This is a genomic window from Legionella lytica (genome assembly GCF_044626755.1).
GTDB lineage: Bacteria > Pseudomonadota > Gammaproteobacteria > Legionellales > Legionellaceae > Legionella > Legionella lytica_A.
The window spans coordinates 288,358-346,028 of record NZ_JBGORX010000002.1 but is presented as its reverse complement, the minus strand read 5'-3'; the positions used below and the strand labels follow the sequence as shown (position 1 = coordinate 346,028).

The following is a 57,671-nucleotide window of genomic DNA, read 5'->3' as shown; positions in this document are numbered from 1 at the left end:
TCTATTTAGTTTGGTCGTCAATGAAATTTGTTTGTTCTAATATACCTCTTAATTCCCTTATCGTTTGTTGGAGCTGGTAAATCTCATTATTCTTATCTTTTTTTAATTCTTCTATATTTTTTAAATGCCGATGTTTGATATGTTCCAACTCATTCCTTAATTCAACGATTGACGTCTGCAGTTGGATAATAATTTGGTTATAGTCCGAACGCTCTTTCTCAATTCGTCGCTGCATTTCCATATGATTCGTTTCTAATTTCACTCGTAATTGAATGATAATGTCCTTTAATTGCCTGTTTTCATTTTCCTCTGCTAATGCTGCCATACGACTAATTCCCCACAGACTCACCCTTGCCTCTGATCCCGGGCATATGATGAAATAGCACTGATTTAAAGCTTTTCCATTGTGCGAATAGTTAAATTATAGCCCATTTTGGCGAGAGGGGATGGGATTTAGGCCTTCCATCCTACTTTTATGAATAATGCGATGCAGGGGAGGTATCTTGGAGCCCAACCCGTATTACGTTTATTCTGTTTCGAATGCTCAAGTACGTTGATGCATTCTCACAGAATTATCATCCCTCTCCAATTACCGCGGCGGAGCGAGGCATCTATCTCGGAGCATTTGAATAAAAAGAAATATTCAGATACCATTGCCCCGGCAAGTACTCGATAAAGGATTATCATCATGCGTTTAAACGGCAAGGCCCTCTTTTATATCCTAATAATTCAAATTTTAATGTCTGCTCTTTTCTTTCTAGGCTTCCTACTCGACCCTCTCCTCGGTGTATGGATTTTCTTCCTATATTTCGGCGGTTGCGGTTCATTCTTGGTTTATCAATGCATAAATACCAAATGTCGGAGACGTTCAAGGAGAGATAAGGACATGCCAGCGGTTTGCCTGCACTAATTAAAAAAGATGCAGATTATCTCGAAGACACACATTTTGATATTAAATAGTATTAATTTAACATAATTAAGTTAATAAAAAATAACATTTTTTGTTGACCTCGTAGCATCAATTGATTAGGATAAACCCCTGGCTTGGAAGATGCCATGGAAATTACGGAATTAATCATGAAGAATATATACAAGAACCAACTTATGGAATGCACACTATCGCTAGTTAGCCAACATCGCACCTTTTTTCTCATCATCCTGTTTTTTCTCTACTTCATGTGTGACACATGAGCTTTAAATCAAAAATTTATTAATTCACCTCACCGTGATTATTTGGCGTTTATGTGCTCAGTTATTTTGATTTAAAGGATTTAATTGTGAAAAAATTAGTGGTGTTTTGTTTTATGTTATTGTGGAGTGTTTGCTGGGGAACAGATATGTCAATGAGCTCATGCCATGACCATCACCAGCAGGTATCTCTTGCTTTTAAGCAAAACGGTATCCAGAGTATTGAACTTACGGCATATAAGGGAGAGAAGAAAATTATCCCTATGACCATGGTATACAGTTATTTGCATGGCTCTAAATTATGGAGTTTATCTTCCCCTGTTAGTGTTGAAAATCTGGGATCTACCTGCCCCTCTCTTCCATATGATCTAGGTTGTAAGCCCATTCGTAACGCTATTTGTGATATAAATCTAATTCTTGATACCAAAGCATTAAATATTGGACAAAGGTATTCGGCTCACTTTAATTTTGTCACATACCATAAAAAGCATATGGATCCTCATGTTTATGCTATGCAATATGCAGTTACTATTATTCGCCGCCCTCTATCAATGAAGGTCATTGCACCGCAAACAGCCAAGGTGGGGGTAGAATTTGAATATCCGTTAAGAAATGCTGTAAATAATTATCAGGAAAGCGTTGACAGTAAAGCTCCGGTTTCTCTGGTTATGAGTGTTGAGGATATAAAAAAATTAAATAATTTAGGGCTTTCTTTTGATCCTAAAGACTTCTCTTTCAAAGGTACTCCTAATAAGCCGGGGAGTTTTAAATTTCAGGTAGGGGCAGCTAATGGATATAGTGCTACGCAATCTTTAGCCGAAATGATCATTAATGTGCAATATAATAAAGAATATAAACCTAGCTTTAAAGCCAATGCCCCTATTCCTAACGCCACATCTAAGCAAAACTACCAGCTCAATTTAATGACTTTACTCGAAAATACCCCGGGATTTAATACCACCAACCAAGTAAGGTTCAAAATTGATGATAATTCTAAAGTTCCGTCAGGGCTTGCCTTAAGTGCTGCAAATAATTTGCTGCTGGAAGGGGAACCCAATCCTGCATTAGCCGGGGATACGATAGTATTAACTGTTATTGCTACCTCGAATACGGGCGGTGATTCAGACCCCCATAAACTGAGAATATCGGTAGATTATGATAGTAGCAAAAGGCCAAGTATCGAGCCGTTTGTAATGGAGAGACGAGCAGGAGCGCATTTTTATGTTGATTTATCTCAATACCTTAATGATCCGGCGCAAGATCTCTCTCTGGCGATAATAATTGATCAAGTTGAGCCGAATCTTGAAGACACTAATAACGATGCTTTTAAAATAGAGGTCTCTGCGCAAAATCCTAAAATGTTAGAAGGTTATATTCCTGAAAACGCGGTAGGTAAGAAATATTATATTACTTTGCATGCGAATACGCATACCGGAGGAGACTCTGAAAAGCTGCGAATTCCCTTACAGGTAAGTATCAATAAGTCCCTAACACCAAAATTTAGACAGAATAATCCGCAACTACCTTTAGTTCTCCCAGGTCAACCCTTTACCCATGATTTTGCCGCTAATCGTGATGTATGGCCTGAATATGAGGATGTGCCTTATGAAATAAACTTTGCGGAGGGATATACCCCACCGCCATGGCTAAAGTTGGAGGACAATAAGCTTTTTTCAGAGGCCAATGTGCCAATGGCAACGAAAGATATAGAGGTTATCTTAGTTATTAAAAATACTCCCGGGGGCGTTTCCAATCCAATAACGTTGTCTTTAACCGTACCTTGATAAAAATGGATGTATGTTCAAGTTTGCGGTGAGCCCGCCTGCTTGATGTGTATAAAAAAATAATTACTCGTAGGATGTATCATGACACAAACAATTACTGGCAATGGTTTAGGAATTTATGGCTCATCTATTGGTATGGGAGGCCATGCAACCCATGGGAGTGCCTCCTTAGGCCAAGGCGGTGAGTCAGCCTATGTTAATGCTGCTAATGGAAACTTAATCTTACGACATGCCGATGGTTTTCTCGCGGATATAGGTTTTGGCTTTGATTTATTTCAAACCTATAATTCCTTAGGTGAACGGGGTGGCTCCTGGTGTTTTAGCGTGCAATCGCGAATTGAATTGCATGGCGAAGCAAACCATGAGGGCTCATATGTTATTCGAATTGGTGAAGATGGGCATCGGGCTCGTTTTAACTGGAATGCTACACGTCAGCAATATATGCCCGAAGAAGGCGGTACGACTAATTTGCGCTTGAGCGCCAATGGATGGGTTTATAAGGATGGTAGTGCCAAAACAACCTATGAATATGATCGCAATGGCCAGCTAATGCAAATTAGCGATCAGGATAATCATCATCTTAAGTTTAACTATGTTGATGGGCATTTGGGCTCAATTGTAAGCACTAGTGAGCGTCAAAAAATCACCTGGACTTTTAACCGTGGTTTGCTTACCGACATAACAACGACCAGTGATACGCAACAAGTGCACCACATCCATTACGACTATGATGAGCGCCAGCGTTTGCATAAAGTTAGCCGTAATCTAGGCGATGGAAAAACCTACTGGATAACCTATGATTATGTAGCTGACTCCAATCGCATCAGTATGGTAAAGCAATCTGATGGCACCAGCTTAAGCATTGACTATGATGCTCAAGGACGAGTGCAAAAGTTAATTGATGGGGAAGGTCGTTGCACCACCTACACTTATGCATCAGGGCATACAACCTTAAGCAATAGCCTTGGGGAATCTTGGACCTATTTCTATGATGAGCGAGAGCGTTTGATTGCGGTAGAGGGGCCAGAAAATTATCGCATGAGTTACCGCTATGAAGGGAATCAATTAATCAGCATTACCCAAGGTACGCAAGTATGGCACTATCGTTATAATGATGCCGGTGATTGCATCTACATCCAGGAACCTAATGGGCACATAACCCAACGTAGTTTTGATGCAGAACATCATTTGCTTTTAGAAACAAGTTATCCGGCGTTTGATGGCGATCAGCATCCCATTAAGCCGAAAACCACTCGTTATACCTATGATGCTCAAGGGCATTTGCGTTTTATTATTGCTGCGGATGGCACGGTTACCGAGTATCGTTATAACCCGCAAGGGCAATTGACCAGTAGTCGTCGTTATCTCAAAGCGGCGTACAATTTAAGTTCTTTGGCAGAAGATTTTTACCTTAGCCAGGAACAGATGGAGAAATGGAGTACGCAGCAAAATCCACAACAAATTAGTTTAGTGGAGTACAACTATGATTGGCGTGGTCAACTCAGTGAGGAAATTCATTATGCTCATATAACGGCGGAAGGTCTTGGCATTTTGGATGCACAAGCCACCCGCAGCCATACGGTGTATGATGCTGCGGGGCGTTTACGAGAGAAAAGTATTCCTACCGCAAATGGCTGGAGTACTACCTATTATTTATATGATGATTTGGGCCGCTTAACTCAAACTGTAGATAATCAAGGCCACACCCAAAATATTAGCTATGATGATGCACATCAACAAATCATCCAAACTGATGCCAATGGCTTACAAACAATAAAAATCTATGACCGTAGTGGTTTGCTAATTGCAACCCATTGTTTGGATATACACCATGATTTGGGTACCACCTCCTATCAATATGATGAAGCGGGCCGGTTGATTTCTGAAACAGGCGTAGACGGATTAAACATTTTTTATTTTTATGATGCCCAAGGCCGTTTAAATGCCAAGGTCAATAAACAAGGTCAACTGACAAGGTACTCGTATAATGAGGAAGGTTCATTAGTACAAACCCATCAGTATAGCCAACGAATCAATACTAAGGGTTGGTTGCAGCATTGTCCTGCTTTTGTATCCATTATCCCTCTTAGCAATAAAGAAGACAATATTAGTCAAATAGTTTATGATGAATATCAGCGGGTTGCGTATACCATTGATGCGACTGGTGCCGTGATCGGGTATACCTACAATGCTGAAGGAAAAATAACCAGCAAAACCGCCTACGCACAACGCTTAGCGGATTATCAGCCTGAAACCTTGTTGTCTAAAACATCATTGCAGCTCCGCTCCTCTTCTAAGGATCGCAGTATGCATTATTATTACGATCTGAATGGCAATGTTTCTGCTGAGCTTAATGCCGAAGGCTATGTTAGCGAATACCGTTACGACCGCCAGGGCCATGTAATTGAAACCATTCGTTATCACCAACCAATCAAAGCATTAAGCGGAGATTGGCAACTGGATAAGCCTAGTGCCGATAGTAAGGATATTCATACCTACAATTTTTATGATGCACAAGGGCAAAAAATTGCTAGCGTTGATGGTGAACGTTACCTGACCGAATATCGCTATGATGCGAATGGCCAATTAATTGAACGTATTGCTTATGCCACCGCCATTGCATCCGCCTTTGAGCTGAGTAACGAAACTTTAGAAACGGTTCGCCCGCAGCAACAGGGTAACGATCATCATAGTTATTATAGTTATAATGATTTGGGGCAATTGAGTGAAGAGAAATCCCCTAATGGATTAATTACCGCATACACTTATAACGAGGTGGGGCTGCTCATTAGTAAACGCCGTATGGATGCACGGACCCAGGCAATAAGAGAACAACAATATCGTTACGATGCCTTAGGGCGAATTATTCAGGAATTGGATGAATTAGGTTGTGCCAAACTCAAGCAGCAACCAGCATTAACCGATGGGGCTATTGCACAGATTTGGCAGGAGCATAGTATTAATTATACCTATGATAATGCTGGATTATTGTGTTCCAAGACTGATGCCCTGCAACGCACGACCCGCTATTTTTATAATGAATATGGCCAATTGCAATTTAGCCTAAATGCACAAGGGAGTATCGTCGAAACTTGTTATAATGCCTTGAATCAAATTGAGTCCATTTGTAAATACAGCGCACCGTTATCATTAAAAAAATTGGCGACGGTAACGAGCCAAGATATTCAGGCTTATTTAGAACAGGTGAAAGACGCGCATTTTGATGAAACCACCTGGTATGAATATAACTCAATTGGTCAGGTAATCGCTCAACACAAGGGAGCCAAGGGATTAATTACTTCCGAATATAATGCTTTTGGTGAATTGGAACGCAGCCTTGAACGTATTGATGCCACCCATAATAGGAGTACACAATATACTTATGACCGCCGCGGTTTCTTGTCGCAGCGAACAGAGGATCCCGAGGGCTTAAACCGGTCGGTACAAATGCACTACGATGCCTTTGGTTGGATGGATGAATATACTGACGGGCGCAAAAATACCACGCTCTATAAATGGAATAACCGAGGGGAGCAAATTAAGATTGTTAATCCCCAAAATAAATTTAAAAAAATAGGGTACGATGCGTTTGGCCGGGTTATTAGCGAAACAGATAATTTGCAAATAAAGATCAAGGAGTATAACTATGACGATCAAAATAATAAATTAACCTTGAAAGACCTGCAACGAGGCTCAGAAATCATCACCGAATTTAATGTGTTTGGTGATAAGCTCAGTTTGAGCGATGGCAATAAAAATACCACCACCTTTAGTTACGATGAGCGGGGTTTACTCATCCGTGTCGATGCTCCGGAAAATACTGCTAAAGCCTATCATTATGATGCTGCCGGGCAATTGCAGTGGCAAGAGGATTCGGGTGGTCACAAAATTGCATACACCTATGATGCCCAAGGTCATGTCCTTAGCAAAACCATCGATCCGGACGGACTGAATCTGATTAGCGAATATGCCTATGATGCTATTGGTCGCCAAATACAAGTTACTGAACATCAACGAGTAACCCAGTTTACTTATAATGACCAGGGATTATTAGTTAAATCCTGCGTTGACCCTAAAGGATTAAATCTCATCACCGAATACAGTTACGATGCGCAGGGACTGTTATTACGCAAAACGGAGTTGAATAGCAAGGGGCATGACAAAATAACCGCCTACACTTGGGATACTTTAGGTCGCTGTATTGCCACTATTCAAGATCCTGACAATTTGTGTCTTAAAACGCAGTATCAATATGATGAAAATGATAACCTGACTTGCCAAACGGATGCACGCGGCAACAGTACCTATTACGTCTATGATGGGAAGAATCAATGCCGTTACCAAATCAATGCGCGTGGGGGCGTTACCGAACACATTTACAATGCAAATGGTTGTGAGACACAAACCATCACTTATGCAAAACCAATCAAATTGGGGGAAAAGCACTCCGAGTCGAGTTTAAGCCAACTTTTGGTCAAAGATGCTAAAGATCAACATATTTTTCGCGAATGGGATACAGCCGGGCGTTTGGAAAAATTATTTGATGCTTTAGGTTATGCTACCGAATACGCGTATGACACAAATGATAATATTGTCTGCATAACGAAATACCCCGTACCGGTTTCTATCGAAGATTTAAAGGTAGGGGTGGTTGTTCAGTTAGATCGTACAAACGCACGCGATGAACATTTTGCTTACGATGGTTTAAATCAGCTCCGCTTTCAATGTAATGGCAAATATGTGACTGAATCCCAATATGATGCCTATGGTCAGGTTATTGCACGTATTCAATATATCAAGCCGGTCGCTCTCCATGAGGCGAGTGCAATTAATCTGGAATATTTTCAGAAAAATTGCCCGAGTAATAGCGAAAATAAAATAACCCGCTATGTCTATGATCCAGCCGGTCGCATGATCATCGAACTCAGTCCACAAGGCGTTGCCAAATCCTATACCTATAACGAGTTAAACCAAGTCATTTCCTGTACGCGTTATGCGACTTTAATTAGGGGCGATAATGCCACCGGCTTAGCTTTAGGAACACTTGCGCACAGCAATAAAGACCGCAGCAATTATTTTGTCTATGATGCCGCAGGCCGAGAACGTTATCGCATCAGCTCTGAGGGTCAGGTAGTGGAGCGCTGCTATGATGAGGTAGGTAATGTCCTCTCCCAGATTACCCACGCGCAACGAGTCACTACTTTAAAAGACAATACACTAGCCGGCTTAGATAAACTCCTGGCAGAAGACCGCAGCGCACGCAGTAGCACTTATAGCTATGATGCTCTGGGTCGCCTGGAAAAAGAGGTGAATGCCAATAAGCAGGAAACCAGTTATCAATATGACAGTAATGGTAATGTATCGAAAAAAATAGAAGCGAATAAAGCCGAGTGGACTTATTCTTATGATGAGCTAAATCGACTCACCGAAACCCTTTCTCCAAAAGTGGCAGTAATGGCTAAGGTAATGGGTAATCAGTATCAGGTAAGCGTACGCTCCATCAGCACCAAAAAAGAATACGACAGTTTTGGTAATGTGATTAGTGAAACACGTGATACGGAAGGTTCTGCCCAAAAACGTTGCTTTGAATACGACGCGATGAACCGCCTCACCAAAACGATTTATCCTGACGTTAAAGTGAATAATGCCAGCCAGGCGAGGTCTGCAGCACGCCAGGAGATCAGCAAAGATTTAAGTGAGCTGACGACCTACAATGCCTTTGGAGATGTCATTGCTCGTAGTGATCGTGCTGGCCACTGGCAACATTTTGCTTATGATATGCAAGGCCAGCTCATTTATCAGGTAGACACTCGTGGGGCTCTAACTCAATATGATTATGATGCGTTTGGCCGAGTAACCCAAAAAATTCGCTATGCAAAGCCGCTGACTTTGGATGATTACAGTACCGCGGCAATTGTTCAAGCCTGCCTCACCGATAATGCCGATCGTACCGAATCTTATAACTATGATTTGGATGATCGCCTCATTGAAACCAAGCGTGATGCTGTGCTTACCTTTAATCCGCGCGATAAAAAGTACAGTCAAGTGCAACCCAGCACACGTAACGAATACAATGCGTTTGGGGAGCTCGTTAAAACCATCAAGCGGCTTGACTCCAGTCGCGAGGCGGTCACTCTCATGTATTATAACCAGGATGGCCAGCAAACTGCACAAATCGATGCGGAGGGATACCTGACGACCTACCAGCTTAATGCGTTTGGTGAAGTAGAATGTTGTACCGAATTTGCCTCGCGGGCGGGAACTGCCAATGTTAATGAATATTCACGCCCAGCAGCTCATGCCAAAGATCGCACTGTAAGCTTTACTTATGATGCTTTAGGACAACTAACCTCTAAAGTCCTTAAAAATGTAGAATTTTCCCGTTTAGTTAATGGCAAGTTAGAAACGATTCGTCAGGATATTCCCACCTATTACCGCTATGATGCAATGGGGCATTTAGTCGAAACTACCGATGCCAAAAACAATACTGCTTATTGCTATTACGATGCGTTAGGCCAGTTAACGGCGAAAGTAGGTCCCGGTCAACAAACTCGTAGCGCGACGACGTATTACTATGATGCCTTAGGCAATTTGCTGCAAACCCATAAATGGGCCAATGGAGCGAAGTTAACTGAGAATAAGGGCTTTGTAGTAAACGGTTTCTCTGAGGCTGACCAAGTAAGTTCTGCGGAATTTAATACCTTGGGGCAGGTGATTAGTGAAACGAATGCCATGAATCATACCGTAAATTACAGCTATGATGCGGCCGGCAATTTAGTGCGCAGTTTCCAAAACGTGACCCGAGTTGATGGCTCAATACAGGTTCGCGACGTGCGTTATGTGTATGATAGTGCGCATAATTTGCTCGAAACCCGCCGCTACAAAGAAAATAACCAGCTGCATGTCGAGGTGGCGGTTTATAATATTTTTGGTGAAATGACAGATAAAGAGATGGAAAATGCGCTTCATATTCATATTGATTATGATCGTTTAGGTCATGCATGGCGTTCCAATGTACAAGGCTATTACCAAATTTTCCTTTATGATGCCGCAGATGAGGTAACGCAAATTGTCACCTCGGCCAATGGTTTTCATCCGGAAAGCGGGGAGCGCGGAGTTAATTTAGGGGACGCATATTTTAACAATTGCATGGACTTTGATAATGGCAATTTGCACCAACGGTTACAACGGCAAAATGCCACCTACGATGCTCTAGGCCATCTACTTTCGCAAGTCCGGGAGTATACGGTAGAAATCTTCGATAAAGAAGGGCTTCGTAAGGTTGTTGAATCAGGACAAACCCAAACAGTAGACCGCTGGGGAAATATTCTCTCCCATACCAATGCTTTGGGCTACACCACCAATTATGAATACAATTTATTTAATCAAGTCATAAGGCAAGAGCTTCCCGAAGTTTCCTTCATGAATGAACAGGGCGTAAGAAGCCGTATTAAGCCAGTAAATACCTTTGCTTACGATGAGTTAGGACGAGTGATTGCGGCAATTGATGCCAAGAAACATAGAACTACCCGGGCTTATGATGCCGAAGGGCATGTGATTCAGGAAACGGATGCGAAAGGGATTTCAAAAAGCAAAAAGTACAATCTCTTAGGGCAATTGAGCTCCACCGAGAACGAATTACATGGCATCACCGCATACACCTACGATCGCGAAAATCGCCTTACCCAGGTGCGTTCCTATTTCGGTGAAAAGAAACTACATCAGCAAGAATATACCTATGACGAAGCAGGCCAGCTACTCACTCAGAAGAATGGGGCCAATGAACAAATAAAATTTACTTACGATACGCTGGGTAATCAGATAAAAAAAATAGATGCCCGTGGAATGGCCACTGACTATGAATATGATGACTATGGGCACAAAATCAAAGCGGTGGATGCGAACCGCAAGCAACAAACCTGGACATATGATGCCCATGGTCATTTATTATCGCATACTGATTTAGGCAACCGCACTACACGTTATGAATACAACGTCAATGGGCTGCTACTCAAAGAATATTCTACCAGTGGTAAAGAAATTAATCGACAATACCAAGGCGATGGACAATTAATTACTTACGAAGACAAAACCAGCAATGAAACGGTCCGCTACAGCTACGACCTGGAAGGTCAAATGCGCAGCAAACTCTCCAGCCGCTCACAAAATATAAAAGACAGTTGGCTCTATGAAACTGATTTTTACGCCTACGATGAGCTAGGACGTTTAAGCTCGGTACGCCGCCATAATCCGGAGGATTTACCTAATGCCGATAAGTCCTTGCTTTGGGTCGATTACGATTATGATGAAGTAGGTAATATTCGCCATACCGCAGTACAAGCCAAAGCCAGCGGTACGCGCTCAGGTAGCGCAAGTGAAGCTTATTATCTCTACGATGAAAACAATCGCATGACCCTAAATAAAGGCGAACTACACAATGGACAAATTGTTTTTGGTGCCAAAGGCAGTCGCCTGGCTTACGATGACGCCGGTAACATAAGTGATGCAGAAAGTTATGAGAACAAGACGCTAAATAAATATCACTACGTGTATGATCAGGCTAATCAGCTGGTGGAGGTCTCTTTGCAAGGGAAGAGAATTCAAGCCAAAAAGTATGATTTAGCCGGGCGTGTCACTGAAGAGCATGTTTATGACAAATTGGGTAATAAGTCACAAGAGACAATCCTAACCTACCAGGGTGGTTTATTAATCCATCAATCCCTCCGTGACCAAAATAAAAAGGAATTCTCCACGGTAAATTATACGTATGACGCCGCAGAGAATATGACTTCCATGCTCATTACCAATAAAGGCGGTCCTACAAATAAAGGGGGTTCCACAATTGCTCATCAGTACACCTATGAGCTCTGGGATAGTTACCAGCAAAAAACTGATTCAGTGATTATAACCGATTATAACGCCAAAGTTCCTACGTATGGGCGCAGTACGCGTAATTACGACCAAAATGGTTTATTAAATAATGTTGTAGACCCTTATGTAGATAAAAACAACCATGCCTCCAATATTAAGTATTTATACAGTTCCATTGATGGTTTGCGCCTACGCCAAGACGGCGATGGTTCTTCTACTAGTTATTTATCCCTCGCAGGAAAAACCATAGGCTCTCTGCGTGTGGATGCGTCAGGAAAACAAGATCTTGATATTTACGGCGGTTTTACCCCTACCGGAGGACCTACAGCCCGCCATATTAAATTGGACAAAGAGCAAAGAGAAATGATGGCAGAGCTTATGTCCATGCTTGGCGTAACCGAAGATCCATTTAACAAAGCGCCAACGCCAATAGATGCGCCCCAAGATAGCATAGGCGCCTACACCTTAAAATCAGGCGACAGCCTGGAATCAATCGCCCTACAAGTCTATGGGGACAGCAGCTTATGGTATCTAATCGCGGACGCCAACGGCATCAGCGACCGTAGTGCGATTGCAGGACGAGACAGCCAGCTCTACATAGGCCAACGCCTCACTATCCCTCCTGCAGCCACAGGACAACACCACACCCAGGCAACCCATCGCATCCTGGATGCGAATAAAATGCTCGGCAACACCAGTGCCAAGGCCGCCATGCCAACCCCCAAACCGCCGAAGCCCAAACACGGTAGTTTTTTTGGCAAGCTTGTGGTTGCGGTTGTCGTTACCGTAGCCACCGTGTTAACCGCGGGGGCGATCGCTGTTGGCATGGGGGTTGCTGGTTCGATATTTTCAGCAGGATTATCGGCATTAGGTGGAACCATTGCCGGTTCAGCAGGAGCCGCGGGTATTGGTTCGGTGCTTGGCGTTGGGTTTGCAGCAGGTTTCGTTGGCAGCATCGCCGGCCAAACTGCCGCCAACCTTATGGGCATGCAAAGCGGGGTTGATTTTGGCGGAGCCTTGATATCCGGCTTAGCCACCGCAGCTACCGCCGGCGTAGGTTATGGTTTAAAAAATGTAGGTACCTTTAAAAACCTTTCCAATAAGTTGAATAACTACAACTATAAATACTTTAACACCTCCAGCGCCTTTGAAATGATGGAGCAAAATGCCGCAAGCCAGGCATTTAACACCACCATAAGACGCCATCAACACTTCGACTGGACTGAATTAGGAGTGTCCGGCCTCACCGGAGGCCTAATGGGTTCAGAAGCTGGAAAAGAATTCGGCAAAAAACTCGAAACCCTGGATAAGCACACCGGAATGTTAAGCGCAGAGCTACAAACTCTGGCTGGAGCTGGCGCTCAATCACTTACCACAGACTCTCATTTTGATGCATTACAGGTTTTAGGAGACAATTTAGGTAATGCGATTGGAAATGCCGTAGTAGGACGATTTGCATGGTCTGGGCTAGAGGATATGGGTAAAGATATTGCTCAAGAGAACATCAAAGGGCTTATTATTGATGGTCTTTTAGATGATTTTGAGCAATCTAAACAAGATTTTAATAATTATCTCGTGAATCATATGGATGAAGGAGTTAATCCCTCTGCTCCTCGTGATAAGGATACGTATCTTTCTGGTTCTATACTTTCAGGGTATACAGGAGAGGTTATTTACAATAATTCAGAATATTTTGATGGAAATGGGGCCTTGGCACAGGAAAATGTCCCTTTCAGAACGAAAGAGATTTCTTCTAGCCGAGATATTACTACATATCTTTCTGGTTCAGTGCTTTCGGGATATGTGGGAAGTGTTATTTATAATAATTCAGAATATTTTGATGGCAATGGAGTATTCATAAGGGAAAATATAACGTTGGATGATTATGGAAATAACATTTTTTCTAGCCTTGAAAATGTAAGAGAAGCATTAAACGTTAAGTATAAAACAAAAATTATATTTTCAGAATTATCTAGTCATGAAGGTGGTCAGATAAGGCACGGATATTTACCGATGCAGCGAGTTAGAGATAAAAATGGAAGTTCTTTAAAAGTTGTGGGTCAAAGCGGAATTACTTTTGCTACTGGTTGTGATATCGGTCAACATAGTGAAAAGGAGATTAAAAGTTTTCATTTTCCGCCAGAATTAGAAGCGAAATTATTACCTTTCGCGGGTAAAAAAAGAGATGATGCTAGAGAGTTGCTTCCTTTAGCAAAAAAAACTTACTTAACCTCCGAAGAGGCAAATAGATTGGATTTTGCTTTTAAAGGGAAAACAATCCAAGCTACTATGGACAGCTGGAATAGAAAAAAATTACAACATACGCCTTCATTTATGGAGTTAACGGCTGAACAACAAACAGTTTTATTATCTAGAACATACCATCAAGGACCGGCAATGCCAGATACAAAAGTAGCATATAATTTCTATAATTCAGCTCTAAAAAATGATTGGATTAGAGCAGAAGAACATTTAAGAAATTATAATGTTAAAGATCAATATTATATAAATAGGGTTCATAAGGAAGCAGATCTTTTGAAAAAAAATAGATAACAGCATGAATACTTTTCTAAGATAGAACAAATTGTATTAATTACAAACCCATTACAACATTAATTTAATAAGTTAAAGAGATGAGAGTGGAATTATCTAAGCATTAGCTTTTGATAATTGAATTCAGTGTGTGAAGAAAAAATAATTTGAAAGGAAAATAAGTCCTCCTCAAGTGTCTATGTAAAATTTATAATAATTGTTAGTTGTGCTCGATTAGCTATTAGAAAAAATTCTTCTTAAGGTTTTTATTATGTCAATAAAAAGACAAGCTTTTTTTACTATACTGCCAGTGCTAAATTTAATGATGGTCCTGGATTGTTTTGCTACAACATTCCCTAACCCTTTTCAGAATACATGGAGTAGTAATGATGGAACGGTAGCGATTACAGAGTGTCAGGGGATGAAATGCAAAATTAAAATTGATACGATGATTGGAGCATTTACATGTGATCTTGAAGGCGTGCTATTTGTTTTATCTGATAAAAAAGCATTGTTTCAAATAAAAAAAGTAAATAACGCTCAAAACAAATTATTTCCCATAAGGGTTTCTCTATCAAAACAATCACTTACTGTTACGATACCCAAAGGAAGCCATGACGCTGCAAGAGGATACTGTGGGAACAGAGTCGGTTTTGATGGAAAATACTTCGCTCCTAACACGAAACGAATTTACGCAACAAGTTTTAATTGTGATAATGCGAGGACAAAAATAGAGCTGGCTCTTTGCCATTCTGAAGCGTTAGCATATGCAGATCGGGTTTTGTCAAAGCTTTATTTTCAAGTCAAAACAAAAAAATTTGAATATCTTATTACTCAACAAAAAACATGGATAAAAGAACGTAATCTTTGTTCGAAATCGGTTGATTTGAACCAATGTTTGTTAGGCAAATATCGTGAAAGAATTTTAACTCTGCAGCAGAATTTTATCAGTAATCAGGCAACATCTGAAAAAATGAATCCCTCTCTGCCTTATAATTTTGAGTACTTTATTTATTTAGTAAAAAATAACGAAATAGAAGATTATGATATTTTCTCAGATCCACCGTTACAAAGTTACTTAAGCGCCGCATTGGCAAAAGATGTGATTGGCGATATTTTTCAAAATCGATTTTCTGAAATAAATATTAAATCCCATAATGATTCATTAATAATGATTACAGGTGCTGCTCCGGGTCTTTATAAAATTTGTGAGGGGGCTCTTATTTTAACTAAAGAGCATGAAACATGGCTGGCTTATACAACGTTTGATAGTAACTCTAAAAAACAAATAGTTATTATATGTCCGAAAAATATCGATGTAACAACAATACCTACTCCTTTAAAGCAATGGGCAGATAAGCTTTTACCGTATATGGACAATAAGGATATTATATATAAAAAGGTGTTTACCTCTTGAAATGGTAATATTTAGGAACTAATGGGTGTCTTTATGTGGACATCCAAAAATTAAATGATTAAAGAATGAGGATTTCGATATTTTGGGGATTCTTACTTTTTGCGCTTAAGTTAAAAAATACCACGATGATTTTGATTACATTGTTTCTGGGTAAGCCGTAGGCAAAAAGAGAGTCTTGATCTCTAGGATGTAAGATAAGAACACATATAATGGTTATTATGAAAGATGGCATTCTAATGGCGAGAGTCGTCAACAACTTATAAGAGGGGATTAAAATATATAATTCTGCGTATAACTCAAGGAGTGATAAAAGGAAATAAATAACAAATTCAGAGGGTCAAGCCTTGCTTTTTGCGTTTAATTTTAGGAAATTCTCCGCTTAATTAATTGAATGATAATAAATAAATTAGGTTTGGACTTATATGGAAAATAAAAACAAAGTAAGTCCAGTATGATTAGAGCATTAGATAGAGAGTATCCTGGAGTGCAGTATCATATAACTTCGTCTGTCAATAAGCAGGAAAATACTCAGATGCAGATAGAATTTTATTTCTAGAGATTTTTTGCACCTATGCATGAGATGCACTTGGAAATGTTATGCCTATTGCCTTATGAATAATCATTTGCTTGGTGAAACCCTGATGGGAATCTTAGATAAACTCTGAGGGGCAAATGAGCAAAAAACAAGGCCTGACCCTCTGGCCCCTATGTTAATACCGGAAGACTTCCAGATATTAATGGTGATTGAATGATATTTAAAACCATGGGCATAGTACATCGCGGAGAATAAAAACCTGGTCAAAAGGTATTTTTTAAATGGTTGGTTGAGAGGTAAAAGTGATTAAACAAGTAATTTTTATTATATGCATGATGTTTATAAAGAATATTTCTTTTTCTGCATCTATTAATGAAACTTTAGGAAGATGGTGTTGGGATCTAGATAATAAGAAAAAAGCTTTTTTCATTACAATAAAAAAGCATGCTGGTAAGTTTTACGGTGGCTATGATTCCGTTGTGGATTTCGGGGCTAAAATTGATGATAACGATAATGCTTTTAGTTTTACCCAAATTAAAAATAATATGATCAAAATGAAAATTAAATCAGGAATAAATGGTGGGATGGGGTTAGTCCAACTTAATTTTTTAAAAAACAATAAGATAAAATGGACCGTAATACATCAACCGAAAGGAGAGTTTTATGCACCAAGACAAGCGCTCTTGCATAAATGTTAACTAAATAATATTTTATTGGATATCTGTTCTTTTGGGCCTTGGGTTTCACTTCACAGCTACTATGTTGAATAATAAGAGCAAATTAATTGGATTTGGTTTATGGAAATAAGAACAAGTAAGTCCATGCCCTTCTTGAACATGCGAGAGGGAACAGACGTGATGAATAATAAAAAAATCAGAAGTGAATAAACAAAATTAAATTCATTTATTTTTACACTACGACTTACCTGCGAATAGTATAAGCAGACATCTTCACCAGTTTCTGCCAAACTAAATTGCCCAGAACGCAGAAAGCAAGACTTGACCTTTTTGAATTACCCAAAGGCACTTCAATTTGGGTAGGTAGAACAGCCCACAAGTGGGAGCAAATGGGTTAAATTGTCTGGAGGAGGACCAGATATTCATGTGGAACATGGGTTTTAGTTGGTTTACTCAAACCAAATGGATTGGAAATCACTGGAGAAAGAATTAATGTCATTTCCTGAATATAGTAATTTGCTATCAGAAATCAAAAGACTCACTTCTCTGAGCCAACTTGAACGTGAGTCTGAATGGGTTTATGCCGAAAGTAGCCAATTAAAATTTTTGTTAAAAAAATTAAATTCAAGTAAGAATAATTACAATAAATTGAAAGGAATTGAACATTTTGTTTCCGATATAGCAAGCTCTGACACCAAAATTTTAGAGTTGTTAGAGGATTATTTGGAGATAATACATTGCTGATAAAGAAGCATACAGAATCAAGAGAGTTAGAATTAGCCCCTCCTGAGGGTGGGTTCTCATTAAGTCAATAAAGAACATTTGACGCAATATGATAGTTTACAGTCCGCTTATTTGATATGGAAAAAGAGTTAGGAAAAACTGTTTCGAAGGTTGATGTATGGAAACCAGAGTATGGAAACCAGAGGGTCAAGCCTTGCTTTTTGCGTTTAATTTTATCCTAAAGCAGGCTCAGGCCATTGGTCGCAATTCCTTATTGATAAGGTTGAAATAGATAATGCATACATTTTTAGGTTAAACCGATGATTTGTGAATGTGAAAAACTAAACAAAGGCCCCTTTAAAACAGAGAAAACCTATTTGAGCTTTCAAAAAAAGGTTAATCAGTTAATTGACGCTTCTATTTTAAAAAAAATTGGGGAAGTTGATGCTCTATTTCTTACTTATGAGTATGGTTGTTTGGTTTGTGATAAAATATGGGTGCTAAAAGTACCTGATCAAGCATATAGAGGAGGGTGTTTGAAAAGCAGTGAAAAAAATAAATATTTGTAGATATAATATATCCCGGTGATAGTAATGATGCCTCAGCCCATGAAATTCAGAGGGTCAAGCCTTGCTTTTTGCGTTTAATTAGAGAAATTCCCCGCATAATTTATTGAATAATAATAATAATAATAATAATAATAATAATAATAAATAAATTATGTTGGGACTTATATGGAAATAAAAACAAAGTAAGTCCAGCATGAGTCTCATATAGCTGCGCGACGCAATAAGCAGGAAAATATTCAGATGAGGATTGTATTTTTAGGGATTTTTTTGCACCTATGCCTATTGTCTTATGAGTAATCATTATCATTTGCTGTTGAAGCACTGCTGGGAATCTAAGAGAAACCCTCGGTAGTAAATGAGCCAAAAACAAGGCTTGACCCTTTGAGGCACTGTTAGGTAGTAAAACGGCTGCCGTTGAGGAAATAGCACAAGCGCTCCCAAATAAAACAATCCAACGAATCCATATAGAAGCAAATATCGCTCAAACCAGAGCTGGAATTGAAAGTAGTGTAAACTTTCTTGAGGTTGATGGAAGAGCGACAGCAAGGAGCTTCTATGCTTGGACATCAGAGAAAATTAATAGTCATTTAGATGGTATAGATTTCAGTAAAGGAGTACACGTAGAATTAATCCCGAAGGAACTATGTTGCAGCAGCACCAAATGCCCAAAGATCCAATCGGTAATTATTTTACTGTTGGTGACGATAGAGCTAAGCTTGGTATCTCTACCTCCGGTCGAACAACAAGAAGTTATGTTGCTATCTCTGATATAAGTGCACTCAGATCCACTACTGGTGATATCACGGATTGGTCGATGCTTAAGTATAAATGGGAAATACGTTTAAGGGGCGGTGAAACACAGTATTTTACACATAATACTTTTGATTGGAGGATGGTGCCATGAGCCGTATAGAGCAGTTTGAAGATACTATAAAAAGGTTAAAAAATATTGTTGTAAATGAGCTCCCAGGATATGTTGTTGCGGAGCAACTTATACAAGGATTTGAGCATGCAAAGGAGATAGAAGAAGGCATAGTTTGCAACATTGAATTACTGAAAAAATTATGTGATTTTGGTTTACCTTATAGAGACATAGACGCATTTGATGATAAGGTTATTGAGTCAGTGTATAGTTCATTTGAAGAAATGAAAAAATTATTGAAAGAGAGGCTAAGCAAATGAGCCAGTTAATGCTGTATCAACCTAAAGAAAAACCTTCAGATCTTCTTAGAGATCTAAAGATTTTTTTACAAGCCTGCCCGACATAAATCAAGCATATTATTGCAAAGCTAGCCTTGCTGAAAATGGTAAAATAACAGAAAGAACTCTTATTGCGGTTGATGTAGAAGGAAATAAAGATATTTATGCAGCTTTAGAAGAGTTTAATTACCTAAAAAAAGAATATAACGAAGATGTGATTTTTGTTCATATAGAGGAGCAACCTTTTAGTAGATACTTTAGGAATGAGCAGCCATTTTATAAACGAGGAGGAGGAACCTAGAGGGACAACGCTTACTTTTTGCGTTTAATTTTAGACCTTCCCCGCTTAATTAATTGCATGATAATAAATAAATTAGGTGTGGACTTATCTGGAAAATAAAGTAAGTGCAGCATGGTTAGATCATTAGGTATAGAGTATCCTGGAGCGCCGTATCATATAACTTCGCGAGGAATAAGTAGGAAAATACTCAGATGAGGATAGGCTTTTATTTTTAGAGATTTTTTGCACTATGCATGAGAAGCAACTGGAAATGTTATGTCTATTGCTTATGAAGTAATCATTATAATTTGCTTGTTGAAACCCTGATGGGAATAGAGAAAACCCTAGGGACAAATGAACAAAAAACAAGGCTCGACTCTCTGGGGCGATAGCCTTTAGTTTTTGTTTACTCCAACAGTAAGCATCATGAGGTTGATAAATTCGTTTCTAAACACGTATAGGCTTACATTGCATATATGAGAATACTATCGATTTTAAAAACTATCGGTCTCCGTATAAATGACAATATATCTGTGCTCTCTCATTTCTCATCGTGTTTAATTGAGATACAATCATGCGTTTTTTGCAAGGTTTGAGCCGAAATAAGGAATGTTGTTATGAAAATTAAAGTAATCCCGGATATGAGCATCCAAAACATGAGCAATCTTGTTGATGAAATGCTCGAGATATTAAAACATAACCAAGCTGTAGTTGCTGAAATTAGACGGCGAGGAGATAACAGCAAACAGGTTCCCTCTTACCAAGAGTTCCACAATGAATTAGAACGCACTAAAGATCGTTTGATTGAACTTTCTGAATATGAGTTGACCGAAAAAGACAAGCTAAGCCTAGAAATAGCTTGTGCTTATTTTTGCCTCTATTGCTTAGCACATGGTTCTCGTAGTGACGAACTTTATTTATGTAAGTTAATAGATGCTGATACCTGGTTGAATAACCCTTCGAAAGGAAGAGTGGGGAAGTTAGAGGATTGTACTGATCATTCAAGTCTGCTGGCAGCAAAATATGCGTTATCTATAGAAAAGGATTCTGGTTATTATGCAACGCGATTTGAGTGGCTTGCGTCTGGAATTCATCAATATGAAAACTCTTCTAGCATGCGACCATAGCTTGAGAGGCTGTGGGCAGTTCTTGAATTTTGAAATTAAATAATTAGTGATAATTAAACTCAAAGTTCAAGACCCACTTCCAAGCTGTTCGTACTAAAAGGATGATAGCTTATAAAGGCTGCTTTAATAGGACAACTTACTAGAGTTTTCCGCAACTTCCGTGTTGTCTGCTAATTCCGACTTTTCTGAATCTTCCGCGCACGGGGGATAAGGACTGGTGCCTATCCTTGCCGGGATGACTTCGATACCTTGAGAGTGTTTTAATAAATATTTTTCCAACAGCGCCTGATGGTTTTTCTTCAGCTCGTTAAACAATGAATGCTCTTGCGTTGCTTGTATGGCTGCTGCAAATATTTTTATGGTGAATGAGTCTTGGGCGTTTTCGGGGGCTTCTTTCTCGTGGATATCTTTTATGAATTTAATGCGTGCGCCAATTTGTTGCTGTAAATCGGGAAATTGCAATTTTCTCTCATACTCAGAACATAATTTCATTATTTCTTGAGAGCAGTTGATGAGCATTCTAAATAGGCTTTTTTCCGCGCACTGTTCTTCTGCACTTGTATAGAGGCGATTATCAATAGCCGCTTCTAATAAAGAAACCAATTCCATATCGATTTTCTGCTCATCGAGTGTTGATTGGAAGTAGCAGACACAAAATCTTAATTGTGCAAGTGAATCCAAAAGACTTCCAGCGGCCCTATAATTATAATTTAATGATTTTGCTTGGTTTAGGCGGCTCGTAAGTTTTAAAAGATAAAATTGTTCATTTATTCCATCTTTATAGATTGGATAACCTAAAGGGCGGGTAGTAATTTGCAGGATTTGTAAAAAAATCTGAATGTTAAACTCTGTGGGTTGAGTACCTAATTTTTTATCAATCGCAGTTAAAATGAGTGAATCTAACAACATAATGTATCCCAATATTCTTTCTTAACAAAGTTGCTTATGCCGAATTTTGTACAAACACAGAGAGCTCACTATTCACGATTGTTGGTGGGATGTCAATATAAATTACCTTGCTTAATAAAACAGAGAGTGTATCTATTTATTTTATCTGGGGTTCTTTATTAGCCTATATATTTACGCACTTAACTTCGCAATACACTGCATCACATGCATGGCTTGGGCATAATTTAAACGGGGGTTCACTACCAGATTGTTGTAGCATTTTTGACGGTCAATTATAGATTCATCAATAGACGAGGGGTAATTTAAGCACTCTGTAACATCCTGATCGGTTATTTCTAGATGGATAGCATTAAGTTGACTTCCCATTTTTTGATGAATCAAAAAGGAGTTTTTTATCTCCTCAACAATAGCACTAAGCTTCCTAACGGTTATCTGTGGGCTTAATAATTCAGTATTTCCCTGCATGGGATCACCACTCCACAAAACGGTGTGATTTGATCTTTTTACAGCATCAATTAAGTGGGGCAACATGCTATGAATAGATTGAACTCCTAAGCAGGGAATCAGTGTGATACGTCCAGGATTATAATCTGGGTCTAATTTGTTGATGGTCTTTATTAGTCCTTTGATAGAAGTATTGGAACCTATTTTTATTGCTAGAGGATTTGCACATTTTTTCAAATAGTCAACATGTTGAGTATTGTCAATCAATGGAAAATGAGTTGAGCGGTTGTAATATAATCCCGTTTGTTTATCCAGTTGCGTTATGGCTTGTTCAGGAAGGGATGATAATTTTTTGTGGCTCGTGTATATTTTTTTTTCGGCGCTTAGGTCCTTATTCCATAGGCTAATTTCTCGATAAACAGAAGCTGAGCAATTATGGTTCTGTAGCAATTGCGGGTGAGTCGACACGCGGTGTTTTCTATGAGCTTGATTTTCCTTATCACCAAAGTAAGAGGAAATTCGTTCATTTTGCAAAATTTCATTATGAGAATTGTCTCTGTGTTTTGTATAGTGGTCCGATATCTGGCTAACTTGGATAACATTGTTTCCGGTTTTTCGGTGAAAAAATTCAGCTAACTGATGAATAAAATCTAAGTTTGCAAAAGCTGTGTCTTGATCGTACTCGCAAATACTCTCAGAACCATTCCCTAATTGTATTAAAAAATACTCTCCTCTGGTGGCTCTTGCTATTAATTGACGGAGCTTATTAATTTCTTTAATTGAAATTAGTGGTGCTGGAGATTCGATATCTATTCTCTTATTAATAGAATCATAAAATGGGTAGTATCGCGTTTTCTGATTTTTAATTTGCTGGGTCGATTCAATCATATTCATAACTCCCTACCATCATAATAGATATCCAGATATTTCAATATTCAATTTAGCACTCATTTTATTAATGAATCAGTCAGAATAACTTTAGCACCGGAACGATTACATAAAAGTAATGTGATAATACTTGTTTTTACTATAAAGTAAATTTATTTGGATGCTTAAAGTAAAAAATAACAATATATTCTCAAGCAAGTAAAAAAGTGTTACTCTGGCTATATTTATAAAAATGAGCGTAATTTTGGTAGAACAGCTTCTTAATAATCATTCTTTAGATAAAGTTAATGAGAATTTATCTAAGAACCTTTCTTTATTAATGAAAGAGCATAAGGTTTCAGAAAGTGATCTAGCTCGTGCATTAGGCCTACCTTATAATACGATTCATCGGCTTGTAAGTGGACATACAACTGATCCTAGAATTTCCACATTAAAATCAATTGCTGTATATTTTAATGTAAGTTTAGATACGTTACTTAATCCTATTGAACTCGCTACAAGCACCTTAAACATTAATAATAATCCAAAAGCGGTCCCTATTTTATCTTGGGAAAAAATATCAAGTAATGACTTTTTAAATTCAATTGATCGTCAGGACTGGGTTAATTGGTTGCCAATACCTTTGGTTTCTATCGAAAATCTCAGTTTACATGCTTATGCTATAGAAAGCCGGCCGTCTATGTATCCAAGATTTCCTACTGGTACTTTTTTTGTTGTTGATCCCGAATGTAAGCCAATTGATGGAGACTTAATTCTTATTAAAATTAAAAAAGACGGGGCGGTTTCCCTTCGTGAATTAATGATTGACCCTCCAACAATGAAACTATTGCCGATTATCCATAACTCAGATTTACTTAACTTCATTGCAAGTGAACACGAAATCATAGGGGTTGTCGTATTATCAATGCATCATCCAAGAAGAAGTTAAACATGTTTTTGTTATTAAGGAAATTTTTTAATTTTCTAACTATTTTTTTCAAATTATATTTCCCTGAAAAAAACTATCTTTATAAGATTGAAGAAATAAATGAATGTTTGAATCGAGTAGTTATATCATGTCGAGGAAAAGGTGCCACTTTAGTTTCTACAATTGAAGATATTGGATATGATCAATATATTATTACTTCTCTTCCCCCTCACCAAGCCTGCTGGATAGGGTATTATTTTGGGAAAAGTTGGGGTATAAAGAAAAGTCAGAAAAAAACAAATCTTTCTTCACCACACCAGACTAGTCAAAAATCAAATTATAGAATCATTTGCCAAGACCGTATGGGAAATATTATTTATCAGAGCACACAAAATAGGGCTATGTATAAAATGGACCCTATAGAATTAGCAAAAAGTAAAACTATTATCTTATTTAATTCATCTCAAGCATTTTATATTGGTTTTCTTGCTGGTTTGAAAAATACTAAAGACATAAAAAAAATTAATGTTAATAAACCCATTTTAAAATTAGTTAAATAAACAAATTAATAATGCTAACTCAACTATCACAAATAAAGAATTCCAATACATACTGTATAGGCGCATATAAGTATATTACTTTTCTTTCGATGCTTTATTTGGCTTGTGAGCTTGCATCTTTAGTCTTATCTTTTAAGATAATAAAAGTACAATATTTTTTTGGTGCCGCAGCATCTTTAATTTTTCCAATAACATACACTTGGAATGATATAATCACAGAAGTATATGGCTTTAAAATAACAAAAAAAATTATTTGGTTTGTTTTCGTATGTGATTATCTCTTTGTATTTTTAGTGTTCTTTGCTATTCAGGCGCCGTCACCACAATTAAATCAAGAGGAATCGTATAATCTTGTATTAGGTTCACTTTGGCGTTCGTTATCAAGTGAAATGATCGGCGTATTAGCAGGAGCTTTCATTAATTCAGCGATTATTTCAAAATGGAAAACTCTTACTCATGGGAAATTTTTTTGGTTTAGGAGTATTTGCTCATCAGCGATTGGCGAATTAATTATGTTGCTCATTTCGGTTCCATTAGCTTTATATGGAACCTTAAATATTAAAGAGATAACTTCTTTAATTTTATATGCCTATTCATATAAAATTATATTTGCGGTCATTATTTCAGGCCCAGCAAATTACCTTGCAAATATGTTAAAGTCTAAAGAAGAAATTGATATTTATGATTATAATGTAAGCTATAATCCTTTCAAAATTAATTAAATTGCTCTTTACTACAAATAGGGCAATTGTCTAATTTTTCCCATGTTTCCTGAACAGCCATTTCGGAGCTTTTAAAATTAAAAATACATAATTTTCCAAGGGCATTAGGCTCAGAAATTTTAGTTACTATTTTTAAAAATTCACTGGATATAAGGCCTGAAACCATCGAAATCATTGGCATAATAGCTACATTTGGAGAAGGGGCTGAGGAAAAATACTCAGCTTGAACTATATCTTGATAAAGGGCTCGGTCTTTGCTGGCTGATTGCTTCCAACATGCCATGCACCCAGTGATACCTGGTATTATAGAAAAATAAGTAGCCCAAAGACTATCTAGCCCACCACAAATATACGGTATTTTAAATTCCAGACATGCATTGTTAACCCAGTCCAAAATCTTTTCTCGAGGCATATCTGCTGCTGCAATTACAAAATCATATCCTCTAACCATTTCCAGAACATCATCTGTAGACTCAAGTTTTTTATTACAACACTCTATATTTGCGTTAGGTAAAAACTGTAATATTCTCTGTTTTGCCATGTCGCTTTTATAATGCCCTATATCAGTGTTGCTGTATAATATTTGGCGATTTAGATTGGATAAGCTCACTTTATCGTAATCAACGATTCTAAAATTTAGTACCCCAAGAGCTGCTAGATTTAATAATACATTAGAACCAACACCACCTAGTCCCAGAATTACAACTTTAATTTCACTCAATGACTGTTGTTTCTGATGCTTATTTTCCTTTGCTCGGCAATATGAACCTAAAAATTCTACGTTTTTTGACCACCTTTCTTGAGCTTCAATCGTAGCGTTAGGAATATTATAAAAAACATCCTCAATTAAGTATTCATTATCAAGAGCACTTAATAAATCGTCTAAAAATTGGCTTTCATAGGGATATATAGATGACATCCTTTCTTTCAGATCTTGTAGCGAAATGGAGCCATCCATTATAGAACAAACGTTATAGATGAATTTTTTTTCATCATCTAGGTCGATAGATAGCCCAGGAATTTTGAAAAAGGAAACTATGCCCTTTCTCCAACAAAATTCGACAAAAGGCTTTATTCTAGGATATTTATATACTGGAAAAGGCATTTATAACGTAACGCTCTAGTTCTGGTTAATGTTAATAAGGAACTGCACTACCAGCAAGACTTACAGGAACATACTTAATTTCAAATTTCATAACATCTTCCTTAAAAGTTAAATTGTGATTATATCGCTTCAAAATCAATATTCAATGCTAAGAATAAACTCTATCCAAAATACTTAATAAAATTTATTGAGCGATTAAATAAATCTTTTTATAATTCTAGCCTGAGTTGAATAGAGTGGGCGAAATTAGGTGATCAATAAAGTTGTTATTAATGAAAAAAAAGTTAGTAGCATTCCCATAAATGAAAATAATGAACCACTTATCGATCTAAAAGAACAAGAGGAACTTGCTTATGGCCCTCCTCCTGATACCCCTCTAACTATGGATGATTATACAAAGATAAGAAAAACTGTGTATGAAAAGCTCTGCCAAGCTCAAGAGAAATTACCTAACGGTTGGAGGTTCAGAATTTATGAGGGGTTACGTAGTTTAAATGTTCAAAAAATGTTATTTGATTCACTATACAACTCTTTAAAATTAAAAAAAACGACTGTCTCAGAAGAAGAACTTTTTACACAAACCAGTTGGTTAATTGCTCCTGTAAAGTTGTTAAATGGTACAATGAACATACCTCCTCATAGCACTGGTGGTGCAGTGGATTTAGAGGTAATGGATAAGGATGGAAGTTTAGTTAACTTGGGCATGGAAATTAAAGATTGGAATAAAGTAGCACCTAATATCTGTGAAACATTTTCACAAAACATCTCTGAGGACGCCATAAAAAATAGAAGAATACTTCTTGATATTATGTACGAACAAGGATTTGTTAATTATCCCCAAGAGTGGTGGCATTTTTCCTATGGCGACAGATTATGGGCTTACTTAAGAAATAGAAATGAAGCCATCTATGGAGGAATAACTACCTATTAAAATCATCTCACGTATCTTTCTTTCACCAGACATTTCCAGAGAATTACCGAAGAATGGTCATTCACAATGTATTGAGGTATTGTTCTGAATTAACCTCTAGGTTATTTTTTCGATAAAAAAGAATGATTATTCCTTTGCCGAAAAGTTATTTTCTTTTCATAACGTAGCAGCTGTTTGCTTCTTCATGATTAATCTTTCAGTATGATGTGTTTGAAAAGCCTTCTGATGTATTAGAAAACTTAAGGCTTATTAAATAAAATTAAGGTGGGTTATTGACTTTAAGCTCATAACTTAAGGACACCCCTAAGTTAGGTTGGTTTTTTGATGCCAGATATAAGAATTGGAGCGCTTTGAGATAGTGACTGAGAAGCACTCCAATAATGAGAAAATAAAAAGGTTAAAGATTAATAATATTCAGATACTCTCTAAATAAATTTGTGGGGATATGAACTCCGACGCCAGATAGATTAACCACAATCACAATGGTTGCTTTACTATTGGGCTCATGCATCATTAATAATAAATAGCCAAAATAATCCCCGGTATGCCCTCGCCAACCATTAATTGAGCCCATCCCATAGCCATAATTATCATATTCCGGGCATGTTGGATGTGGGCGTGAAGGATCATTATCAGCGCAGGGATCAAAACTAATCGGTAATAGGCTATTAACACGCTGTTGTTGCATTGTGGTTGATAAGAGGCTACCTGTAGCCAGCGATTCTACCCATGTTTTTAAATCTCCCAGGGTGGAAATCATGCCGCCTGCAGCTCCTGAAAAAGATGGGTCTACATAGGTTACTTCTTCCAAATCAGTACCGGCATACCCTTTTGCAAAAGGAACTGGTAGTGCCGGTGTGGTCGGATAGCTGGTTTCACTTAAGCCCAAGGGGCGAATTATTCGCTGGGAAATCTCTTTACCAATGAAATTTCCGGTTAATTGTTCAATAATCATTCCCAAGATAATGGTATTCGTATTGGAATAGTGCCAATCAGCCCCTGGAGCAAAATAAATAGTATTGTTATTCGCAATGCTAACCAGCTCTTGTGGCGACCATTTTCTTAAAAAGTTATCAACTAAGTCTTGCAGAAAGTTAGGGTCTGCACTGTAATTAAAAATTCCACTACGCATATTGCTTAATTGGGCAATGGTTGCGCTGTTATTTTGTATCGCAAAACCTAAACTACTGATCGGCGTATTTAAATTTATTAATCCTTGTTCAATTAATTGCAAAATCACCGTGGTCGTAAACGATTTGGTTAGGCTGGCAATCCGCACATGATCTAATGCACTAATTGGCCTGCCGGTGCTAATATCAGCAACCCCATCTTCAATAATTAATTGGCCTTGTCCTGGTACCCAGATGCCTGCCAATACGCCTGGGATATTATATTGTTGTTGATAACTTCGGGTAATGTTACGCAATAAATATTCGGTTGTTTTATTGATGCAGTTGTTGTTCGTGCAAGGAATAATCGTGATATTCAACTGCTCCGACAAAGATGGACCATAACACTGCAACGGGTCGGGAATATTGGTCGTCCCTTTAGTCTGGCAAAGCACCGGACCGGCGTGAATTCCTGTACCCATTTGTGAGGCATTAAGCTTTAAGTTTAAAAAACAGGATTGACTGGGAGCGAGGTTAAATGGGCTGTGACAAAGAGCCGCTCCCGCTACTTCTTCTACTCCTGGCATTGGTTTTAAAGTTAACCGCCGCATTTTTTTGCTGTTATTTTTTACGGTATATTGCACTGTGAGCATACGGTTTGCTAATAATTGCTGAGGAGCTTTGGTTACGGCTTTTATTTCAAATACGGGTATCGCCGCTTCGCTCTTTAAGGAAAATAAAGTACATAAACCAATCCACAAGCTCATTATAAAAATATTTTTTTTCATCTGAATGCATCACTTTAGAGAATATATAACCTGAAGACTGGGCATGTTTGTGTCAAGGTGCAGGCTAAAAACGACATAAATAACATTGATAGGGATTATATGTCTAGTTTAAAACTATAGTTAGTATCTTCCTTCAATAAACACTTAGAGCCAATAAGGGTAATAAAGATTTTCCTGTTAATGTGAGATTCCTCAAAGGATGTTTTTTCAATTTCTTCAGACTAATCTACTAAGCGTCTTATTTGCGAGCCAATTATAGAGATAGATTTTTTGATCTTTTAAGTGTTCTATGTACTACCCATAACTTAACTCTTAACTTAAGGGGCATCTTGAGGCTGATATTTTTTGAAATCCGTTCTACCATAAGATTAATATTCCTCAAATATTTGTTGTAATTGCTTAACCTCTTTAGTCTTGTTCAATGCAATTGATAGCAGAAGGCTTGCTTTATGAGGAGATAAGCTTTTTGCTACAATGAACCCGTATTTTTCATCATAAGTTTTATCAATACTTGTATAGTTAATCCCATAACGAGAACATCTCACAATAGGGATATTTAATTGCGCCGCTTTTGCCAATGCTTGTGATATATGATTTGGTTGATAGCCTTTTCCAAATCCGGCACTGACTATGCCGGATACTCCAGAGCTTATGGAGGCCTTAATTAAGGAGTCATCCATGCCTAAATGAGCATAAATAATTGAGACTTTCGGTAAATTGGTTAGTCCTAATATGGAAAACTCACTTTGATAGGTATGTTTGTATAGAGGGAGTGATTTCAAAATAAAGTTGCCCCCAATGATATGTCCTATCACTCCTGCACCTTCTTGAGTAAAATTATTATTTAGTCCGGGTGTATTTTTTACAGCATCACGGGCAGTAATTACATAATCATTAAATGTGACCAAAACACCTAATTTTATTGCTTTGTCGGAACTGGCTATGCTGATGGCATTATACAAATTTTTCTTTCCATCAAAAGCAAGACTATTTTGCGGATAATGGGAGCCAGTAAAAACTATTGGTTTTATTGACTTTACTGTTAGGCCAATAAAGTAAGCGATATCCTCTAAGGCATTTGTTCCTGTGGTGATTATGACACCATGAACATCATTTGAATCCAGAAGGGATTGAGTTCTTTGAGCTAATTTAATGAGTCCATCAATAGTCATTTCATGACTGATTCTTTGATCGAACTGCTCTATTATGATTTTAATATGAGGCTTTAGTTTAAACTCTTTAATAAAAGAAGAAACGGAGGCACTTGGGCCTTTATAGAATTCTGATGTAGGATCTTCACTAATGCAGCTAATAGTTCCACCTAATTCAATTATTCCAATAATTTTTTCAGTATTAGTCACTTAATAGAGCCCTGTGTTTTGAATGCATAGTACAAATTTATATGATGTGTTGGCTCTGCTATGAATAACAAATTTATCAAATTGGAGCGCTATGCTTAATAAAGGTGAGCTAAATAGCTTTCAAGGCGGGATTATATATAGGCTTTATATAATTTCAACTAATATCGCTGAGCAGCAGAGCTAATGAACTTCTTATGGCTGAGGTAAACCTTTGCTCGTAGAGATTATTAAAATCCACAAGGGAAAGAATTTCCATTAATTCATCTTATCATAACTTATTGATTTTAATAAGGATAAAACAAGAGCAATCCGATAATACTCTCCGTATTTTAACCCCAAGCGTCTCTGCAAATAAATGCGGAAACTACTATTATTTTAAAGGTTCTTCAGGATTATGAACAGGTTGTGGTTCGTCAGGTTCTAGAGGACGAGGAGGCTCTATTGGCTCTTTCATTTTTTTCTCCTTAGGCATATTCCTAATATTTAATTTAGACGGTTTCTTGGTGCTTGTCTAACGATGGTTGTACACCAATGGCGCATTCATGCGCCATTGGTGTACCGTTGGCTTAAAACCCGCTGGGTAAATTAATTGTTCCCGCGGAAGTTGGTGTAGCCGGTTTTGAGTTAATGTAACAACCCTTGGATTTTTCATTTACTGGGGTTACTGAACCATCACCACCAATGGTTAAGGTGCATAAATTGCCATTACTTCCGGCAACGGTCATTGTTGATGGAGCTGCGATATTTTTGAGTAAACATGCAGGGCTTTTCGTCACTGGATCGGGGCATTGAATCGTATTATTAACTAATACTGGTTTAAAAGGATAACCCAGATAAAGTGTGAAAGAAAACTGTGTTGCCGGAGGCGGAGTATCTCCATTACAAAGTTTCCCTTGGGTAACTCCAGGTTGAATATTTTCTAAAGTACAGGCTAGAGCCCCATTATGGTAGAAATGAATAGTTTTCGCTGTGTTTTCTCCATTATAAGCGGCTACATAGAGCGTATTGCCTGAACCAAAGGCTGCGTAACTAGGGGTATCTGCAGTGATATTGGAATTTAAGTTACCTAAGTTTCTTAAGTTTTGGATCCAATAGTAAATGCTCGGGAATGTTTCCCCTGGATCAGGAGTATTGCCCTGCTGCTCAAAGTATTGCGTATAATACTGAGCTGCCAGGGTGGGATTACCCAAGGCTAAATACTTCAGTAAGGTGCCACAATACGCCGAGTTTTTAGGATCGCCACTACAAGGGTTTTTAGCATCTTGAGTGTAAACTTGATTAACAAAATTGGCATCGAATCCTAAATACAGCGAACCTGCCGAAATAGGTAAGGTGTTGGACGCTAAATTTTGATAATAACAGGGTTGTCCTGCACAAAAATAGGTAGAGCGATCTTGCTTACCACCCCACACATTCCCCACCGTAAGGTAAGTTTGACCGGTAGAGTTATTCGACCAACCTACAGGGAACACGCCTGAGTTAGGATTTTGATTAAAATGATAATGATTAAGTGCTTGCTCTTCAGTGGTATATAAATACAAGCCAGTCTCTAAAATATCTTGAGGCGAGCTATTATCACCTGCAAAACTAAGTCCTTGCGTATTAATACCCCAAAGCACAATTGCCTGAGCTAAATTCATAAATTCAGCACTGTCTTCCTCATTATTATTATCCAAGCTGTAAGGCATGCCTAGGGCTGAGGATAAGCCCGAGTAGGGATCAAAACTGCGAAAATGTGGGAATTGCGTGGCTTCATTGCTGTCTTCGCCATATTTATAGTTGCAAATATCGCGAATCAATAAGTTAACCATGCCTCCATATTGTTGCGCCCAAGTTTTATCAAACTGGGCAATGGTAGCTGCTGAGTCTAATAAATACCCCCAGTGGAAGCCATGATCGGTTAAGGTGGTGGCGGTAAAAAAGCCACTTGGAAAGCCCATCATGGAATGCCAGTCGCTGTTGTAGCTATAAAACCAGCTTCCTTGAGGCCGTGTACAATCACTGGTGCCTCCAGGACAGGCATCCGTATAATTTAAACCGGTTAGAAAACTAGTAACCTGACCTTTGAGTTGCTGGAGCAAGGTATTTCTAATCGTTTGATATTTGGTCGCTGAGGTACTATCTGAACGCATCAACACATCGGCTATTTTAATTAATTGAGCTTCGCGACTTAATAATTTGCCGGTAGCATAAGTATCCGTCCAGGGATTCTTTGAATCCAGATGGGGATCCGGGGGCATAGCAAAAGAGTAACTACCCAGTTTGGTTAAGTCGCTTTGACTTAACTTGTTAGGTAATACCGGCAATATTCCTCTAAAAGGCACTTGAGTCGTAAATGAGGCCATTTGTTCCGTAGTATTGGGAACGGCATATAAGTGCATCGTTCCTTTCAGGGTTTGAATTACCCCCTTGTTACTGGCGCATTCATCGTTTAATAAACAATGAGCTTTATCGGCACTGCTCAGATTCTTAATTTGCCAAGGGTAAAGCATGATTGCAGGCTGTTTTTGTACCGACGCATTGCTATAAAGCGTTTGGGTGGTGAAATTAAAATGCGTTACTACCTGCGCATTCGCTTTATCATATTCATAGCTAATCGCCGTATTATTAATTACGGTGTAGGCATATGCTTGCAATTGGTTCATCAATTGTACGGCTTCTGCATCGGATGCCGCAGGAATGGCCGCCAGGGTAAAATAGCTGTCCGCATCATTAGTATTGATTAAGGTGGCAGGAACAATAGTTCCACTTCCTCCTTGGTTGGTGGGTACAATAACTACGCCAGAGGCAGTTTTCCAGCTGCTCGCTGCCTTATTTGGATTAGAAAAATAGGCATAATAATGATAGCTTCCCTCGGAAGCATTCTTAGTTTTAAATAGACTCGCCCCATTTTGCTGAGCCAGGAGTTTCGCCTCTTGGGAGTTGTTGAATTGCACATAAGAAAGCGCTTGCTTGTTTTTCTTTTCAACAAAGATAAAAGGCGAACCTTCAATAATATTTGCTGTTAATAAGGGGGTATTATTGTTAGCCCATTGTGCTTTAACCATCCAGTCTGAATAATCAGCCACTAAGGGGGCGGTTCCTTTTAAATCTCCGGTGGTCACGGTAAGGTCTAGAGTATTGGTATAGCCGCGATCTATATGGGCGTTATCCACATTCGCTTTTTGTAATGGAATTCCCATAGCGATCCCTTGCTCGCTTAAACTCACGGTAAGCGGATTAGCAATCATCAGTAATGGGGATAAATAATCACTGTCTTGAATTTGTCCTGCTGGTTTATCTACAGCAAGTAAAGGCGTCCACCACATACCTGTAGTTGAGGGTTTATTGGCTAAACCAAATTGACTGCCTCTAAAAAGTTTTTTTAAAGTGGAATAGTTATTGATTAACGGGTACCCCGCATCTTTGGAAACCCGGGAGGGGTAAGTTTGGGCTAATTTAGAAATTTGTTGATTATCATAATATATTCCTTGGCCTAAAGCAGTCTCGGCCTGCGCCACAGTGATCTGCGTAAATAGAGTCAAGGTTATATATGAGCAGTATTTTTTAACGTGATTAAAGAAACACCGATGCTCCGTCATAAGTTATCGCTCCGTCTTTATTTAGTGGAACCTTTAACTTTAGTACGCATAAAAATTATTTCAAGTTATCTCAAAGAAAAAAATGGAAGAATGCGCGCCAGCATTCAGAGAATGAATACTGCGCAATTACTCCTTGGTGGATTTAACTTACTTGGTGGGGGATTGTTTCTAGTTCAATGCTATTGCTCTCTTGTTCACTGGTTGCGGTTTTGCTGCTGCTGAAAAAGGAAAACATTTTACTCCAGAGACTACCACTGGCTCCATTATTTCCTTCGAGAGAGGGTGTTGATTCTTGATAGCGATTGCTTAAATTAAAATGAGTTATTGCATGCTGTTCGGCGAGATAGGGAAATGAATCTTTGGCCGCTTTTGGTGGGAGTTCTTTAGTAGGGACTTTATAATAATGTTCGGCGGCAGTAGCTATCAGGGCCTCTATTTTACTGAGTAGAGAAAGTTCCTCGATTTCAATATAAGCGGTAGGAATCATACTTCTTAAAGTAGCTAAGTCTTCAATTAGCGTTTGCAAGCGCAAATAAAGCTTACTGAACTCCTCTAAGCTATGGTTATATTGTTCCGCATAGTTTTTGCTCAGTTGCTCTAGGGTGTATTGTTCTAAGCCTTTCCCCAGTAGTTGATGATAAATATAGCTTAACTTTGTTGTTGCGGGGGAATTGGGTAATTCTTTGTAGGCAGGGTTATTGGTTATTTCATCAAGCATTGCTTGTGAGGTACTTTCGAGATGATTTAATTGGGTTAAAATTGCGGCGAAGAAATGCTGGAGCCTATGGTCTATTGATTCTTGCAGGCAATTAAATTCCTTTTCTAATTCTTGGGCATGTAAAACTAATGTATTGTTGATGTTGATAAAGCACAAGTTACTCAATGCAGTGCAAAACTGGTGCATACTGAGATGATTTGCCGTGGGTAATGCTGCGAATTTATTAAGAATAGCCAGCAGTGCTTGATAGAGTTCAGCTTTTTCGTGTTTGCGATTGGCATCCCAGTAGTGGGTTAAATATTGTTGGCCCACCAATTGGATTACGACTCCGAAGGTTTTCAATATCTGCTCTTGGGTCAGCTCTGATTGCAAAATGGACGGTTCGTTATTGACGAGGTTGAGAATATTTTTTTCTAAAACCGTTCCCGCGGTATTAAGCATTTCAATGAGATTCGTTTTGTTATGATCAAGACCAAATAATTTAAAAAAATAGGTTTGTATTAGCAGCGCATGTTCTTCGTTGACGTAACCGGTGTAGGCGGTGAAGTAATCATCAAAGAGCGCATAGCGATGACCTTGATGCAGCATCATGCGTTGTGTGTTATGGCCCATGAAGGAATAGTGAGTGGCATTATAGGCTTCATAGCCTGGTTGGTTTTCTTGTATTTTATTATAGAGCCTACGCAAAATAGCGGGGAAATCGAGATTGGCTAAGTTGATGTGTTGTGCCTCGTCTTCAATTTCCATATATTTTTTACCCAAGGCACTGTGTGGAAGGAAGAGTTGCCTGCCATCATTAAAACTCACGCCGTGTTGGCTTAAAAAGTGAATTATTTTAAAAAGCATTAACTTTTGTACGTGGGTGGTTTTGTAGCCTGGGGGAGCCACAATGATATCTTGTTGTGAGCCATTATTGCCGCTGGAGCCGGTACCATGGTGTCCGGGCATGGAGTAAAAAGCAAAATGCTGTTTTTCTGCCGCGGCTAAACTTGGAAATACGGGGGTGAATCCTCGGTCCGAGTGTTCATTACTATAATAGATGAACTCACTGTGCTCGATGAGTGCTGGAAGGACAAAAAATCGCTCGTCATACCAGGTAATCGGAAAGCAATCGCCAGGAACCGGATCGATGGCGAATAAGCTTAAAGACAGATCTCCTAGGTTGCTTTTTAAGCGGTTAAACCAGGATTCTTGTTCTGTCTGAGCGATGAGATTGATTTGTGTTTTTAAGGGTTCGATGATATCTGGGGTGTTGTTAGTGGGGGCGCTCTTTCGTCGTTTGCTTTGTTGTTCACCGAGGCTTTTTAATACTTCGTTAAAGTTGGTGCAGGTGCCTATTGTGGCGCGGATATTCTCTAATTCATGGGCGATTAAAATCGCTTCTATTGCCCCTCGGCTGTGGGCTAATAGATTGACTTTTACTTGTCCGCGACTTACCGCGTTGACTATGGCGGCTAAGCCGTAGGCAATTTTTTCCCCCACATTGGCGCCATCGGTTTTGGGGCCATTCATTACGGTGATTTCATCAGCTTGCAAGGCGTAGGGATTTTTAATATCCGTCTTCGCGCATCGCTTTGCCGCCGGGGCCGTGATTAAAGAAGAAATGAGGCTGAGGGTTTCACCTTTAGGATAATCGCATACCTTAGCTCCTTTACTATAGGGAGCTCGTTTCGCAACTTTCTTTAGCTCAGGGTAATACTCTGTATTGGTACCGAGCAGGGTCAAGGTTAATGGTTGTTTTTCAATTTTACCGTCCATAGTAGTGCCATTTTGCGGTGTTACAGGGCATTATTGTTAGCATTGAACGGCAAAATAAACAAGCCCCTCTGGTGCTAGGTTTCCTGACTTAAGTTGAAAATGGAATGGCTGAGGTCCTCATGAGTTTTTGATTAGTAGCTAATGCGAAATTCAAGGGATGGTTTTCGGCGATGGGTGTTGAGGTGCTATTGAAAAAAGAGGGCTAGTTCTAGAGTTTCACCTTCCTGCTCCTTGACGAGGTTCTCATTTCAGACTATTTCTTTATGTTATGAGAAAATTGATCATGTTTTAATCAAAGGCGCAATAGGCGGCGATTTACATAGAGAGTCCCAAAGGGATAAGAGTAATTTTTTTAGCATGGTTAAGCCATTGGGCGCAAGCACAGTTAAATATGACCTTAAATTCTATTTTATACACCCGAATCGCGCACTGTATTGAATAGATTGTGGTGAATGGATTCTCAAATTTATTACATAGGAAATATCATGAAATATAGCCATCCTAATCAAGCCGATGCCAAAGTTAATTTTAAATCCCGTTACTACAATTTCATTAATGGTGAATGGATTCCTCCGCAACGTGGAAATTATTTTGATAACCTCAGCCCGGTTAATGGGCAAAAATTCTGTGAGATTCCCCGTTCTACCGCTGAGGATATTGAATTAGCTTTGGATGCCGCCCATAAAGCCAAAGCGGATTGGGGGAAAACGCCGGTTGCCCAACGCGCGCTTATCCTAAATCGTATTGCAGACCGTCTTGAAGCTAATTTAGAAATGTTAGCCGTTGCAGAAACTTGGGATAATGGAAAACCGATTCGTGAAACCTTAGCGGCAGATATTCCTTTAGCCATTGACCATTTTCGTTATTTTTCTGGATGCATCCGTGCCCAAGAAGGCAGTCTTTCCCAGATAGATGAGCAAACGGTAGCCTATCATTTTCATGAGCCCTTAGGTGTTGTTGGCCAGATTATTCCCTGGAATTTTCCTATCCTGATGGCGGCGTGGAAATTAGCTCCCGCTTTAGCTGCAGGAAATTGTGTGGTGATGAAGCCTGCCGAGCAAACGCCAGCCAGTATTTTAGTGGTGGCGGAGTTGATTCAAGACTTATTGCCTCCAGGGGTTTTAAATATTGTTAATGGTTTTGGAGTGGAAGCCGGAAAGCCTTTAGCAAGTAATAAGCGCATCGCTAAAATTGCATTTACCGGAGAAACCACGACTGGCCGCCTAATTATGCAATATGCATCAGAAAATTTAATTCCGGTCACTCTCGAACTGGGTGGTAAATCACCGAATTTGTTCTTTGCCGACATCATGAGCGAATCCGATGAATTCTTTCAAAAAACATTGGAAGGATTTAGCATGTTTGCCCTGAATCAGGGGGAGGTGTGTACCTGTCCCTCGAGAGCACTCATTGATAAGAAGATTTATAAAGAGTTTTTACCACACGCCATTGAGCGGGTTAGATTAATTAAACAAGGCCATCCTTTAGATACCGAAACGATGATTGGTGCTCAAGCGTCCAATGATCAAAAAGAAAAAATCTTATCGTACATTGCCTTGGCGAAAGAAGAGGGAGGAGCCATTCTTACTGGTGGCGAAGTTGCTCAGTTATCTTCTGATTTAAATGAGGGTTTTTATGTTCAACCCACAATTATTGAGGGACATAATAAGATGCGTGTGTTCCAAGAAGAAATCTTTGGCCCTGTACTCTGTGTTACTTCTTTTAATGATGAAAGCGATGCCATCGACATTGCCAATGATACTTTATATGGTTTAGGTGCCGGTTTATGGACACGCGATCAGAATAGAGCCTTCAGAGTAGGGCGGGCGATACAAGCAGGACGAGTATGGACTAATTGTTATCATTTATACCCCGCCCATGCGGCATTTGGCGGTTACAAACAGTCGGGTATAGGTCGAGAAAATCATCGAATGATGTTGGATCATTACCAACAAACTAAGAATTTATTGGTTAGTTACGCGACTAAACCTTTAGGATTTTTTTAATCATGAATGCACCTGCTCGGGTAATTGCCACTCCTTTAGCAGAGGAGTGGCTAAACAAATTAACCCAAGAGCATGGAGCATTATTATTGCATCAGTCTGGCGGGTGCTGTGATGGCAGCGCCCCCATGTGCTATTTGCGAAATGAATTTAAAATAGGTGCTAGTGATGTATGTTTGGGAGATATCAAAGGGACTCCAGTTTATATGAGTGCCTCGCAATTTGCTTATTGGCAACACACGCAATTAATTATTGATGTAGTTCCAGGTAGAGGCTCTGGATTTTCACTGGAAGCACCGGAAGGCATTCGCTTTTTAACGCGCTCGCGTGTTTTTAGTGAGGAAGAAATTGCAGCACTTAAAGGATAATTTCTCTTTTATTTGTTTTTGCCCTATCCATGTAATAAAAATACGCCAAAGTTGTTCTTATCCTGCTTCTGAATGTAAGAAACAGGATACTTGTTAATGAGGACTGAGTAATATTAATTCGAATTAACGCCGATCTCGTTCTCTTCGGACCAGCGGTCATTAATAATTATTAGTTCACCCCATCGGTTACGAACAATATATGTATTCTAATCAGCTTGCCCTAGGTTTAACGGATCCTTAGGGTAGACAATCCGGTTTCCAAGGATTCTTCAGATGCCTGAAATGCTTCAGTTAAAGTCCTGATGGTTGCCGCGTCCAATGTTTTCTCATTCACCATGTGCGGATTAAGCAACCTGGAAATTTGGATTTTCTTTCTCTCGGTATTCGGTGCCGCCGAGGGCTGTGCAGTCGTCGACGCATCAAGATTCGCTGGGTAAGTCGATAAAGTAGAAGTCGTATTTTGCGATGCGGGGAAAAATAATGCCGACCTCCCATTGTTATAGAGACTTGGGGTTTGCTCCGATGCGGCGGGGGAGTCGGCATGATGAACATAAGTAGCCTGCTTGGTAGCTGACACTATAGTTTTGGGTTGAGCAGCACGTTTCTTGGGGGATTTATGTATGGGTTGAGGATGACTTAATTCCCGGTTTTTATCCATTTTTAACTGGAATTGATATTTCATCACGGAAGGATCATTCTCCAAATTAGTGGGGGACGGCGTATAGTTAAAAACAAAAAAATTTTTGTTCATTGGATTATCCGTGTTTTTTGTCTGTCTTGGTAAAATATTATTTTGAGGCATAATGTACCTTGTTAATTAATTTTGTTTAAAGGGAGGTCATTATGTGCTGTCATGCATATTATTTCAATGATATTAAAAAGGAATGCTCACTATGTGATGCCAGGCCTTGTATTTTGAATTTAAAACGATGATCATCAGTTGGAAATAAACAATCCCTCCTGTCTAAGGTGGGTTTCTGCTAATGATAAAATGATAAGGATATCACATGCTATTTTTAGGATTGTGCAAGCAAAACGTCTTAAGGCGTACGTTAGTTTCATTATGTAGCCTATTGGTTTTTTTAGTAAATCAAACCTCCGCAGCGGGTAGTGGGCGATTTTTTAATGTTTCTGCTACAGGTACTGCATCTCAGTTGAATATCACTTTATGTCTTAATGGTAAAGGCCCCGTTTCCTGCCAAAACTATGAGGTTTCTGCTTTAGACTTAAGCCTGAGCACAACAATTCCTAATCACCTCTATCCCGCGGCGGGAATACGGGTTAATACGCCAGGTTACTCATTGACCGGATGTGCACCCTACCCTAATGGATATTGTTTATTCTCAGTCAGTAATACGTCGCCAGTAAAAATAGCGCTAACTAATACCTTGAATCAAACCACATTGATATCCAATAATAGCTCATTAGCGCTCACGGTTAAGTGCCCAATAGGAGCAGCGGGCTGTGTTTATGTAAATGAGGCATTAACCGGTCAATCCAGAAAAATAACCATTACTAACAATGGACTAATTACTGCCACCAATGTGTCGGTTACCGCAACGGGGCTTCCCTCAGGTACCAACATCACCTCCTCAACCTGTAGTGGCGTATTAGATCCCTCGGGCTCATGTAGCATAACCGTTACCCCCGGTAATACCGCAAGCTCAGCGTGCACGACCGGTACTGCTCCAACGGAGGGAATCATCACGGTAAAGGGCAGCAATACCAATGCCAGTCAGATTAAAACTGTCGTACTTAGTTATGGCTGTATTTATCAAGGCGGGTTTGTGTATGCACTGAATGATACTACGTCAAGCACCCAAAGTGTTGGGGGCAAAGTGACCGCTCTTAGCGACCAGGTTTCGCCCGGCACTGGCATTCTTTGGAGTGCGGATAGCGCGGGTAATTATGATGATGGGATAAGTATTTGGGGGATTGATGAGACTTCAACTACCAATATCCCAAGCCCCAATACAAGCTCCAGCCCACCGGCGACCTTATATCCTGGGCAATCTAATTGCAACGGCATAAGCGATGGCTCTTGCAACACCAACAACATTTATATTTATTACAGTAATTTTGCTTCGTCTATTCCTTCCTTAGCAAGCTATGCTGCGGGCCGTTGCAAACAAGAAATTAATGGCTATTCAGATTGGTATTTACCGTCTATTTGCGAGATGGGCCCAGACTCCGGCGCTCTGATATGCCCCTCTCCGGCGCTCCAAAACATGGTTGATAATTTGCCCATTCTCATCGATAACTGCACTGGCGCAAAATGCTTGGTGGGAGATCATTGGAGTTCTACGGAACAAGCAGGTAACCCAAGTGACAATGCCTGGTCTGAGTGCTTTGCCTCTGGAGGCAATAGTGAACAATGTATTGATATTAAGAGTGAACTTTTAGGCGTTCGTTGTTCACGAACATTGACTTTTTAGTGGTGCTGGGGCGTTAAGCCCCCTAAGCATTGCGCATGTAGATAATTTCCACTAGTCAGGCTTTTTGCTTGGCAAAGCTCCTGAACGTACTAATTCTTCATGAAAACCTAACGAGTGATAATTGGTAACTCTATCCAGAAAGATTATCCCATCTAAATGGTCGTATTCATGTTGTACTACTCGTGCATGCAGGTCGGAGGCCTCGCGTTCAATTAAATTGCCATTCGCATCATAACCACGATACATGATGTGTTTATGACGAGGAACTTTCCCTCGTAGCTGCCCCACGCTTAAACAACCTTCATAGGCCTCTTCCATCTCATCAGAAAGAGGTTCAAATGAGGGATTAAATAACACAGTGAAGGGAATAGATGGTAAATCAGTACGAACAGGATGCTGTTGCATGCCAAAAACAAGAGCGCGTTTTTGGATGGCAATTTGGGGGGCCGCTAGCCCTAAACCTTGTTGCTCCTCTAGGGTTTTAAACAGAAGGGATTCCAATTCTTTTAATTCTTCAGTACCAAATAGATCTCCTGAAATGGGTTCGGAGATCATTCTAAGTAAAGGGTTTCCTAGTTGGATTACTGCATGTGCATTCATTATCTCGCCTTTAATATCTGGATAGTGTTACAACTATAGCGCGGAGCGAGCAAAATATACTCTATAAAATGCGGATTGTTAATTTGTTTCGTTATTTAAGCGCTTCATTTCCATCAAAATGTTTACATAAAAATCATCTAAATTTAAAATGAGTCTAATTTTGTTTAGATAATTAGCTCTCAATGTATTCAAAACTCACTGCAGTGTCCTCAGAAATTTTTTTTAAAGCGCCAAAGAACGAAGTGAACCAAAAAAAAACCTCAAGAGATCCGAGTATGCTTCAAAAACTACAGGGCTTACTTAATAGTAAGCGGATTTATTTATTATTTGGTCATTATGATGTTGAGGTCTTATTTCAAGAAGAGGGTTTACGCGTTACCAATTTACATTCACATGGTGTCATGCGAACTTGCGCTCTGGTTCATTTTTCTTCACTAATTCCTGATTGGCTCCAAGATACTCATCATAAAATTTATCAAGGAGCATCAATTGGTCAAACCATTAAAGAGGATCACTTTGATTTAACCAAAAAAGATTCTTTTTTAGGTGTTACTGACTTACCCGAATTTGCCAGGCTTAAGATGGACACAGAAGAAAACAAAGCAGCTGTACACATTTATCAACTTATGGTGAGTCATCCTGAAACTGCTGAAACAGTGATGTATTGTACTATTACTGAAGTGCATAGTCCTCAGTATTTAACTTTTGGAGACTTACTCCACTTAAGTTCTGCTCCTCTATCTCCTCCTTGCGTAATTACCGATGAAGTACAACAATGTCTTACTGAATTTAAAGGGCTAGAGCAATTACTTAGCCAGGAATTGAATGTGCTTAGATAAAAATAAAGCTTTGGTTTTGAGTTTGTATGGGCAAAAATTGAGGTCTGGTTCTGCTTGATTACTATGAGCAGGTAAATAGGTTTATGGATTAGAATAACCTATGAGGCAAATAGGTGTATGAGGTTGTTATGAAAGCAGTTTGTGTTTATCTTGGTGCGAACTTTGGCAATAGTAAGTTATTTGAACAGGCAGCTATCCAGCTTGCTCATGAGCTTGTTCGTCGCGATCTGACCTTGATTTATGGTGGCTCACGTTTAGGGATGATGGGGCTTTTGGCCACTACGGTAAAAGAACTAGGAGGTAAGGCCATCGGGGTTATAACTACCCACCTCTTAGACAAAGAAAAGTTCTTGGAAGGACTGGACCAACTGCATATAGTTGACTCCATGCAAGAGCGGAAAAAAATGTTGCAGCAGTTAGCTGATGTTTTTATTGCCATGCCCGGCGGGTTGGGCACTTTAGAAGAGGCGATTGAAACTTGGAATTCCATCAAAATAGGAGAGCTGCATAAAAAAATAGGTTTTTTGAATATTGATAATTACTTTGAAAAACTCTTTTATTTTATAAATGACTGTGAGCGTAATGGATTTATGAACGCGCAGCAAACGACCATACCCATCGTAAACAAAGATCCTTCTTTATTACTTAATCATTTACTATAAATAGTGGATGGGCGTAGAGCGGTTGCTACGCTCATGATGGAACCCCATCATTCTAATTTTCCAGAGTTTACATCTATTTTGACCCGCAATGATCATTTAGTTCTATACTTAAGTTACATGTTTTATTAGGCCCCTCTTCGGTAGGTTAGAAACTAAAAATCATAACATTCTCGCTGACATGTAAAACTATTTAGTGAGTAAGAGACATTTATGGTCAAGAAAACAACAGAGCATTGCATCGAACAACCATGGCAAAAGGATTCCTCAGCATGCGGAGTAAGCCTAATTGTTCATTTTTCAAAAGATGGCTCATTGATCAATAGTCATGATTTAGTCAAAGAAGGCCTCGATGTATTAAGCAGTTTTAACTACCGCTCCGGTTATAACATCGCCACGCAAGAAAGTGATGGTTGTGGAATTAGGTTCTATGGTTTGCCCTCTCTGTTTTTTAATAAATTACTGCAAAATGGCGATTTTTCGATCAAATGCGCGCGTGATTTTTCCTTTGATCTCAAAGATAAATATTATGCTCTGGGACAGTTTTTTCTCCCTCAGGAACCGCAGCAATTTGCTCAGGCATCAGAGCTTATAGAGCTTTGTGCTAAAACGCTGGGGCTTAAAATTATTGGTTGGCGTAATCTAGATAAGGCTATGCATTTAGAGGGTTTATCGGAGCGTGCACGCACCAAAAAGCCGGCTATTTGGCAAATTATTCTCGTGGCCAATACCTCCGTCCCTTCCGAGTTGCGCGAATTTACTCTTATTGAATTGAACCAGGCAATTTACCATCAGGCACGTGTACAGCAAATTCAACTCGATATCGTCAGCTTAAGTAGCGAAAAAATTGTCTATAAAGGAATGATACCCTCCCCCTTATTGGCAGAGGTCTACCAAGATTTGCGCGATCCGGATTTTACTGCCTATGCCTGTGATGTGCATGCACGTTTTGCCACGAATACCAGTCCCCAATGGTCTAATGCCCAACCCTGTCCTAATTTTACCTCACATAATGGGGAATTAAATTCGGCATTTAGTAATGCCAAACAAATGACCTATGAGTTAAACGCAGAACAATTTAAAGGTATTTACCCTAATGAGGCGCTGTCGGACTCAATGCAACTCGATGCCGATCTGGCAAATCAAATCGTAATGAAACAAATTCCTTTAGATGAGGCGGTAACCCGGCTGTTGGCACCGGAGCCAGGCGGCTTTTCTGATGAAATTAATGCCATGTTAAAATATTGGTCTTTGGAACGTACCTCATATAATGGCCCTGCCTTTATCGTTGCCGGTTTTGCCGGAAACTTTATTGCCAAACTGGACAATATGGGCCTGCGACCTTCGCGTTGGGCTTTAGTTGAAGACCCGCAAGGTCGTCAACGTCTTTATGCTGCTTCCGACGATTTTATCAATGTTAAAGACGGGCTTTTGCTTAAAAAAGGACATCTTGAACCGGGTGGTATGTTATTATTGACTGCGGAAGGTAAATTATTACAAACTCAGGAAATCCTGGAGTATATTGCCGCACGTTATCATCAAAATCACCCGGATTACTTTCAGCAACAAGTGCAAAAAATAGTATTCCCTTTACCCGAAAGCAAGCAAACGGTTGCCATAGAGCATTATTTAAAAACCCCGACAGGCTCCGACTTAGAGCGTATTTTGTATGCGGCAGGCTGGGATTATGAGGCCGAAGATCAAGTGGTACGGGTGATGGCAGAAACTGGTGCTGAGCGTACTGCGGCAATGGGGGATGATACTAATATATTATATACTCAGACTTTGCCCCCACATATCTCTTATTTTTTTCATCAATTATTTGCGCAAGTCTCCGCACCACCCTTAGACTCTATTAAAGAGCGCGCACGTTTTTCACTGAATACTTTTCTTGGGGGCAGGGGCGATGCCACGATGTCACCTCAATTCATTGAGCTTTCTTCACCCATTTTAACGGTGGACGAATTGACTCATATTGAACAGCATCCTCAGATTAATTCCCAAGTCATTGATACCAGTTTTGCCGTTTATTTTGGCCAAACTTCATTCAGTATGGAGCAGGCGAATGAACTATTAAAGACCGCTATACTCACTGTATTACAGCAGGTAGAAGAGGCTGTCTATGAGCGTAATATCACGAATTTAATCTTAAGTGACCGTCATGCCAGCTCACTACGTGCCGCGATTCCCGACTTAATTGCAGTGGCGGTGGTAAGAAAGTTCCTTGAGAAAAAACATTTGGATTTTAAAGTTTCAATTACTATTGATTCTTATCAAATCACCGGTCCCCATCAAGCATCTACCTTATTGGCATTGGGTGCTAAAGCCGTCTATCCTCGCGGCGCTTATGCCAAAATACATGCCCTTTTTCCGGACAATCCATATGAGTATGCAGCTAATTACCGAGAGGCCCTGCAAAAATGTTTGCTCAAAACGATGGGAAAAATGGGCATCACCGATGTTAATAATTACATTAATGGCTCATTGGTGGCTGCTTTAGGCCTTGATTTGAGCCCAACGACCGAGGCAAGTGACGTCCTCAGCTTATCCTCTATTTTTGCCAAGATTTATTCGCCGCTAAAAGGGATTGGCCTCGCGCAAATTGCGCATGGGGTTTTAATCCGACATCAACAAGCCAGTAATCCTGAGCAGGATTTTATTCTGTTGCCACGTTCCGGCTATTACATGCCAGAGAAAAATGGCGTAAAACATGGGTTTGGTCCTCCCATAGTGAATGCCTTTACTGCGTGGATGAAAGAGGAAAATTTATCCGCAAGCCTATACCAGATGCATTTAAATCTACAGCAAAAGGGTTATCCTGATTTTATTGCTGAGGTATCGGCCTTTTCTGCAAGCACAGGTTTTCTTGACCCACGCTTTAAAGACCGCGAAGGATTTTATCCTGTTGATTATCTGGAACAATTTAAGCCTTCCGCTGCATTTAAACAATTTACTCAGGCGGTAGTGGATTATCAACATAAAAATCCCACCTCCCTGCGCGATTATTTTAAAATTAAGGCCGAAGAAAAGGGTAAACCGCGCACACAGGAGCTGTCAGTACAAAGCCAACAAGAACTACGTAGTTTGCTGTATGCAGGCAGTATGAGCCAGGGCGCATTAACGGTTGCCGATCCGAAAAAACCACACCAGCTGGGCGCGCATGAAACGCTAACTCGGGGTATGAATGCCGTGGGGGCGAAATCAGCCTCCGGTGAGGGTGGGGAAGCGCCTGAAGATCTGCGTCGCTCATTAACTTCGACTCGTAGTAAACAGTTTGCCTCAGGCCGTTTTGGCGTCAGTGCAATGCAAATACTGAGCGCTGAAGAAATAGAAATTAAAATTGCCCAGGGGGCTAAGCCTGGAGAAGGGGGCGAATTACCGGGAACGAAAGTTTCTATACGTTTCGCCGCACAGCGAGGTGGGCTTCCGCATCTTAGTTTTATCAGCCCACCGCCCCATCATGACATCTACTCCATTGAAGATTTAGAACAGCTTATTTATGACTTGAAGTCGGTAAAAAGTGACCTCAAAGTAGCGGTTAAGTTAGTTGCCTCACAAGGAATTGGGGCGATTGCCATCGGCGTTGCTAAAGCCGGGGCTGATATTATTAATATTGCCGGAAATTCGGGCGGCACCGGAGCTGCGCAACAGTCCAGCATCAAGCATGCGGGCTTTCCCTCAGAGTTAGGGTTGGTCGAAGTGCATAAGGCCTTATGTCAAACCTATCAGCGAGAATTGGTGCAATTACGTGTTAGTGGGGGTTTTAAAACCGCAGATGATGTGCTCATTGCCGCGATTTTAGGAGCAGACCTCTTCGAGCTTGGTTCCACGGCGATGCTGACACTGGGTTGCAAAATGCAGCGTACCTGTAATCTAAGTTGCCAACCCGGGGTCGCAACGGATGGGCATTTATTTAAAGGCGATCAAATCAATACCGAACGTTATTTTGTAAACCTTGCCGCATCCATCCAACAGCGTATATTGGAGCTAGGATTTCACTCGCTGCGGGAACTACGCGATAGAACTGATTTATTAGAGCTTATTTCCCCTACATCCGTCGGTCTTTATGATTTTTCGGTACTGCTGTCTCGAACGAAACGCCCGTCGGATTTAGTGCGGCAGGCATCAATCAACGCGTTAATACAGCAGAAATTGCTGCGTCCCCAAGAGGATGAATTAATAAAACGGATGACGCAGCAGTTGCGACAATCCCATGATGAATTTGTTTGCGAGCCTATCGCGCTTACCACCCAAAATCGCAGCTTCGGGGCGCGAATTATGGGGGTGTTTACCCCCTATTTAAAGGAAAACCCATCGCAAAAAATAAGCATCCATACTACAGGCAATGCGGGGCAAAGTTACGGCTTTCTCAATGCGATCCACTTAAAGCATATTGGTACGGTGCAGGATGGCTGCGGCAAAAGTATGACCGGTGGCGAATTAATTCTTTGTTGCTCGCCCCAAATCAATGCGCACGAAGCCAGTCATAATAGTATTGCCGGTAATGCGATGCTTTATGGCGCCAGTGGCGGCAAAATTTATGTTAATGGTCAGGCGGGGCATCGCTTTGCTATTTTACTGAAAGGAGCCGAAGTGGTGGTCGAAGGAGTAGGCGATTTTGCTTTCGAATACATGACTTCTGGCACGGGAATGATTTTAGGGAAGGCTGGGAAAGGGCTTGGAACCGGCGCTTCCGGAGGCATTATTTTTGTCTATGATCCCGACAATAGCTTAGACGCATCTGCTTCGGTGCGCATGGCGGTGCCCAAAGAGCGCCCCGCCTATAAAAAAGTTATTTTGAACTTACTGAGGGAACATAGCGAAAAGACCCATTCCCTACGTGCCAAACAAATACTAGCCCAATTTAAATTAGCGCATTTTAAGGTTTTGATTCCTATCGAAATGGATAAAATTCAAAGTTGGCGGCAGGTATTGGATGTAATCCAGACTTACTATTTAAGAGACACCGGTTTCACTCAAGGCATGCAGGTTTGGCTCATGGAAAAAATACGCAGTCTTCCTCAAGCAACAATCACCGAAGTTAATGAATTACAAAGCCTGCTGCAGCAAAATATTCATACCGTGTTGAGCCCTGAAGCGAAAGAGTTTTTACGGCAGTTGGCTCCGCCAAAAGCAGAGGTGGAATATTTTATTCCTGTATCGACAATCCAAAGGCCTACGCTTAAGCAATTAAATCCCGTTGGAGTACGTTTAAGCGACATTCATGGAACTTTAGACTATCAGCTATTAAAACCACTACAAGACATCCTGACTTATGTGGGTGAGCTAACCCAAGATGCCCAAGGATGCTCAGGTTGTCGTGCCCAATCCTGTTCTGGAAATGAACAAGTTGAGAGTGGTTGTCCGAGTGGTAAAGGCATTAATACCATTAACGCGCTACTAAAAAGAATAGGTATCGTTAATGAGCAAGGCAGGTTGAGTACGGCACAATGGAATTATTTACGCCAAGCCTTTGCCGTACAAATACAAGAGTCCCCTTTTATTTCTTATACTGGGGCTGCCTGTCCCGCTCCATGCCAGGATGGATGTACTGAAACTATTCCCAATCCAGGGCCGGCAAACAGCAAACGCGGGGGTAAATTAACCGGAGAGGCGGTGCACATCAAAGACATCGAATACGCACTCTATCAGCTGGGGCGGGCTTTAGGATGGTTTGACGGTAAAAAAGTATGGACGAAAGAGGAAATTGCTTTAGTTTTTGGAGGGGAAATTGCCGAGGGATGTCAGGCAAAACAGGAGTATGATCAATTAATGGAAACATTTACGCCTCCCTTTTGTGTTCCCCAGCATGTGAGTAAAAAAAATCGAGAGCTGATTATTATCGGTTCTGGTCCGGCCGCCATGCAAATGGCTTATAAAGCCTTGCTGGATGGGGTGCAGGTGCGTATGTATGAGAAATCCGATAAAGCAGGGGGCTTGCTGGTTGATGGTATTCCCGCACATAAATTTGATAAAGTGTATCTGGCGGAGGATTTTCAATATTTATGCAATATGGGGTTGGAGCTGCATTTAAATAGCGAGGTTTTTTATGAGCCTGGCATGGGTGAGTTTCGTATTAAGGGCAGCGAACAAATTATTGCTAGCAGCCATAATGAGCATCAATTTGTAGCCGCATGTATTGGCGCTGGGCTACCTAAACAGCTAAGCTCTGCTGTCATCGCAGAGCTGCCGCAGACCGAGCATAGTAAATTAGTGCAGGCTGTTGATTTTCTTAAGGAGGCCAATCATATTGCTTCACGCTTAAGTGAAATGCCTACGATTAGTCCAGATGCTAAAGAAGCATTGATTCAAAATCATTTAGGTCCTATGGACCCACGGAATAAAAAAATCGTGGTGATTGGGGGTGGGGATACCGCACAAGATGTGATTCGCTGGTTAGCACGTTATTTCAATCAAGCCCAAAATACCTTGGGAGAGTTAAATATTTTAGTCCGAGGCCCCTTACTTCCCCAGTATCTGCCCAATAGTTATCCCATGCCTTCTGCAACACTTAGTGATGAGAATAGGCTTAAAAAAACCGAAGTAGAATTTGTCCATGGCACGGAGTTATTTTTAGTTGAGCCGGTAAACATTAGCTCCAATCCACACAATGCAACCTTGGCTTTACAAATTAAAGAGTCCAAATTCAAATACGCCGAACATATACAAAATGATCGCCATTTAGCATCACTCTTTGACGCCTTGCCACGTGAATTGAAACCCATAGACCCTGACAGTTGCCAATTAAAAACGATCCAAGATATTGATCTCATTATTTGTGCTTTGGGTTTTGAAGGAGGAGATAACTCTCCTCTCATTGGTTCGGTTGAGCAGCATCATGTTAAAAATTTTTATAAAGCAGGGGATGCCGCAGGTACTAGCATCATTGTTGCTGCTCAAAATAATGCCAATAAAATTTATAGCCTGATTCGCGCAGCCATGAAGCTAGAATCTCCTAATACGCCAAGAACAAAGGGGAATTCTTTACGTATTGATTTGAACGAAGCATGAGGTTTTTATACTCATAAGATTTATTAATCCTGTATTTTTATGTTACAATAAGTGCGTTATTTAACTAGCGAGGTTGAATGTTATGTTAGGAAAATTGGAAAAACAGCAGCAAGCTTCTGATTTAAAAACTGTTCTCTTTGATGATCAAACATTATTGATGGCGATGAAGCAAGCGCAAACCATGGATATACCCGTTATGCAGTATTATCTTATTTTAACCGGTATGGGCGAAATTTATGATGATTTCGGTGAAGATATTTCTTTAGAAAAAATACGCCAGGCAGTAATTAATAAAAGCCGCGCGGTAGCCTGTCAGCTTGATTCGTCTGATGAAACATTAATTAATACTTACCGTCAGAGTGAGTCTGCAGCACGTACTAATCAGGCAGCATTAATAAAAATACAGTCTATTGATTCATTTGATTCCCAAAAGTTTTCGGTAACTTCATGCAGTATTTTTAAAACAGATGCATCAAGCTCTGCTCAATCTTCTGCAAAAACTGCCAGAAATGATGATAATAAACACCGATGCAACTTAATGTAACATGTTTAAATAGATAGCCTCTATGCATTTATTGCAAGGGCTATCTATTTAAGGCATTTAGCATTCCACCCAAATAGTCTAAAAAATGTTCTATAATTATCCAATGCGATGTTTTTACAGGTACTTGAGATGCAAAGTAAAAATGATGATTTAGACGAAGGCATTTGGTCTCAGGAGTCGGTGAATGCCGTGATTGCTGCGAAGGTTGAAAAACGTGCTGCAAAAGGACTCATCTTAAACTGCTATTCTTTAGATGTTGCCCCACGTGATGATGAAGATGAACGCCTGAATGAAGACGCCATGGCTACTTTTGCTGACTCAATTTATCAGCAAGCTCAAGCCCTAAAAGATGGGGAACAAATTCGTTTTCAGGTTGCCGTAAAAGTAAATAAGGCACATTGGACTGCTGTGGATGTAGAAGTAACCAACAGCGGGGTGAAAATGTTGAATGTGGATGCCATGGGCGATGAGTCAGGGATTAAGGCTGCGGAAGCCATGTTTCATCAACTTGCGAATAAATATCCTGATCCAACAAACGCAGAGCAATTTAAATTTACGTGGCTAAGACATGCGGATATGAAAAATGAAAAGGTTCAAGGCATCCAGTACGATAATAATAGTTGCTCACGCTTTACCTTAGATCATTTATTCCATTTATCGAATATGGATTCCTTTGCCTTGCTTGAGGCTCAAGAGAAGTCACTACGAAAATATCCATTTGATGCACAGCTTCGTTCTTTTGATTCCAACAGTATGCCTAAAGAATTTGCTTTTTTATATCGGGACACGCAATCCAAAACTTCATTTAATTCCTTATCTGAGGATGTTAAAGGTCAGGTGATTAACAAAAAAGGACAAACTTTAGAGGAATCGGAGGCGGCACATTCACAAACTGTGGTAATTAAGAATGAATCTAAAGTCAATAATCAAGCCATATTAAACAAAAAAGCCGGATTTACCGCAGATGCTCGTGCTTTGGCAGATAGAGAGGATCACCAAACATTGGTGGAAAGCAGGGATTTATTACATGCTCTTCATACAGATACTTTTTTGCATGAACGTGATTTTTGTAAAACTACAGTCACTCAACGTTTAATTGATGATGCAAAAGAGATGAAATCTGCCAAGCCCATTAAATCATTATCTGACATATATAATTATTTTCGTGACACCATTCGCCTTAACCGTGCGGAAAAAAAATTATCTGCCAATGATGAAGAGCGCGCCCTAGAGCATCTTACAAAATTAAAAAGTGCCTCACAAATCTATAAAGAACAAATTGTCCAAACTCGAGATAATTTTAATAAGCAAAATGAGCGTAACGTCGACAAGGAAGAGCAAGAAACGCCATTAAAATCTATATAGTGGTACTGCTGTAATAAAAATTGAGATTTAATTTTCATGAGGATGCATTTGCCTATGTTATTTCAAATTCCCAAAACTCCCGCCCATAAAAGAGCAGAAAAAATTTTTGGTACCGGTTCATTATGGAATCCACTCAACTGGCCAAAAACTGCGTTTAGTTATTTTTTTGGTTCTTCAATAAGCAAAATAGTGTTACCGGCTCAGGACTTATCTACAGATCAAAATTTTTTACAAGATACTGAGACACTAGAGACATTTTTCATCGAAAAAATTCGTAAAAACGCCCTGCTGCAAATGGATTTTCATACAGTAGACTGTTTTGATGGTGCTTCATTAGAAACAATGGAGTTAACTCATAGTGAGCAAATGGCAAAACCCAAAGCAGAACAGGAATACGTTATTTATCTGTGTGGGAATGGGATGTGCATGCAAGATTTGTATAATGAAATATATGATATGAGTCTTGCAACTCAGCGTAATTTTGTAGCCTTCAACCTCAAAAATGTAGTTAAAAGCCAGGGAAAGGTACGTAGTGAGTTAGATTTAATTAATGATATTATTTCGCAAATAGAACGCTTAAGAGCAGAAGGCGTGGATATTAACAAGATTCGTCTTGTTGGTCATTCATTGGGGGCTGCCTTTGCGACCTTAACCGCTTTTGTTTATTATAAAGAAGGCACACCAATTAGAGTATTTAATGGCCGTTCTTTTGCCAATTATGCCTCCTTAGTTTATCTCTGGGAAAAAAATAATGGCAGTAGTGATTTTAAAGCATGGATGAAGAAAGCGAGCTTGCAACTCGCCAATTTCGAAATTGAGGTGGCAGAATTTTATGATGATATTCCGGCTCAATACACCGACTACATCACGATTAATGAAGGAGTAACTGAGGGATCTGAGCCCAATGTCCCGGATGGTGTTATTCCTTTAGAGATATCCCTGCGTAATAAAATCCAAGATCAAGCGGCAAGCCATTTAGTACGCTCGAGGAACACTCTTTTTGGTGTAGGGCATAACGACCCACTACGTACCCTTGAGGCTGAAGATGGTCTAACCGCAGAGGATCGATGCTGCTCTTTTATTTTAAGGCCATAATCTGCAGAGATTGATAGTGGGGCCCTAGCTACTCGAATCACTCTATTACAAACACTCTTCAGGTCTTAAGCTTAGTACCTCATATCCATCGTTGGTTACCAAAATGGTATGTTCCCATTGCGCGGACAATTTATGATCCTTGGTGACCACCGTCCAGCCATCTCCTAAGGTTTTAATTTCTTTACGACCGAGGTTAAGCATGGGTTCAATCGTGAAGGTCATTCCTGCTTGGAGCTCAAGTCCAGTATTGGCTTTACCATAATGCATCACTTCAGGTTCTTCCCACATAGAGCGACCTATGCCATGTCCACCGTATTCTCGCACTACCGAATACCCGTTTTGCTCCGCATGTTTTTGGATGATGCTACCAATATCACCCAGTCGAGTTCCGGGGCGCACCAGAGTAATGGCTTTATACAGGCATTCTTGGCTTACTTCGACCAGCCTTTTCGCAAAGGGTTTAACTGCTCCCACCAGAAACATTTTACTGGTATCCCCGATGTAGCCATCTTTTTGCACGGTAACGTCGATATTAATAATATCGCCCTCTTTAAGCGATTTATCCGAGGGGATGCCATGGCAAACCACATGATTAATGGAGGTGCAAATGCACGCCGGAAAGCCATAATGATTTAAGGTCGAGGGAATTGCTTGCAAATCTTCAATAATATATTGCCGGCATAGTTGCTCAAGCTTATTCGTGCTTACACCCGCTACAACATAGGGTTCAATCATATGCAGGACGGAGGCGGCTAATTTACCAGCAACTCGCATTTTTTCTATTGCTTCAGCAGTCTTCACTAACATCGTTGATTTCACCTAGGGATGCTTGAGTTATTAACATTTTAAGAATTTCAGGATAGGTAATTGATGGATTTTCTTCTGCCAGTTTTCCTATTCTGATCCAATATTCTGCTTGCGAATTAATCGAACGACTCATTGCTCTTGCCATGAGCTTTGTGGCTTCATGTAATTCAGCGGAAATTTTTACAATACCCATATTTTCTCCAAAAAAATGCATATTATAGTAATTTGATGCAAAATGCTATGTTATGTATTTTTCTTGGTGGCGTTTCTCGAGTGCGATGCGAGAACGATAGCGAGCAGCAACAATTCTAAACTTTAAGCAAAAACTCATAGCGGTATTAGCTTGGTATAATACGAGCTATGCCTGATTCTGGTACTGATTTTTTTATTAGAGCAAACTTATAAGATCCCATTGCTTGCCGCTATTCATTAATGATTCACAGAATGACATTAAAATAAGTGGCCTTTAATTGTACAAATTCACTGTTTTTGTGTAAAATTTGTCCTTTGTAACTTTTAGGACTGATAAATGCCTCGTCACACAACCCCGCCATCATCGTCATCTTCAGATGCGACACAAGATATGACCCCTGGACTTGCTACGCTACCTTCTGAGGTACTGGTGAGAATTAGCCAAGGTCTTTTTTCTTACGAATTAAGGCCTGTTTGTCGACAGTTCGTTCCTCTTGAACAGAATAATGCCACCTTTTCATGGGTTCGCAAACATTTCCCTTCATTCGCTCAAGTCACTTTGTCTGAGGGGCAACAAAGACCTATAACCTTCATACAGGCTAAAATGGAGGAAATTGAGGCATTTTTAAAAAATGAGAATCCTGATTCACTGCTACCATCGCAACTTATGCCTATCTTTCTCGAATTACAGCACTATGAGCTAGAGCCTCTTTATCGCGATTATGCGCGAATGGAGCGCGGTGATGATCCTGATTTATGGAAAAGTGTTGGCGCAATTATGCCAAAACTTGCTCACATCTTTTTATGGATGAAAACAAGGAATAAGGAAAAACTTCAAGAAGTTGCAGGTAAGTTGACTTATCTGAATCTCCTTTGGTTGTTAATCCGTTTAGATCGAAACCATTTATCAATTTTTGACTGGGCACAACTCACAGGAAATCAAGACTTCTTAGATTTACTCTATTTCAATGCTTCAAGACTGATGTATTTTAATGCAGGTTTGGGAGAGTCACGGAATGGTATTTTTGACGCCAGATTCCACACGAATATTTTACAATTAGCCATCCGTTGTAATCAGGACCCCACTCAGTTTTTAAAAGCAGTTTATTCAGTGACTATAAACAGCATGATTCCTCTGTTAAACAGCAGAAGGGAAAATAGTTTGCATTTTGCTGCCTATAACTTGAATCCAGTGTGGTTAGAGCATTTATTAGGCAGAATTCACAAGAATCAGGATTTAGCAGCAAGCTTAGAACAAAAAAATAAGGAAGGTTTGACTCCTTTACAAGTAGCAGCACAAGTTGGTAACTGGCAAGCGGTATCTTTATTTGCCAAATTTGGAGCTAATGCTCGTAATTTAAATCAATTTTTATATGGTCCCAATCTTTATCGGCGAGAAGGAACCACAACTCGATTTCATGTCGCGGTGCAGTGTCTAAGTTTGTCAAACGTTACTAATTTGCTTACCAGCGCCCCTTATTTTGATTGGAATACCCCAGATGAGCATGGTTTAACGCTTTTACACATTGCATGCCATAGAGGGAGTTTAAAGTTAGTAAAACGACTAGTTTTGTTGGGAAAACCTGATTATTTAGCGATTAATAATAGCGGTTGGACACCGCTGCATGATGCGATTGCCGGTAATCACATAGAGATACTTGAATATCTTTTGCCCAAAATAAAAGATCTTGGCCAGATAAAACCAACACGCGAAGGCTGGGGTCTTAGCCATTGGATAATAAAATACGGTAATCTGGAAGTAATTAAGCTCTTCAAAGCACAAATCATTGCTGAATTAAGGGCAAAAGATGTTAATGGAGATGTGCCGCTCGCACTGGCCTTAAAAGATGAACGCTATGATTTGGTACAGGATTTATTGTCTCTTTTACCTTCAAATAAACATGTACCGGTATCTTGTTTGCATCTTGCGGCAATGAGTAAAGATTTAAGTTGCCTTATGCAAATAGTGCCTCGTGTTGTTAACATAGATGCCCCTGATCGCCAGCAAAATTCGGCCTTGCATTTAGCTGCTGCGGCAGGAAATGTAAGAGGGGTATTGTATTTATTAAATGCCAATGCTTCGATTAATGTACGTAACCAAAAGAAGCACTTACCCGATCATTATGCCAAAAAGAGTGGTAATAACATTTTGATTTGTTTGTTTGAATGTCTAAGATATAGAACAGATGTGGAGAGAGGGCATGGAGATAAAAAAGCTGAGGCAGCACGTGCTTTAGAGAGTGTGCTCTTGGGTAAAGCAGACTATGCAGCTCTTGAACCTTATATGAGCTTGTTTTCTTCTAAGGTTAGCCCAACTTTGGCGGGGTTTTATAAAGCCTTTTTACCCATGATTGCTCCTCACACAGAGGAAAATGATGAGTTCCAAATGAGGGCTATAGCGAGCAGCAGTAATTCTAAATTTTAAGCGAAGTGGGTAGCCCGTATTGCTTCTGCGTAATACGGGAGCGGTATTCAGGCATCGTCTCCGTATTATGTGATATATAATACGGACGACGTCAGATTTATTCGTTAATGAACAATAAGGATATTATTAATTTGCACCTAAAAGGGAGTTTACTATGCTAAAGAGTGTTATTGATACAGCTAAGACAAAACAACCCGTTGCGTTCACCGGGATTTTTGCGCACAGTTATTATTGGCTAACATCGACTTCCGGGGATAAATACTATCAAAATCCTTCCTGTCAAAAAAAAGAACAAAACTCCGAAACAGATACGGCAATCTATTTTATTCATGGTACCGCAGATCATTCTTCAGCCTTTGAACGCGTAGCCGAACGTCTGTTACAGGTCGGACTCCCGGAAGAAATATCTTCCTTGAACTTAATTGCATTTGAGCAACGCTATCATGGACGAAGCATTGAGTCTTTTGCGGAAGAGCTAAAAGAAAAAATAAAAGCCAATCAGCATCAACGAGTTATTCTCATGGCTCATTCTCGAGGAGGGTTGGTTGCCTCTTATTTTGCTGAGTTTTTGGCCGCGGCGGTCGGTGTTGAAGTTTCTTGGGTTATTACCGTGGGTACCCCATTCAATGGCTCTTATCTGGCGG

Annotated in this window: 35 protein-coding genes and 1 pseudogene (1 of these 36 running past the window's edge); 24 read left to right on the top strand and 12 right to left on the bottom strand. The window is 39.8% G+C overall.

Features of this window, described 5'->3' with window-relative positions:
• Position 1: 1 nt before the first annotated feature.
• Positions 2-325, bottom strand: a complete 324-nt coding sequence (locus tag ACD661_RS08835; RefSeq protein WP_400187497.1) for a hypothetical protein — start codon at positions 323-325, stop codon at positions 2-4.
• A 952-nt stretch (positions 326-1,277) separates the two neighbouring features.
• On the opposite strand from ACD661_RS08835, the gene ACD661_RS08830 reads away from it, so the two are divergent.
• The 9 genes and pseudogenes from ACD661_RS08830 (at position 1,278) to ACD661_RS08790 (ending at position 20,903) form a co-directional block, all read left to right on the top strand.
• Complete coding sequence (locus ACD661_RS08830; protein WP_400187496.1) at positions 1,278-2,972, top strand: hypothetical protein; 1,695 nt, start codon at positions 1,278-1,280, stop codon at positions 2,970-2,972.
• An 81-nt stretch (positions 2,973-3,053) separates the two neighbouring features.
• Positions 3,054-14,396, top strand: a complete 11,343-nt coding sequence (locus ACD661_RS08825) for a pesticin C-terminus-like muramidase (RefSeq protein WP_400187495.1) — start codon at positions 3,054-3,056, stop codon at positions 14,394-14,396.
• Positions 14,397-14,646: 250 nt separating this feature from the next.
• A complete protein-coding gene (locus ACD661_RS08820; protein WP_400187494.1) occupies positions 14,647-15,792 on the top strand; it encodes a lysozyme inhibitor LprI family protein in 1,146 nt (381 codons plus the stop codon).
• Between the two features lie 837 nt (positions 15,793-16,629).
• Positions 16,630-17,025, top strand: coding sequence for a hypothetical protein (locus ACD661_RS08815; protein WP_400187493.1), 396 nt, complete (start codon positions 16,630-16,632; stop codon positions 17,023-17,025).
• 441 nt (positions 17,026-17,466) lie between these two features.
• Entirely contained in the window at positions 17,467-17,748 is a 282-nt protein-coding gene (locus ACD661_RS08810) for a hypothetical protein (RefSeq protein ID WP_400187492.1), read from the top strand.
• Between the two features lie 299 nt (positions 17,749-18,047).
• The gene (locus tag ACD661_RS08805; RefSeq protein WP_400187491.1) at positions 18,048-18,296 is read left to right on the top strand and encodes a hypothetical protein; all 249 of its coding nucleotides are present in this window, start codon (positions 18,048-18,050) and stop codon (positions 18,294-18,296) included.
• A 900-nt stretch (positions 18,297-19,196) separates the two neighbouring features.
• A complete protein-coding gene (locus tag ACD661_RS08800) occupies positions 19,197-19,478 on the top strand; it encodes a hypothetical protein (protein WP_400187490.1) in 282 nt (93 codons plus the stop codon).
• 70 nt (positions 19,479-19,548) lie between these two features.
• Positions 19,549-19,797, top strand: a pseudogene (locus ACD661_RS08795) (enhanced serine sensitivity protein SseB C-terminal domain-containing protein); the annotation flags it as partial.
• Between the two features lie 596 nt (positions 19,798-20,393).
• Positions 20,394-20,903, top strand: a complete 510-nt coding sequence (locus ACD661_RS08790) for a hypothetical protein (RefSeq protein WP_400187489.1) — start codon at positions 20,394-20,396, stop codon at positions 20,901-20,903.
• Positions 20,904-21,026: 123 nt separating this feature from the next.
• Here ACD661_RS08790 and ACD661_RS08785 read toward each other — a convergent pair whose 3' ends face one another.
• Complete coding sequence (locus ACD661_RS08785; protein WP_400187488.1) at positions 21,027-21,812, bottom strand: hypothetical protein; 786 nt, start codon at positions 21,810-21,812, stop codon at positions 21,027-21,029.
• A gap of 171 nt (positions 21,813-21,983) precedes the next feature.
• Entirely contained in the window at positions 21,984-23,144 is a 1,161-nt protein-coding gene (locus ACD661_RS08780; RefSeq protein ID WP_400187487.1) for a 3-deoxy-7-phosphoheptulonate synthase, read from the bottom strand.
• Between the two features lie 244 nt (positions 23,145-23,388).
• On the opposite strand from ACD661_RS08780, the gene ACD661_RS08775 reads away from it, so the two are divergent.
• From ACD661_RS08775 to ACD661_RS08765, 3 genes are read left to right on the top strand one after another with little or no spacing between them, the layout of a single operon-like run.
• Positions 23,389-24,072, top strand: a complete 684-nt coding sequence (locus ACD661_RS08775; protein ID WP_400187486.1) for a helix-turn-helix domain-containing protein — start codon at positions 23,389-23,391, stop codon at positions 24,070-24,072.
• Positions 24,073-24,074: 2 nt separating this feature from the next.
• Positions 24,075-24,611, top strand: a complete 537-nt coding sequence (locus ACD661_RS08770) for a phosphoheptose isomerase (protein ID WP_400187485.1) — start codon at positions 24,075-24,077, stop codon at positions 24,609-24,611.
• Between the two features lie 11 nt (positions 24,612-24,622).
• Positions 24,623-25,333, top strand: coding sequence for a queuosine precursor transporter (locus tag ACD661_RS08765; protein WP_400187484.1), 711 nt, complete (start codon positions 24,623-24,625; stop codon positions 25,331-25,333).
• Here the strand turns inward: ACD661_RS08765 and ACD661_RS08760 are convergent.
• Positions 25,326-26,438, bottom strand: coding sequence for a HesA/MoeB/ThiF family protein (locus ACD661_RS08760; RefSeq protein WP_400187483.1), 1,113 nt, complete (start codon positions 26,436-26,438; stop codon positions 25,326-25,328). The two genes, ACD661_RS08765 and ACD661_RS08760, sit on opposite strands and share 8 nt — an antisense overlap.
• Before the next feature lie 250 nt (positions 26,439-26,688).
• On the opposite strand from ACD661_RS08760, the gene ACD661_RS08755 reads away from it, so the two are divergent.
• Positions 26,689-27,369 carry a M15 family metallopeptidase gene (locus tag ACD661_RS08755; RefSeq protein ID WP_400187482.1) on the top strand — a complete coding sequence of 227 codons (681 nt, stop codon included), beginning with the start codon at positions 26,689-26,691 and terminating at the stop codon, positions 27,367-27,369.
• Between the two features lie 397 nt (positions 27,370-27,766).
• Here ACD661_RS08755 and ACD661_RS08750 read toward each other — a convergent pair whose 3' ends face one another.
• From ACD661_RS08750 to ACD661_RS08735, 4 genes are all read right to left on the bottom strand, one after another.
• The gene (locus tag ACD661_RS08750; RefSeq protein WP_400187481.1) at positions 27,767-29,266 is read right to left on the bottom strand and encodes a serine hydrolase domain-containing protein; all 1,500 of its coding nucleotides are present in this window, start codon (positions 29,264-29,266) and stop codon (positions 27,767-27,769) included.
• 368 nt (positions 29,267-29,634) lie between these two features.
• Positions 29,635-30,627 carry an asparaginase gene (locus tag ACD661_RS08745; RefSeq protein ID WP_400187480.1) on the bottom strand — a complete coding sequence of 331 codons (993 nt, stop codon included), beginning with the start codon at positions 30,625-30,627 and terminating at the stop codon, positions 29,635-29,637.
• A 566-nt stretch (positions 30,628-31,193) separates the two neighbouring features.
• Complete coding sequence (locus tag ACD661_RS08740; protein WP_400187479.1) at positions 31,194-34,208, bottom strand: glycosyl hydrolase; 3,015 nt, start codon at positions 34,206-34,208, stop codon at positions 31,194-31,196.
• A gap of 142 nt (positions 34,209-34,350) precedes the next feature.
• Positions 34,351-36,684, bottom strand: a complete 2,334-nt coding sequence (locus ACD661_RS08735) for a hypothetical protein (RefSeq protein ID WP_400187478.1) — start codon at positions 36,682-36,684, stop codon at positions 34,351-34,353.
• Positions 36,685-37,169: 485 nt separating this feature from the next.
• On the opposite strand from ACD661_RS08735, the gene exaC reads away from it, so the two are divergent.
• Positions 37,170-38,690: an acetaldehyde dehydrogenase ExaC gene (gene exaC, locus ACD661_RS08730; RefSeq protein WP_400187477.1), complete on the top strand. Its 1,521-nt coding sequence runs from the start codon at positions 37,170-37,172 to the stop codon at positions 38,688-38,690.
• 2 nt (positions 38,691-38,692) lie between these two features.
• Positions 38,693-39,055, top strand: coding sequence for a DUF779 domain-containing protein (locus tag ACD661_RS08725; protein ID WP_400187476.1), 363 nt, complete (start codon positions 38,693-38,695; stop codon positions 39,053-39,055).
• 226 nt (positions 39,056-39,281) lie between these two features.
• On the opposite strand, the gene ACD661_RS08720 is transcribed toward ACD661_RS08725, so the two are convergent.
• Positions 39,282-39,806, bottom strand: a complete 525-nt coding sequence (locus ACD661_RS08720) for a hypothetical protein (protein WP_400187475.1) — start codon at positions 39,804-39,806, stop codon at positions 39,282-39,284.
• 256 nt (positions 39,807-40,062) lie between these two features.
• Here ACD661_RS08720 and ACD661_RS08715 point away from each other — a divergent pair, with 256 nt between their 5' ends.
• Entirely contained in the window at positions 40,063-41,490 is a 1,428-nt protein-coding gene (locus ACD661_RS08715) for a hypothetical protein (RefSeq protein ID WP_400187474.1), read from the top strand.
• Positions 41,491-41,541: 51 nt separating this feature from the next.
• Here the strand turns inward: ACD661_RS08715 and def are convergent, their stop codons facing one another.
• Complete coding sequence (def, locus tag ACD661_RS08710; protein ID WP_400187473.1) at positions 41,542-42,090, bottom strand: peptide deformylase; 549 nt, start codon at positions 42,088-42,090, stop codon at positions 41,542-41,544.
• Positions 42,091-42,365: 275 nt separating this feature from the next.
• On the opposite strand from def, the gene ACD661_RS08705 reads away from it, so the two are divergent.
• From ACD661_RS08705 to ACD661_RS08680, 6 genes are all read left to right on the top strand, one after another.
• On the top strand, positions 42,366-42,929 hold the full coding sequence (locus ACD661_RS08705) for a hypothetical protein (RefSeq protein WP_400187472.1): 564 nt from the start codon (positions 42,366-42,368) through the stop codon (positions 42,927-42,929).
• Between the two features lie 128 nt (positions 42,930-43,057).
• Entirely contained in the window at positions 43,058-43,591 is a 534-nt protein-coding gene (locus ACD661_RS08700; RefSeq protein WP_400187471.1) for an LOG family protein, read from the top strand.
• Between the two features lie 210 nt (positions 43,592-43,801).
• Positions 43,802-50,599 (top strand): glutamate synthase-related protein, encoded by a 6,798-nt coding sequence (locus ACD661_RS08695; protein ID WP_400187470.1) that lies wholly within the window; start codon positions 43,802-43,804, stop codon positions 50,597-50,599.
• Positions 50,600-50,681: 82 nt separating this feature from the next.
• Positions 50,682-51,143, top strand: a complete 462-nt coding sequence (locus tag ACD661_RS08690; RefSeq protein ID WP_400187469.1) for a hypothetical protein — start codon at positions 50,682-50,684, stop codon at positions 51,141-51,143.
• A 129-nt stretch (positions 51,144-51,272) separates the two neighbouring features.
• A complete protein-coding gene (locus ACD661_RS08685) occupies positions 51,273-52,508 on the top strand; it encodes a hypothetical protein (protein ID WP_400187468.1) in 1,236 nt (411 codons plus the stop codon).
• Positions 52,509-52,562: 54 nt separating this feature from the next.
• On the top strand, positions 52,563-53,603 hold the full coding sequence (locus tag ACD661_RS08680; RefSeq protein ID WP_400187467.1) for a lipase family protein: 1,041 nt from the start codon (positions 52,563-52,565) through the stop codon (positions 53,601-53,603).
• A 45-nt stretch (positions 53,604-53,648) separates the two neighbouring features.
• Here the strand turns inward: ACD661_RS08680 and map are convergent, their stop codons facing one another.
• Together map and ACD661_RS08670 are read right to left on the bottom strand one after the other, a co-directional pair.
• Positions 53,649-54,410 (bottom strand): type I methionyl aminopeptidase, encoded by a 762-nt coding sequence (gene map, locus ACD661_RS08675; protein ID WP_400187466.1) that lies wholly within the window; start codon positions 54,408-54,410, stop codon positions 53,649-53,651.
• Positions 54,391-54,603, bottom strand: a complete 213-nt coding sequence (locus tag ACD661_RS08670) for a ParD-like family protein (protein ID WP_347572911.1) — start codon at positions 54,601-54,603, stop codon at positions 54,391-54,393. The genes map and ACD661_RS08670 overlap by 20 nt, the downstream gene beginning before the upstream one ends.
• A gap of 336 nt (positions 54,604-54,939) precedes the next feature.
• On the opposite strand from ACD661_RS08670, the gene ACD661_RS08665 reads away from it, so the two are divergent.
• Positions 54,940-57,027, top strand: a complete 2,088-nt coding sequence (locus ACD661_RS08665) for an ankyrin repeat domain-containing protein (RefSeq protein ID WP_400187465.1) — start codon at positions 54,940-54,942, stop codon at positions 57,025-57,027.
• Positions 57,028-57,181: 154 nt separating this feature from the next.
• A protein-coding gene (locus ACD661_RS08660; protein ID WP_400187464.1) for an esterase/lipase family protein crosses the window boundary here: on the top strand, positions 57,182-57,671 show its 5' portion. It continues 392 nt past the right edge of the window; 490 of the gene's 882 nt are visible here — the first part of the coding sequence; the start codon lies at positions 57,182-57,184; its stop codon lies beyond the right edge, outside the window.

Excerpts from the sequence above, each read along its gene's own strand:
- ACD661_RS08835 (WP_400187497.1), bottom strand. The coding sequence starts at position 325 with ATGGCAGCATTAGCAGAGGAAAATGAAAACAGGCAATTAAAGGACATT.
- ACD661_RS08825 (WP_400187495.1), top strand. The coding sequence starts at position 3,054 with ATGACACAAACAATTACTGGCAATGGTTTAGGAATTTATGGCTCATCT.
- ACD661_RS08820 (WP_400187494.1), top strand. The coding sequence starts at position 14,647 with ATGTCAATAAAAAGACAAGCTTTTTTTACTATACTGCCAGTGCTAAAT.
- ACD661_RS08810 (WP_400187492.1), top strand. The coding sequence starts at position 17,467 with ATGGATTGGAAATCACTGGAGAAAGAATTAATGTCATTTCCTGAATAT.
- ACD661_RS08805 (WP_400187491.1), top strand. The coding sequence starts at position 18,048 with ATGATTTGTGAATGTGAAAAACTAAACAAAGGCCCCTTTAAAACAGAG.
- ACD661_RS08800 (WP_400187490.1), top strand. The coding sequence starts at position 19,197 with ATGAGCCGTATAGAGCAGTTTGAAGATACTATAAAAAGGTTAAAAAAT.
- ACD661_RS08790 (WP_400187489.1), top strand. The coding sequence starts at position 20,394 with ATGAAAATTAAAGTAATCCCGGATATGAGCATCCAAAACATGAGCAAT.
- ACD661_RS08785 (WP_400187488.1), bottom strand. The coding sequence starts at position 21,812 with ATGTTGTTAGATTCACTCATTTTAACTGCGATTGATAAAAAATTAGGT.
- ACD661_RS08780 (WP_400187487.1), bottom strand. The coding sequence starts at position 23,144 with ATGATTGAATCGACCCAGCAAATTAAAAATCAGAAAACGCGATACTAC.
- ACD661_RS08770 (WP_400187485.1), top strand. The coding sequence starts at position 24,075 with ATGTTTTTGTTATTAAGGAAATTTTTTAATTTTCTAACTATTTTTTTC.
- ACD661_RS08765 (WP_400187484.1), top strand. The coding sequence starts at position 24,623 with ATGCTAACTCAACTATCACAAATAAAGAATTCCAATACATACTGTATA.
- ACD661_RS08760 (WP_400187483.1), bottom strand. The coding sequence starts at position 26,438 with ATGCCTTTTCCAGTATATAAATATCCTAGAATAAAGCCTTTTGTCGAA.
- ACD661_RS08750 (WP_400187481.1), bottom strand. The coding sequence starts at position 29,266 with ATGAAAAAAAATATTTTTATAATGAGCTTGTGGATTGGTTTATGTACT.
- ACD661_RS08740 (WP_400187479.1), bottom strand. The coding sequence starts at position 34,208 with ATGACGGAGCATCGGTGTTTCTTTAATCACGTTAAAAAATACTGCTCA.
- ACD661_RS08735 (WP_400187478.1), bottom strand. The coding sequence starts at position 36,684 with ATGGACGGTAAAATTGAAAAACAACCATTAACCTTGACCCTGCTCGGT.
- exaC (WP_400187477.1), top strand. The coding sequence starts at position 37,170 with ATGAAATATAGCCATCCTAATCAAGCCGATGCCAAAGTTAATTTTAAA.
- ACD661_RS08725 (WP_400187476.1), top strand. The coding sequence starts at position 38,693 with ATGAATGCACCTGCTCGGGTAATTGCCACTCCTTTAGCAGAGGAGTGG.
- ACD661_RS08720 (WP_400187475.1), bottom strand. The coding sequence starts at position 39,806 with ATGAACAAAAATTTTTTTGTTTTTAACTATACGCCGTCCCCCACTAAT.
- ACD661_RS08715 (WP_400187474.1), top strand. The coding sequence starts at position 40,063 with ATGCTATTTTTAGGATTGTGCAAGCAAAACGTCTTAAGGCGTACGTTA.
- def (WP_400187473.1), bottom strand. The coding sequence starts at position 42,090 with ATGAATGCACATGCAGTAATCCAACTAGGAAACCCTTTACTTAGAATG.
- ACD661_RS08705 (WP_400187472.1), top strand. The coding sequence starts at position 42,366 with ATGCTTCAAAAACTACAGGGCTTACTTAATAGTAAGCGGATTTATTTA.
- ACD661_RS08700 (WP_400187471.1), top strand. The coding sequence starts at position 43,058 with ATGAAAGCAGTTTGTGTTTATCTTGGTGCGAACTTTGGCAATAGTAAG.
- ACD661_RS08695 (WP_400187470.1), top strand. The coding sequence starts at position 43,802 with ATGGTCAAGAAAACAACAGAGCATTGCATCGAACAACCATGGCAAAAG.
- ACD661_RS08690 (WP_400187469.1), top strand. The coding sequence starts at position 50,682 with ATGTTAGGAAAATTGGAAAAACAGCAGCAAGCTTCTGATTTAAAAACT.
- ACD661_RS08685 (WP_400187468.1), top strand. The coding sequence starts at position 51,273 with ATGCAAAGTAAAAATGATGATTTAGACGAAGGCATTTGGTCTCAGGAG.
- ACD661_RS08680 (WP_400187467.1), top strand. The coding sequence starts at position 52,563 with ATGTTATTTCAAATTCCCAAAACTCCCGCCCATAAAAGAGCAGAAAAA.
- map (WP_400187466.1), bottom strand. The coding sequence starts at position 54,410 with ATGTTAGTGAAGACTGCTGAAGCAATAGAAAAAATGCGAGTTGCTGGT.
- ACD661_RS08670 (WP_347572911.1), bottom strand. The coding sequence starts at position 54,603 with ATGGGTATTGTAAAAATTTCCGCTGAATTACATGAAGCCACAAAGCTC.
- ACD661_RS08665 (WP_400187465.1), top strand. The coding sequence starts at position 54,940 with ATGCCTCGTCACACAACCCCGCCATCATCGTCATCTTCAGATGCGACA.